We start from the raw sequence: 57,671 nt of genomic DNA on the forward strand, positions 1-57,671 counted from the left end.
AAAACTTCTAAGAATCCATCTATCTCATCTGATACTTTCTTAGCAAGTGATTCACTTGTTGTAATTAGAATAGAAGAAGCCAACTCATCATGCTCAGCTTGTGATAAAAGGTCTGCCGCAACAAATCTTGGATTAGCAGTTTCATCAGCAATTACAAGAATTTCGCTTGGTCCAGCGATAGAATCAATGCTAACATTTCCATATACAGCTTTTTTTGCAAGCGCTACATAGATGTTACCAGGTCCAACTATCTTATCTACTTTTTTTATTGAATCCGTTCCATAAGCAAGTGCAGCGATTGCTTGTGCCCCACCCACTTTATAGATTTCGGTTACCCCTGCCTCTTTCGCTGCAACTAAGGTACCTGGATTTACATTGCCATCAGCACCTGGTGGTGTTGTCATAGCTATTCGTCTGACACCAGCAACTTTCGCAGGTAAAACATTCATTAATACGGAAGATGGATATGCAGCCTTTCCTCCTGGTACATAAACACCTACTGCATCGATTGCGGTTACCTTTTGTCCAAGAATAACACCATTGGGCTCACTGTCAAACCAGCTATATTGCTTTTGTTTTTGGTGATAAGCTTCAATGTTATGTATGGACTTACGGATAACATCAAGCGTTGATGGTGGTATCTGTTCATATGCCTTCGCAATTTCTTCTTCCGTTACACGTATCGTTTCCTTTGTGATGGTAGCTTTATCAAATCGTAAACTATATTCAAATAAAGCCTCATCGCCACGTTTTTTTACATCACTAATAATGCCAGCAACTTGATCTTCATATTCTCTATATTGATTCGGACTACGTTTTAGTAGGTTTTCCAATATATTATTTTTTGTTGATTCATTTAATTCGATAATTCTCATATTAATAATCATGCCTCCATATCCTGCAAACTTTAACTGCAGATACAAATTTGCTACTACCTTTTTTTAGTCTTCCATTATTGAGCTTCCGTAAGTACTTCTCTCAAGTCATTAATCATCTTTGTAATTCTTTCATGTTCCATCTTCATACTCACTTGATTGACTACTACACGAGCGGATAACGGACAAATCTCTTCTAGTACTTCCAATCCATTTTCTTTTAATGTAGAACCTGTCTCAACGATATCTACAATTACTTCTGATAATCCAACAATTGGTGCTAACTCTATCGAGCCATTCAACTTTATTATTTCTACTGTTTGATGCTTCTTATTATAAAAATAATCTTTTGCAATATTCGGATATTTCGTTGCTACACGTATCAATTCACCGTGATGCAAAAGTTCTTTCGCACTCGCTGGTCCAGCAATACACATACGACATTTGCCTAGATTTAAATCTAAAACCTCGTACATCTTTCTTCCTTCTTCTAGAATGGTGTCTTTCCCAACCACTCCGATATCAGCAGCACCATATTCTACATAGGTCGGAACATCATTTGCTTTTGCTAAGAAAAAACGAAGTTTTAACTCTTCATTCGTAAATATTAATTTTCTAGAGGTTGGATCCTTCATCTCATCACAGGTAATTCCAATCTGCTCTAATATCTCTAGCGCCTTTTTCGCAAGGCGACCTTTTGCTAATGCTATTGTAATATATTTCACTATAACCTCCTAGGATAACATTCCTTTGAGTGGTACCGTTTGTACTGTTCCATCGATTGCATGAATCACCTCTACCTCGTCTTCGGTAAATAATGCAAGAATACCACCAATACTCATACGATTTGCATACGCTATATAATCCTCTCTCGTTTTTCTTTCGTCATGGGCCAACATTTCAATCTTCATCTCCTGTCCACGAAAATGATTGGCAAGAGCCACAGCATTTGCGATATAAGAAGAATCGTAAACAATCAAGGTATTCTCTAATTCAGGCTCTCCTAATAGTTTTTGCCTACTTAGTGCAGTCAGAAGTTGGTCTATTAAAACAGCCATACCAATCGCTGGTGCCTGCTTTCCAAACTGCGAAACCAAAGAATCATAACGACCTCCAGTAATCACCGCATCACCGGTTCCATAGGTGTAAGCTCTGAAAATAATTCCGGTATAGTAATTGTACTTACTAAGCATTCCTAAATCAAAGGTGATATACTGTTCATATCCATAGAGTGTTAATAATTCATATAGTTTTTCCATACGCTCTAAAGCATTTCTTGCACGTTCATTATGGATGGATTCCTTCACACCAAGTACTTTATCTAGTGTTCCAAAAAGGTCAGTTAACTGTAAAATAACACTCTTTACAGGTTTTTCTAACTTCTTTCCACTAATTAGTTCTTCCACACCAAATAAATTCTTATTTTCAATCAGAATACGTAACTGTTCGGTTTCATCTTCATCAAATCCTGCTTCTTCTACAATTCCGAGAAAGAAGTCAGCTTGACCTATTTCTACTTGAAACTCTTTTAAACCGGCACATTTTAAGCATTCTACCGTCAATGCAATCATCTCAGCATCCGCTTCTATACTTGCATCATTAATTAATTCTGCTCCTAACTGAGTAGTTTCCTTTAATTTCCCCTGGTAACTGCTACTATTAATAAAAGTGCTTCCACAATAACTTAAACGTATTGGCATCTCTTCTGTCTTATAGTATTTAGCAACGCAGCGTGCTATGGATGGTGTGATATCTGGGCGAAGTACTAAGGTATTACCTTCCCTATCAAAAAACTTATACATCTCTTTACCACTTACACTTCCACGTTCTTTGCTAAAAATATCAAAAAACTCAAACATCGGGGTTTGTATCTCATGAAATCCATGCAGTGCCAAGCGCTTACTAAGCTCTTGTTCTAGCATCTTTTTCTTTGCAAACTCAGAGTTATAAATATCACGAACACCCTCTGGGGTGTGTAATAATCTATCCATAAAAATCCTTCTTTCATAGCACTTTATCGTGGTAACGTGATAATTCGCTACCATACGAAGTTAATTTATTATAATGCAAATGCACTATCATGTCAATGGAATAAACTTACGATAAATACCATGAATATGCAAAAGAGCTGTCACAGACAGACTTTGGCAGAGAGTCTTAATCCTCTCTTTCCAACAAATCTTTTTGTAACAGCTCTAAAAATGGAACGAATACTCCACTATGTCTTCTCATATAAAAATCCTCGCAAAGCTCCTCTTTTCGGAAACTCTTCCTTCCTCCAGATAGCTTTCGATTCCAAAATCCCATAAGTTCCCCAAAACGTAAATAATAGAATTCATCTTTTTTTGAAAAATAAATTAAAATAAAAGAGATTCCACCTTGTAGTTCAAAGTCCTCCATAAACTTCACCTGATGTTCATGGATATTTTGCAGGGAAAAAGTATCCACCGCACATTCCTTCGCATCAAAACAAACCGGTATTCCCTGAACCGCTCCAATATAATCGACTGTACTTTTTTGTTCAAAATAAGCAAGTGTTATATGACGTTTTTCTTTATCAATCTGAATTGGTGTAATCGGAGTTGGTACCTTTTGAATTAACGCTAATTGATTCTCACGATATTTCTCTAATGTCAGATTAATTAACTCTTCTAGCGCAGATCCACGAAGCCCTCTCGAATTCCATGATGGCACTTATTTCCCCTCCTTTTTGCACCCTAGTTATCGCTAAATAAACTTTTCTCTAAGTTTTTGAATAATTTAGGATATGGTGCTATTATCTTTTGATTACTTAATTTCTCTAGCTCTTTAGGAAGATTAGGAAACTCTAATCGGTAAGAGTGAAGTAACTGATGACTTAAGCCATACTGTTTTTGCATTTTTTTATTCAGCGTTTCATCACCATATTTCGTATCACCAATAATCGGATGCCCAATGCTACTTAAGTGAGCACGAATCTGATGAGTCTTACCGGTGATTAATAATACCTCTAAGAGTGTATATCCGTTCTTACTTAATATCGGTTGATATTCAGTCTCAATGTAGGAACTTTCACCATCGTTAGGATCATTCGTAGTAATCCTTACTTTATTCGTCTTCTCGTCTTTAGCCAGATATCCATTGATTCGAGCACCCTTAGTCATCGTTCCTTTGACAATACAGCGATAATATTTATGAAGACTACGATCCTGTAGCTTTGCTGACATCTCCTGAAGTCCTAGTAAGCTTTTACCGGCAATTACTATCCCGCTGGTATTTCGGTCTAATCGATTGCATACCGATGGTTTAAATGTCGATAACTCCTCTTTTGTCAAACTCCCCATCTCTAAAAGATAAGCAATTAATAGCTCAACCAATGATACATCGGATTCTTTTGCACGTTGTGATAACATACCAATCGGTTTATTAATAATAACTACATGAGAATCTTCGTATAAAACATCTAGTTTTACAGCTCTTTGATTCACCTTAGCATCAAGCTGATAAGATTCTTTGAAGCTTTCTATTGTCTCCTCTGCTAGGAAAAGACGAACGATATCCCCCTCTATAAGTTTTTCTGCTCCTTCTGCCTTTTTTCCATTCAAGGTAATATTTTTCTTTCGAAGCATTTTATAAAAAAAACTCTTAGGCGCTTTATTAAGATATTTTGCTAAGAACTTATCCAGTCTTTGACCTGCCTCATTTTGTACTATGGTGATTTCTCTCACTTTATTAACATCCTTTACTATATTATATAGATGGCCATTAGTAATGGGCATCTAGCGCCGATTTCATACGTGTGAAACACGTAATCTACCCTATGAAATCGTTCACATCCGCTGGAATTATCTCATCAAATGATTTTATAAAATAATCTGCTAATCTCTTCTTCTCTTCCTCAATCGATACAGAAAACTCATCCCAAACAGCACAAACTTTCATACCAGCATTTTTTCCTGCTAATATTCCTTGAGGAATATCTTCAAAAACTAGACAGTTTTCTGGTTTTACAGCAAGTTTCTCTGCAACAAACAGATAAATATCTGGCGATGGTTTACCCTTCGCAACCTCACAAGAAGTATGAATCGCATCAAAATACTGTTCCACATTAAGTTCCTTTAGTACTGCACTAGCAAGTTCCTTAGAATTACTTGTTGCAATTCCTGTTTTTATATTATTTTCTTTTAAGTATTGTAAAAATTTAAGTGCCCCTTGTTTTAATGGAACTTCCTTTGAATATTTCTCATATGCCATCTCGTTCCAAGTGTCCTTAATTTCTTCTACAGAAGGTTCTAACTGAAATCGTTCTTTAAAATAGATTGCAGTTTCAGAAAAACTCATTCCTTCAATTTCTCGTTGTAGACCTTCCGGTAACTCAATCCCAAATCTACTTAAGTATTCCACATCAATAGCCTCCCACATCCACATGGAGTCTACCAATGTTCCATCTAAATCAAAAATACATGCATTTATATTCTTTAGCACAATAATCTCCATTCTGTCGCAATTAGTGTGAAATATCTTGATTTTCACACTTGTAATCATGCCAACTCAGTAAGTATGCATTTTTTTTGCACCACTATAAATTTCTGTTATCTATTCTCACGCAACGCTTCAATTTCTTCTTCGGTAAGCTCACGATATTCGCCAAGAGAAAGGCTCTCATCAAGGACAAGACTTCCCATCGAAATTCGTTTCAAATAGATAACCTCATTCCTGGTCGCTTCAAACATTCGCTTTATTTGATGAAATTTACCTTCCCGTATCGTTACATATGCTTCTTGCTCTGAAATACGCTCTAACTTCGCCGGCAAAGCGGTAAACTCCTCGTCTATTTTAAGTCCAGCTGCAAATGCTTCTTCGTCTTCTTTTTTAAGAGGGTCCCGAAGTTTTGCAAAATAAACTTTATCAACATGTTTTTTAGGACTCAATAGCTGATGAGCTAAATCACCATCATTGGTAATAATTAAAAGTCCCTCTGTATCCTTATCTAAGCGTCCTACTGGAAAAAGATCTTTTCTCTTTGCCTCATCAATTAAATCAACGACTGTAGTCTGTTTTTTATCATTCGAAGCAGATACCACTCCAGCAGGCTTATTTAACATAAAATACTCCAAAGTAACATAGGATAACTCCCTGCTATCAACGAAGATTTTATCATGATTACTATCAACCTTAGTTTCTGGCGAAGTTTCGGTATTCCCATTTACCATTACTCTGCCCTTTCGTATCATCTGCTTTACTTCTGTTCTAGTTCCAACCGATAAATCCGCAAGGTATTTATCCAGTCTTAGCATCGAATTTGATTTACTCATTACTTCCTCCAGCCTCTGTATTTACATCCAACGCCAACCTGGCAAATACTTATTCTTAAAGTTCCCTTTACTATACTTACCAAATCCAAGTGGATAACCATCTACGCAAACTAATAACCATCCATCTTTACATTCTTTCTTTATCTCAATTGATTCACACTTAAGATAACGAATCACATCCTCATCTTTGGAAGAGAGGTTATAGATATTATCGTATTCTGAAGCTTTCAGTGCGCTAGCTAGAGCTTGGCTTGGTTCAAAACGATTTTTTTTCATTTCACCTAATAATAAACCTGAGCGTAAGATACGAAGTCCTTTTAAATCCACTAAGTCCTCTGGTAAAAGATATAAACGATCCTCTCTTACCGTAATTCGGTTGATATCAATTGGAAAGTTAATCTTTTGAAAGAATTCCTTTGCCTCTTCTGAGATTTGTTTTGTTTCTTTTGCAGGAATTTGGTAAGGCTCATGGATACTGCTTGGAGCAGTTTCTTTCTTACGAAGCAGAGCAACATAATGTCCCTCCCCTTCGATTCTTTGTGGCCATAAACGTAACGTATGAACAAGTTCCTTTGGTCCATCTACCCATTCTGGTTTTCCAAAATCAAATCCTTTATAAGAAACATTGTTTCGATTCTTCATATTTTCTAATCGGTCTTTATCTTCTCCTCGAAGTGGATAGTCAGGCTGATTCTCTAAAGAATTCCAGATAGCTGGTACAATCTCCATATCAGGCTCTTCTTCAAGTAAAAATTTGATGGTGCCTTCATTCTCTTCTGTCGAGAAAGTACAGGTGGAATACAGCAGATATCCGCCTGGCTTTAGCATCTTTACAGCCAATAGAATAATTTCTTTTTGCAATTTATTATAATAGTCTACACCATACTGTTCCCAGTTTTTTATAATGGATGGGCTCTTTCGGAACATTCCCTCTCCAGAACACGGAGCATCCACTAATATCTTATCAAAATAACCAGTAAATGTATTAACTAACTTTGCTGGAGCCTCACTTATCACAACCGGATTTCTAACTCCAAACAATTCAATATTTTTCAGAAGTGCTTTTGCTCTTGAATTACTGATATCATTGGATACTAGAACACCCTTTCCTTGTAGCTTTGCAGCTAATTCTGTACTTTTTCCACCAGGAGCTGCACATAAGTCTAATACCTTATCACCTGGTTCTACTGGAAGTAAGCTTGCCGGAGTCATTGCGCTTGGTTCCTGAATATAGTAAAGACCTCCAAAATAATACGGGTGTCTTGCCGGCTGCTCTTTCTCCTGATAATAATAGCCATTTGGAATAAATGGAACTTGTTTTATTTCGTAAGGACTTATTTTTTCAAATTCTTCATTCTTTAGCTTTAGTGTATTGATACGCAGTCCTCCACGGTGCTTTTCCTCATAGCATTTTTCATATGCTTCATATTCGTCTGAAAGCATCTCCTGCATTCTTTTTTTAAAATCTTCCGGTAATCTTATATTCATGTATTGTAACCTTTCTTATATAATATCCTATTAATATGATGAGCCTTAGGCAAAACAAAATGCCAAAGGCTCCTTAAATCTTTTTATCGTAAGCTCTGTGCCCGATAACCTTCGGAGATAATATCAAGCTCCTTATTAAAACGCTCCAACTGTTTTAAGTCTTCACTTTCATAAATTCGGAAAAATTCATCCTGAATCTTTACGACTTCTCTTTTGTTTGCTACCTTGTATAGATTCTGTATGTTTGTCAGAATATCTGCCACAATATTCGCACGAATGTTAAAGGAGTTTTGAGCATCCATAATTTCGCCACGTACAGAGGACATCTCATCGTCTAATGTTACGATTGCATCCGCTGCTTTGTGAAGTCTCTGACGTAAGTTATCTGGCATATTTTGCTTGTACTTATATTGCAGGGAATGTTCAACGGTAGCCCAGAAATTCATCGCTAACGTTCTTATCTGTATCTCCGCATGAATTTCTTTTGGACCATAAAGCGTTTCAACATGATAGGAAATTATCATATGATAACTTCGATACCCACTATCTTTTTTATTTTTAATATAGTCCTTATCACTAACAATAGACATATCCGTTCGATTTTTTATTAATTCTACTACCTTGTAAATATCATCAACGAATTGACAAATGATTCGAATACCAGCGATATCCTCAATCTTTTCTTCGATATTTTCTAATTCTATTGACTTTTTCTGAGCTTTCTCAAGAATACTTGAGATGGTCTTAACTCTTCCAGTAACCTGCTCAATTGGAGAGTACATACCTGCTTTTCGATATGCCTCAATAATATGATTAAACTTTACCATAAGCTCATCAACTGCAAGAGCATATGGTTCCAGTATCTCTCTCCATAATTGTATTTCCATAGTGTTCCCCCCTCATACCTTATTACTCAGAGCCAAAGATAAATGTGTGTAGTACCTCTATATTTTTTTGCAAATTCGGTATAATAACACTTTTTTTACTAATATACGCATCTTCATACGCACTGTTGACCGGGATGCGTAGTTGATCTAACTTCGTTAATCCAATTTCCTTTGCTAACTGTATATAAGTTTCAAGATCTTTTGCATCCAAATCCGTTGTCACCATTGGCAAACAGCTATTCATTAGCATGGCCAAATCCCAATAATTTAATGATTTATATTTTTCAAAAATAGCATCCAATACAGTACGATGCCTTGAAGTTCTACCAAAATCATTATTTTCATTCGTTCCACTAGCAACATCTCTAATTCGACAAAATCCAAGAGCCTGGTTTCCATTCATATGATTAAGACCAGCTGTAACGGTTCGATTGTTTGGATTCGAAATATAATTCGTTGTATTTAACCAATTTGCCTCCGCAGAGGTTAGTGTGATATCAATCCCATTTAACTTATCAATAATCTTTTCAAAGTCATCAAACCCTACGAGGCAATACCCGTCTAATTTTAAATCAAAGTTTAACTCAATCGTATTGAATAACATTGGTATTCCTCCAACTGCATACGCTGCGTTTAACTTATCATCTTGATAGCCTGGTATTTGAACATACAAATCCCTCATTAACGAAGTTAATTTAATGGATTTTTCTTTTGAATTTAGTGTTGCTATCATCATAACATCAGTACGTCCCCTGGAATTTCCAGAAAAAATTGCCTCTTCTCCAAGAAGCAGAATGTTAACAGCATAATCTTCATGTCTAACTGTTCCGTTATTTGCACTTAATTGTACATCTTCTTCATTCTTTTCTATATCATCATTCGTTGGAACATCCGTAATTTCCGGAATAGTCTCCACCTTATGTCCACTTCCATCATCATATTTAACCTTGCTCGCTACAAAATTTGCTCCAAGGCGAATTAATAAACTTTGACCTGCTTTTGTAAAAAATAATAAGCATACAGATAGCAATAGTGCACCAAGCGTAATTAAGATCGGTAATCCAATCTGTTTCAAACGCTTACGTCTTAAGGCTTCCTTTGATTTCTCTTCCTCTAAAGGTGATTCCATAGTTTCTTCTACTGCTAATTCTGGATCAATTTGCTTCGCTAATGATCTTGTAATCTCTGATATAATCTCTTCCTCTTCGCAATTTAATTTGTCAGACTGCTTCACCTCTTCCTCTGCATCCATCAACTCTTGATTGACTATGCTATGTACTGCTTTTTCATAAAGCTCAAAATTATCATATTCACTCTCATCACTTGATGCAAATTCAATCGCAATCTGTTCTTCCGGTTCGTCCTCAAAGAAAGCTTTCTCTAGGTTTCTTTGAAACTCCTCATCACTTGATGGGTCAAATTCCTCCCAGGGTATGTCCGTTTTTCTTTTCATACAAATCTCCTATTTTGGCACCACCTTTGAATTTGGGCGCCAGCACAATATTTGCATATTGATTTGTCTCACCTTCAATGTGTGAAACAATCCTTGATTTTTAACACTATACTCCTATAAATTTAAATATCATCCTTCGTTATTCCAATTTTAAGCATGCTATTAGTATACCATATTTTTGTCTGTTTGTCCTATATTTTTTATACAAGAAAAAGTACGCTTCACGAACTTTTCCTTGTCATGAATGAAAAAGGAGTGGGGTAACGGCTTTCAAACTAGCCGCACTCTGGCAAAAAATAAGCCCCTTTTGTTAGACAAAAAATCTAACGAAAGAGGTTTATTTTAACTTACACAAGTTGCATCAAAAATCTAGTTTGGAATATCAATAAGAACTTCTGGTGTAGGTGTTACTTCTTCATCTAAGAAGATAACACGGTACAATTCTTTAATATTAGCTTCAAAATCTAAAATTAAAACAGCACCACGCTCGTTTCTTGCTGCAGTATAATACTCATTTGCAGGAATACGATGGTTTTCAATTGTAAATATTCTATTTTCAACAACAGCCTGCAATAAATCGGAAATTTCAGAACCAGATAAATCAGTTTTAACAAAAGGTAATACCTGATCCATAATTGACATTAATTCAAATAAATTCTTTGATTTATATTCCTCGAAAATTGCATTTAATACACGACGCTGACGAAGGGTTCTACCAAAGTCATTATTTGCTCCGCCAAGTGTTACTACTTTTCTTACACGTGAATATCCAAGAGCCTGATTTCCATTTAAGTGGTTCATACCAGTCCTTACTTTACGATAAGCTGGATTTGAAATATAGTTCGTAGTATTTAAATAATTTGCTTCTGCTGAGCCAAGTTCAATATCAACACCACCTAAAATATCAACAATGCTTTCAAAGGCATTAAAATTAACCGTTGCATAGCCATCAATCTTTATTTTAAAGTTTTGTTGTATCGTATCTACCAACAAATCCATTCCACCAAGGCTATAAGCTGCATTAAGCTTATTAGGACTATGTCCAGGTATCTCCACGTAACAATCTCTCATGATTGAAGTTAACTTTATTGTATTATCTTTTTTATTGACAGATACTATCATCATGGAGTCGGTACGTCCGCCACCACCGATTTCTTCAATACCAGAAATTAAAAAGTTTGCAACATATTTTTCTTTTCTTAGATTAGGATCTGTATTTTCAATATCATCATCCTTATTATCTCCAAAAATATTACTTGGTTTTTTATTCTCAGAATCTACATTATCTATACGACCTGACACATAACCGCCTACTGCATTATAGATTAGTTTACGACCTGCTGGTGTTCCAACGATTAGACCTATCACAAGCGTTAATGCACCTAAGATAGAAAAGGTTATTGTCAGTACTTTTTTCCTGTTGTTCTTTTTATTATTTTTGTTATTCCCCATCTCTTCTGTAGTCCCCCCTGCCTCTTGAACCAATTCCTCGTTTACCTGTTGCTTTAATGATTCGCTTATTTCACTAAAAAAATCATCTTGCGACTCGAGTTCATCGGGCATCTCAAATCGATCCGGAAAATAATCATCTACCGTATCATTACTATTATATTGACCTCTTGTTTTAGCATCTTCGTCTTTCATTTTATTCCCCTGTTCCCTTTCAATCAACGAATGTTTCTTAATAAAGCTATATTATGTCAAATTTTAGTCTATTTTCGTCCTATCTATTTTATCATAAGAAAAAATATTGGCTAACCCATAATACGACATTTATTCTAAATTGTAAAGTTAAGATTTTATGGCAAATATTAATAAACTCTGAACTATTGCTATGTAAACCGTTCTATATAAGCCCTGTCCCCAAGCAAATTTCCCAATCAAAAAGCTGCTCCCTACTTAAAAAACAGAAACAAATCCGTCTTCAATAATAGGGAAAGCAGCCTCACCGATGTGTATTTAGTGGTGTTTTATTATTTTTATTTCATCTTTTGTAATAATTTTTCTACTGTTTGATAAACACGAATGGTGGATGGAATATCCAATTGTTCCATAGGTGTATGAATATCTTTCATGTCCGGTCCAATTGAAATAATATCCATATCAGGAATCTTTTCACTAATTAATCCACATTCAAGGCCAGCATGGATGGACATTACTTCAGCATCTTTATTAAATAGTTCCTTGTGTACATTCAAAAATAAATCTCTAAGTTTTGAATCCTTTTTATACTCCCATGCAGGATAATCAGCATTACTTTCATATTCCGCACCCAAGAAACCAAACATAAAGCTAAGTTTATCACTAATAAAGTATTTATAACTGCTCTTACCGCTTCGTACTGAATAATGGAATATAGCCAAATCATCTTCTATTGCAAAGATTCCAAGGTTTAAGGAACTTTCAACAAGACCAGCTATCTCAGAACTCATTACCTGAACTCCATTAGGAGCTTGTAAAATAGCAAATAATACTTTCATCATAGAACTTGGGTGTATTACCTTTGCTTTTTCTTCTTCAAAAATCTGACATTCGAACTTTACATTTGGTTCCGAAGCGAGTAATTCCTTCTGATACTTTTCTTCTAATTCCTTTACTGATGCTACAAATGCATCTACTTCTTCCGCTGAAACAATAGCTTCTGCTTGTGCAAGGCTAGGAATTGCATTGTCTTTATCTCCACCCTTCATATCACAAAGAAGGAAATCATATTTTTCTTTTAATTCCATGATAGCTCTCGCTAACAGTATGGTTGCATTGGTTCGGTTGTTATGAATTTCTGCTCCAGAGTGACCACCCTTTAAACCACGTATTACAAGCTTTACCCTCTTACCTTCCTTCTCGGTAAAGTTAAGTGGAAGTTCAGCATAAAATCTAAGACCACCTGCACAACCAACTAATACAGTACCTTCTTCTTCAGAATCCACGTTAATCATATAACGGCCCTTTAAATGGTCAGGATTTAGTGCTTTTGCACCATCCATACCAGTTTCTTCATCCGTTGTAATTAACACTTCTAAGGCTGGATGTTCTAAATTCTCATCGGATAATAACGCAAGACCAAATGCTATCGCAATTCCATTATCTCCGCCAAGCGTCGTCTTGTTCGCACGAATACTATTTCCTTCTACGATAAGCTCTAACCCCTCGGTTAAAAAGTCATGATTACTATCTTCTGCCTTTAAACAAACCATGTCCATGTGTCCCTGAATCACAACCGGAGTATGGTTTTCATAACCTGGTGTTGCTTCTTTATAGATAATAACATTCAATGTTTCATCTTGAACATACTTTAAATTATGATCCTTTGCAAAATTCACAAGATACTCACTGATTTTTTCATTGTGTCCCGACCCTCTTGGTACCGCTGAGATTTCTACAAAATATTTTAACACATTTTTATAATCCATACTGGATAACTGTTGATAAACACCTTCCATTGTTACCTCCATTTCTTTACAGGCTATCTGCACTTATTAAGTTTCTGTCTTTTTGTTAAGACAAAAAACCTCTAACCTGAAATTCTTTCACTTGTTAATATAAATAATTAATTTTTAAAACTATGAATTGGTGCTGGAATACGACCTCCACGATTTACAAAATTGTCGCAAGAGAAGTTATTCACTGGCATAATTGGTGCATATCCTAGTAATCCACCAAATTCTGCTATGTCTCCAACTTTCTTACCGATCACCGGTATCAGACGAACTGCTGTCGTTTTTTGATTTATCATACCAATCGCCATCTCATCCGCTATAATACCAGAAATAGTGGTCGCCTTAGTATCACCTGGAATTGCAATCATATCAAGACCAACGGAACAAACACATGTCATCGCTTCTAGCTTTTCCAATGTAAGACAGCCAGCTCTGACTGCATCAATCATACCCTGATCTTCACTAACTGGGATAAATGCTCCACTTAATCCACCAACATAACTAGATGCCATAACACCACCCTTTTTTACTGAATCGTTTAGTAAAGCGAGTGCTGCTGTCGTTCCTGGTGCTCCTGGGTACTCTAACCCGATTTCTTGAAGGATTTCTGCTACGCTATCACCTACCGCAGGAGTTGGTGCAAGTGATAAATCTACAATTCCAAACGGTATGTTAAGCATCTTTGATGCTTCCATCGCTACTAACTGTCCAACTCGAGTAATCTTAAATGCTGTCTTTTTAATTGTTTCACATAGGGTACCAAAATCTTCTCCTCGAACACTCTCTAATGCGGTCTTTACTACACCAGGACCACTGACTCCGACGTTAATAATCGCATCTGCTTCGGTTACACCATGAAAAGCTCCTGCCATGAATGGATTATCGTCAGGTGCATTACAAAAGATAACTAACTTTGCACATCCAAGAGAATCTTTTTCCTTCGTATACTCTGCGGTATCTAACATGATCTGACCTAATAACTTTACAGCATCCATATTAATTCCAGTTTTTGTAGAACCAACATTTACAGAGCTACATACTCGCTCTGTTACTGCTAGTGCCTCTGGGATTGATTCGATAAGTAGACGTTCCGAAGAAGTCATCCCCTTTGATACAAGCGCGGAATAACCTCCGATAAAATTTACACCAACCGTATTTGCTGCCCTATCAAGAGTTTTTGCAATCGTTACAAAATCACTTGGCGTCTTACAAGCAGAGGCACCAATCATTGCAATCGGAGTTACTGAGATTCGTTTATTTACCACCGGAATTCCAAACTGTCTTTCGATTTTCTTACCGGTCGTTACCAAATCTTTTGCTACTGTTGTTATTTTGTCATAGATATTCTGATTTAATTCCTCTAAATTGCTGCTAATACAATCTAATAGGCTAATTCCGAGTGTAATGGTACGTACATCGAGATTTTCCTGTTCAATCATCTTATTCGTTTCTAAAACTTCATTAAAATTTATCATAGCGAATGATTTCCTTTCTTATAAACGGTGCATCATATCAAATATGTCTTCTCTTTGTGCTTTAATTACAACACCAATTTCTTTTCCGATTTCCTCTAATTCATCCGCTAATTGACTAAAATCTTTACTAGACTCGATGGTATCAACAATCATCATCATGTTGAAATATCCGGATACAATGGTTTGAGAGATATCTAAAATATTAATCTTATTATTTGCAAGATACGTACATACCTTAGCAATTATACCTACACAATCATGTCCTACTACCGTAATAATCGTTTTCTTCATAGTTTGCCTCACTCCTTATATATATTATAAAAACATAAAGATATTTTCATAATCATGTATTATTGAAACTAAAAACATGTTTCAATAATCAAATTTATATTATTGAAACCAAAAACATGTTTTAATAATCCTTTTTTATATTATAACCATCTCTGATGGAATATCCCGATTTGCCACTGTGATTACCGGCATTTTGCTTGAAGTTGCCACACTTTGCTCAACTTCATATCGCACGGTTTCAAACGCTAGTTCTGCGTAATTATTCTCTTTGCTCATATGAGCTAACAACACATGTTGTAAGTCATCATGTAATAGTTCACAGATAAGTTTAGCCGAAGTCTCATTGGATAGATGCCCTCGCTCCCCTAGGATGCGCTGTTTTAGATGATAAGGATAGCTTCCAACCATTAACATATTAACATCATGGTTTGCTTCCAGATAGAGTACCTCTGCTCCACATAACTTAGAGATTGTGTAACTATCATAAGTTCCGAGATCGGTAGCCATTCCTATCTTATGTCCACCATTTGTAAATGTATAACAAACCGGATTACTAGCATCGTGTGAAATCGAAAACGGTTCTACTAAAATATCTCCAATGCATAACGCCTCGTCCGGCTTCACAAATCGAAGTTGACTTTCCTCAATTCTTCCAACGCTGCTTAATCGTAGCATTGCATTGATGGTTTCAACCGTACCATAGATTGGTAGTTTATATCTTCTTGCCAATACACCAATCCCTTGAATATGATCGGAATGTTCATGAGTAATTAATATTCCGTCTAAGGAATTTGGGTCTACTCCTGCCGACAAAAGGCCACTCTCTATTCTCTTTCCACTTACTCCCGCATCCACCAAAAGGTTTGTTTCATTGCTCCCTATATAAATACAATTACCACTGCTTCCACTGGCAATGCTGCACATCTTCATAGATTTCATCCTTCCTGTCACTTCCGATAACACCATTTAATTGTTGTTTAGTATATATCACTTTTCAGTAAATAGCAAGAAAAAGGGGAGTGTAACTTAAGTTTTTAGAACCTAGTTACAACTCCCCCCTTGTTTCCTTATTCTTTCTTACATAATCTTGTATAATATCATTGTCTACTGTGATGCTGTTACGACCGTTTCGCTTGGAATAATACATCGCTCCGTCTGCACGGTTTAGAAGTTGTTGACAACTTAAACTCGTTTCAGGATAGGAACTAATACCGACGCTAACTTTTACATTAATTTCATCCTCATTAAAGTATAAGGTTGTAGTATCAATTGTTTCTTTTAATGAAGTTACGATATGATAAAAATCTAATATTCCTATATCCGGTAATACGATAACAAATTCTTCTCCTCCGTATCTTGCTGCAATACCATGAAAACAATTTGCCACCTCCTGCAGTTTCGATGCAACCATCTTTATAACTTCATCACCGAACAGATGTCCATATGTATCATTAATTTTCTTAAATAAGTCAATATCAAGTAAGGCAACAGATAACGATTTATTTTGTTCACTTGCACGTTTTGTATACTGCTCTAAAATCACATTTAACTGTCCCCTATTATAGATTCCAGTCAAACTATCACGAATTGCCATCTGCTGCATCTTACTATAAAGACTTGCATTATGGATTGCAACTAAAAGTTGTGCAACTACAGTCTCGAAGAAAATAATGTTTCCATTAAAGTATTCAAACTGAGAATGTCCGCATAGTAAAGCACCAATTACCTTTTTTTCACGAACTAAAGGTACAATTAGTAATGAGTTTATCTTACGATCTTTCAGAAAAGAATATTTTCCAGGCTGTACCTGATTATCAATATAATTTCCTTCTTCCTTCATGTATTCTTCAATGCATCCCTGTTCTATACGATTGCTCATCTGTTCGTAAAAACCTTTACCTAATCTGGAGTGGATTTCATAGGTAACCTGTTTATTGCCAGCAATATCCGGTTCTAAAATGATGGTACATACATCTAATCCCATTGCCTCATATATCGCTTCCGTAATAAGCTTCATCAGATTTCCAATCTCTAGCTCAGTTGAGATGTATCGAATAACCTGATATAAGGTCTGATTTTCTGTATTTGCACTGTTTATCTTATGGTAAGCTGCTTCGAGCATAATTTTTTGAATGCCAAGTTCCTCATTTACCTTACGAAATTTTTCCTGCTGATTTCTAAGTGCTTCATTCGTCTCTTTTGTCTGTTCCGAAAAACGACGTATTTCAAAAATTCGCTTATCTGTAGCAATAAAGACCTCACTGATTAACTCTGATATCAGCATTACGACGAAGATAAGAGATAGATAGGCACATACCATGCCAAAAAACTCTTCTTGTCTTTCAGGTTTTAGTAATATTATTGAAATTAAATAAATAATTGCTGGAAGTGACATAGTTGTTAACGTTATTGCTCTGGAATAAACATCTAAAAAGTCAGTTAACATAAGCAACTGTAACATTACAGCAATTAGCTCTATTCCAAAAAACATTGAATTTATTGAGCCAATGGTAACAAAAAAACAAATAGAAAATGATATCAACTCGATTGATCGAAGAATCATCCACGCAATTCTCTTTTTAAATAATTTCGTATGCTCAGCCAAGATGTCAATGATAAGAGCGCCTGAGGTTACTAATATTCCAAAACTTGCATGCTCTGATAAATTACCAACCAATTGAATTAATGTATATAACCAGAATACCGATGTAACTAACACAAGGCCTCTTGAAAACTTCTTCCGAAATACAAGTAGATCGTCGCTCATCCGTTCCTTCTCCTTCCGGACAATATGATAGCTTACTTTTCCCAGTACATTTCTATTACATCTTGATTATTTAAAGGACTTGTAAATTCTGCCTCATCCCCATTGATTTTTAATACTACTTTGCTTCCGTGAGCTGTGCTTAAGTCAAATGGATAGACATCTAAAATATCCACCAGTATGAATTTATCTTTCCCTTTTAATATAATAGACGTTTTATTGACATAAACTGAAATACTAGAAGCTTTCTCTACCTTTTTCTCATCCACTTCCTCAGAAATCCCATCTCTCAGAAAATCATCTTTCAAAAGTGCATCTTCCCCTAAAGAATACTCTTTGAAATCCTCCTCAGATATCATGGCAGCTACTTCCTCATAGGATGCAGCGATATCCTCATGTAGTGGATAATAAATGGTGAAATTCTCATAAACGCGGTCTTGTGGCTTAGCTGACTGATGATTAATCGTAATCCCTTTGCGATAAGGTAAATCCATAAATTCTAATAGCTGTTCAAGCGTATAATGATTTAAAAGTTCCAATCGGTCTCCATCCTTAATCTGATAGGTATCCGATACCAATATATCATTTGCAAGCGCGTACTTAGGGCATATTACCTCTTTGTGATTCACCGCAAATGTTATCGTACTCTTATATTCCGGAAGCTTGGCTACCATGAGGGTTGCATCTGCTCCTGCTGTAGACTCTGTGATTTGTATAATATCATTTTGAGTAATGGAAGCATTTAAACTTACTTGTTTGCCATTTAATATAATAATCGCACCTTCTCCTGATTCTCCACGTGCAAGACGCTCACTTCCGTTAATGGTATAATGAAGCGCTTTTCCTCTGCGCGGGAATAGCAATTCATTTGGAAAGCCGATAGCAAGAGCTGCATCTACAATTGTTAGATGCGAATTATCATATAATTTAATCCGCTCACCATTCACCATTGCATAGATAAAATTGTTGCGATTTTCATAATAGTTTAAACAAATACCGATTGGAGTTACTAATAATGGATCCTTCTTTATCTCTTTTTGTAAGAACTGAACCATATTAAGAACTTCTTCCCCTCTAAGGGCTACTCTTTCTTTTGGTAAATTAAGCTTTGAAGACAATGCTTCAACAAAATAAGGAAGTTTTCCTCCTCCGCCAACAACAAAAACAGCACTCACAGATTTCCCACCGTTAAGATATAAAATCTGCTCCGCAATCTGAGCAGTAATATGATCGATTTCATCTCTGACTGCTTCGTAAATTTCTTCTCTCGTAACTTTATTCGAAAGCCCCATGATATCTTTATAAGAGACTGTCTTTTTCTTTAGAATAGAAGTCTTCATTGTTTCTGCAGTTTTAAAGTCAACCAAATAGCGTTGCATCAATATATTGGTTAATGCATCGCCTGCCTTTGGGATCATTCCATAAGCAATAATACTACCGTCTTTCGTAATACAGATATCGCTTGTTCCAGCACCGACATCGATTAATGCAATATTTAATAAACGAAACTTATCTGGAATCGCAACATTGATTGCGGCGATCGGCTCAAGTGTAAGATTTACAACTTCAAGTCCCGCTTTCCCAACTGCCGCATACAAACCTTCAATAACTTCCTCTGGTAAAAAAGTTGCAAGTAAATCTACTCCTATTTTACTCCCTTTATGATCCTCTAGGTTTGTCATTACATAATCGTTTAGGTAGTAATGCACTACGCTGTAACCGACACAGTAAAAGTTGCCATCTCCGGAATTCATTTCTTTACGAAGTTCTTCATACGCTTTTTCTACCCCGTTTAATTCCAGTGTTCGTATATGTTCTTCTGAAATGATACCTTCGTTGATTAGGTTATATTCTGCCTTCACAGTCACTGTTTTTAGCACACGTCCTGCTGCTGCAATACATACTTCTTTCAGCTTTTTACCAAGCTGCTTTTCTAAATCCTTTTTTACTTCTCGTATGGTTTCCGCAACTTTATTTATATCATGTATCTGACCATCCAACATGGCTCTGGTCTCATGATATCTAACAGATTGTGAGACAACGATAAAATCATGCTCATTTTGCTTATATCCAACGGTACCAACAATGCTTCTCGTCCCAATATCAAGACCGAATACCATATTTTCAGGATATGTAATAGCGTCCATGTTGTGATTCCCCCTAGTATATTTTACTTTTGCTTAGGTACAACGTCCTATGTTTTTTGATTTTAAGCATATTTAAAACAGAAGTTGCATAGCAATTTCTGTTTTAAAAATACAATATCTACCAAAGATGATACTTCTTTCCTATATTATATCACAGATAGTGATTTTTTGCCAAGAAGGTTTGGAAGTTTTCCCTACATTCATTTTCATTTTTATCCACAAAGAGACCAAAGGAAGAACTTATTAACTTGTCACTTCCATTTGGTCATCTTTTGTTAAAACTCTTATTTTATCTTTTCCTTTGTTTGTCAAAGCTGATATTCCCACTTACCTAAGGCAAGTTTATCCGCTTATGCTACTTGTTTACAACCTCATTGCCACTACGTGGTTAAATACCGTTCACATTGAAGCCTTAACTCGTCCTGCAAAACATCATTCCCATTTTCAATAATCACGGTACTATTCTTAAGAAAAAATTCCTCTGATTTTTGTTTCTTTATAATGGATTCTATCTTTTCTTCAGAATATCCTCTGGACTCCTTTAGCCTTTTCATTCGGTCCCCGATAGGAGCATGTACATACCAGATTTCATCGCAAAAATCCTGATACCCTGCTTCAAACAGGAGTGCCGTTTCCACAATGATTGCGGAATAAAGTTTACCTTTCGATTTCGCTTCCTTGATCTGGTGTAATACTTCTAGATGGACATTGGGATGTGTTAATGAATTCAATAACTTTACTAGATCTTCCTTTTGAAAAATAATCTTAGCAAGTTTATTACGATCAATTTCTCCACCCTCATCTAAAATCTCGGTACCAAACTGCTTCACAACCTTCTCGTAGGAACATCCCCCTTGTTTCATCTGGTCTCTCGCAATATCGTCTGTATAAATAACGTATACTAAGAATTCCCTCTGAAGTAGATCTGCAACTCTTGATTTTCCACTGCCAATGCCACCGGTAAGCCCTATTACTTTCATGAAATAACCATGCCTTTCCATAGCCTGCAAACTTTGGGCCGCAGGTACAATATTTATGCAGTGAATTGCAAAACAATTCACTGCGTGAAACAACTAGTTTTTCAGTGAATGTATATCACGTTAACCTCCATAAAAACATAGTTATTTAGCCTCGTACCAGTTATTACCATTAGCAACCTCAACTTCGAGCGGAACGGAAAGACTTGCAGCTTGTTGCATTTCTTCTTTCATAATCTTTGCTACTTCTTCTACTTCAGATTCATGTGTTTCCACCAGCAACTCATCGTGGATTTGAAGTAATAATCTTGATTTTAACTTTCGTTCTTTTAATACTTGGTTCACATGTATCATAGCCAATTTCATAATATCCGCGGCAGTACCTTGAATTGGCGAATTCATTGCGATTCGCTCTTCCGCAGAACGCTTCATAAAGTTAGAATTCGTAAGGTTAGGAACTGGCCGAATTCTTCCATATAAGGTTTTTACAACGCCTGTTTCTTTTCCTTCCTCAATTAATCCATCGAGATATGTCTTAACTCCTGGGTAGGTCATGAAGTACTTATTAATATATTCCTCTGCTTCTTTTCTAGTAATATCAAGGTCTTGTCCCAAACTAAAAGAACTGATACCATATACGATTCCAAAGTTTACAGCTTTCGCATTGCTACGCTGTGCACTTGTCACCTCGTCAAATGGGGTGTGAAATACTTCGGAAGCTGTTAAACGGTGAATATCCTGAGCTTGTCGATATGCCTCAATCAGCCGTGCATCATTTGACATATGAGCAAGCAAACGAAGTTCTATCTGGGAATAGTCTGCATCTAGAAATAGATATCCATCCTCCGGGATAAAAACTTTTCTAATTTTTCTACCTAGCTCCATACGAATTGGTATATTCTGAAGGTTAGGTTCTGTACTACTAAGTCTTCCAGTCGCTGCTATGGTTTGATTAAAGGTTCCATGGATTCTGCCATCCCCTTCCACATAGGATACAAGGCCATCTGCATACGTGGATTTTAACTTCGTTAATTGGCGGTACTGTAGGATTAATTTTATCACTGGATGTTCACTACTTAACTTTTCTAAGACCTCAGCGGAGGTAGAATAACCAGTCTTTGTTTTTTTCCCATATGATAAACCTAGTCGCTGAAATAAGATTTCTCCTAACTGCTTAGGTGAATTAATATTAAATTCTACGCCCACCAGTTCAAAGATTTGTTTTTCAAGTTCTACGATACTAACACCAAGCTGATCACTATAATCCTTTAGTCCATTAGTATCAACACGAATTCCTCTTTGCTCCATATCATATAATGTATAAACGAGAGGCATTTCAATCCCTGCAAATAACGGAAGTAGACCACGTTCTGATAATAACTTAAGTAAGACAGGATATATATGATGAGCCACATAGCTTTCATAACATGCTGCTTTTTTATACTGATCTTGGTCTAATAAAGACAAAGAAGCATAGGTTTGACCACTAAATACTTCTTTCTCACTTGGTAGATCAAGTTCTAAATACTTCTCAGCAATAGTTTGATATTCATAAGTGCTAGCGTCTGGTTCTAATAAATAACCAGCAATCGTTACATCAAAACAAGGGCTTTCCTCATTTGCATTTAAATATGGTAAGTATTTTTTAATATCAAAGATTGCAAGTGTAATCTTTTTTTCAAGAAGTCCATTGAGTTTAGAAGTTAGAAAATCTGGTGTAATAAACCCTTCGCAAGGAATGATAAAGGACGCCTCTGATCCATAATAAACGGAAATACCTACAAGAGACTTATTCTCCATTATTAGCTTAATTCCAACGGCATCCTCCGAAGCATATTCTGGCTTCTTGATTTCTTTGATTGTAATCTTACTATCACTTTTATCGTTCCTAGATTTCTTCGTTTTCTTTAACTTCTTCTGATTCTTTTCCCACAATTTTATTAAGTTAGAAAATAATGTTTCTACCTCTTCTAAGTTAGAAGTAATTTTAATTTTATCTGCCTCAAAGCGAAGGTTATTTATAGACGAATCTTCAACCTCTGCATTGTCCATCTTTATTGTTTTAAATTCCAATTCATTAAAACACTTCTGTGCATTTTCTGTGTTAATATGAATTCTTAACTGTTCAAGACCAAGATCTTTTAAATCAATGTCTTTTTTTATGGTAGCTAAAGTTTTACTAAGAATAGCAGCCTTTTCTCCAACAAGCTCAGTATCACTAATCTTTAATAAAGCATTGATTGGAGTTCTCTTGATTCCAAGCGTTTTCCAATACTCATTAATCTCTTTCTTACCTGTTTCATCTAAATTATTAAGTATCTCATAAAGATTCTCAACTGTCTTATATTCTTTTATTAAGGCAACCGCAGTTGCTTCTCCTACTCCAGGTACACCCTTTATGTTATCGGAGCTATCCCCCCCAATCCCCTTTAGTGATGGAACAGAGGAAGGCTCAATGCCAAATTCCTTCTCAACTAATTCTGGTGTAAATAAAAAGGTACGATCTGGTACATTCAATTCTTTCTTACTTAAACCGTATTTTTCATATAATTCATCTGTCTTCTTTGCAGTACTGTGAATTAGCCAAAGGTTTGTCCGCTCTGTAATTAATTGAAGATAATCATTATCCTTTGTCATGACACGAATTGGGACTTCCTCTTCAAACTTTTGGCATAAGGTTCCGCTAAAATCGTCCGCCTCATAACGTTCATCCATAAACTGAACAATTCCCATTTCTTTTAAGACATGTTGGCAAAGTTTGAATTGATCCTTTAACGGTTCTAAAGTTTCTCCACGATTTCCTTTATAATCAGGATAAATCTCTCTTCGGAATGTATTACGGCTAATATCCCAAGCCACTGCCAAATAGGTAGGCTTTTGATCCTTTATAATCTTTAATAATACTCTTAGGAAACCATATACAGCATTTGTATATACTCCCGTGGCTGTTTGCATAATTTTAGGGAAATACTTTTCTTTTTCCTCCATGGTCTTTGCAAACATTATTTCCTTTGGTAGATTACCAAAAAACTGAGTTGAAAGAAGACTGGAACCATCGATAACCAGTAAGTAATCGCCCTCTTTACTATCTTGTTTATTATTTATAATATCATTCATATTAATAACCATACCTTTCCATAACCTGCAAACTTTGTGCTGCAGGCACAAAATTAAACCCTACTTTCCCACCAATACTTCATAATACCTAGTCGGAATTTTCTATATTATCTATTTCAATAAGTTCACGTTGATTTACATAGATTTGCCGCACTATCTCATATTCTTCACGATTCTTTCGATAAAATTCAAGTCTACCATCTTTTACCTTCTTAACGTATTCACATGCCATTGTATCATAATCAGTACGGATACGAAACATCGGGTCATATCTTCTTGGAATCCCTGAATACCTCAGGATATAAGGCGGCTTTGTTGGAGCAGCAGGAATTTCTGTCAGTTTACGAATCGATAGACTGGAGACAATGGTTACTCCAACCACAACTAACATAAACACGATTCTTCGATTCACTTTATTTCGCTTATTTCTTCGGATATGTTCTTCACAACTACGAATTTTACGATTCAGTTCCTCTGTAAAATTGTTCGACATTTCCTTATCTTCGTCTAATAACTTTATTGCAGTTAACAAGGCATAATATACCTCTAATTCTTCTCTACATACCGGACATTCTTTCACATGGGCAAGGAAACCTTCTAATTCGGTCATGCTAAGTTCATCTTTAATGAATGGTGTAATTAATCTTTGCGCATTGAGGCAATCCATGACCTATTCTCCTCTCTCAACATTACTTAGCTCTTTTAGAACGCCAACCGTGTCCTAAAAATATATTCTTATTCTACACTGATTTTTCGCAAAATGCAAACTTTTACCCTTGGGAGTAATTCTTTTCATTATGCTTTTTCCCTTAAGATGTTAGCATGAAATATTATATTATTTCAAAAAAATAGCAACATAATCTCTTATATTATTCTCATAGGTTTTTCAATTTTTAGAACAACTTATGCAATTTGTACTTGCATTATTTAAATTAATATGATAGAATAATCTTTGCTAAGTCGGCAACTTAAATGACCGACACAATAGTATAATTAATTCCATAGTATGCATTAGTGGCGGAACGGCAGACGCAACGGACTCAAAATCCGTCGGGGGCAACCTCGTGTGGGTTCAAATCCCACCTGATGCATTAGATATTAGAACTTTACATCTCTTGGTTTATTGAGACTGTAAGGTTTTTTTCTTTGTAAATTTATTGTGAGTAGCTTTGAGAAGTTCGAATCTCTCTATCTGCAATTTACCTATTTTAGATTGAAAAAAAATGGACATTTACATATATTGCCAAATACCAATAGTATACAAGCAGGCAATATCAAAGTTTTTACAGGAAAAATAATAACGGATGATCAACCTTAAGTTTTTATAATAACATTTAAAATCACCTTATATTTGATGCTTATAAGTATGATCGTTCAATTGCCCTAAAACAATATGGGCAATTCATGAGTATGTTCACGAACTATGGATTTACGGAATACATTTTTATGTTAGATTATAATACTTTTGGTATTTATATTGAAAAAACTCCTATATATTCGAAAATCTTTTCCTATTCTATCATTTTGGTTGGTTTTTTAATTGGTCAAATTAGTCGGAGAATAAAAAACAAAATAGCAAAAGAAATAGAATAGAATAAAGTTAATTTATAAGTGTATAATTTCTATTAAAATAAACATAATAAGTACTGGATACCGAAATAGATTCCAAGAACGATTTTTTCGTTGAGAATTAAGAGTAAGTATTCACACAAATAGAATAGTGTCTCAAAAAGTAATGTAGCATGAAATTATGATCCCGAATTAAGGAGAGATGGTAAAATGGAGGCTTTAGGAGATAACGAAGTTTAACTATTGAAACAATTCAGAAGGAAATAATAATTCCGAATTAAGGAGAATGGTAAAATGGAGGCTTTCGAATATAACGAAGTTTAACTATTGAAGCAATTCAGGAAGAAGATTTTGATAATCTTAATAGTAGAAAGCTAAGTATTATTATTGAGACTCAAAAAGACAAAAGCAAGGCTATCATAGTCCTTGCTTTTGTCTTTTTGTTTTTTAATGAAGTAACAAGTGGCTTCGCCACTTTAAGATAATCACTCTTAAACTTATGGGCGAAGGCACTTTGTCCAGGTGAAGGCAATTCACCTTGCGAAGACCAAAGGGGTGAGTACGCTCCCTAAGAGAGTTTTTAATTTATTAGAATTGCGGTGCAATTTCCTATAAATAAAAAACTACCAGCCAATCATAGCTGGTAGATCTATTAACTTTAACGAACGAAGAAAAGCCACCAGAAAGGAAATCTCCTATCAAAATCATGTCTTCTGTCGAATTCATCTCTTCTTTCATTTTCATGTCTTCTATCAAAATCCATTCTTCTTCTAAATTCTTCTCTCATTTCTGGCTCATTTCTTCTATCGAATTCATTTCTTCTTTCATCTTCATTTCTTCTTTCAAAGCCATTTCTTCTTTCTTCTTCATTTCTTCTTTCAAAACCATTTCTTCTCTCTTCTTCATTTCTTCTTTCAAAGCCATTTCTTCTTTCAATTTCATCTCGTCTTTCATTATCGATTCTGTTACGTTCCATCGGATTTTCAAAGTTACGGTCCATATTACTCCTTACCATGTTAAAATATAGATTAATTTACTTTAATATATGCGAAAGATATTTATGCGCCACTTACAACTACCGAATATATTCTATATCACCTCAATTAATTTCTATCCAAGAACTTATTGTAGATATTTGTCAATTCAGTATTGCTTCCAATATTTCCATGTTATCACTCAACTTCCTCTAATTAAGTATTACAACATTATTACGAATATGTTATTATCTAATTGTTCCTAAAAACAGCTATTCAAAAGGAGGATATGAATTATGTGTTTCAATTTTAATTTTAGTTCTTGCAATTTTAGCGAATTATGCAAACAATTCTTACAGTACTGCGGTATCAGTTCTTGTAACTAACTAATGAGATAATAAATTTCTTTGGCTCACCTAAGTAGGTGAGCCTTTTTTGTTTATAGAGGAAATAATACCTTTTCTTATTTAGAGAAGAAATAATACCTTTTCTTGTTTAGAGAAGAAACAATACCTTTTCTTGTTTAGAGAAGAAAAATCACTTTGCCATGAACAAGCTTTTCTTAATCTTGCACTTAATGATTTACTATTCACATATGTTATTTACATGAAGTATAATTAAAATCAGATTTTTTCAGAAAACATTATCACGAATTTTAAGGCCATAGTACTACCGCTATTCCAATTGGAAATACCCGTTTTCATTATCTAGAATCTGTGACTATCGCTAATGATGGCCATAAACATGCTTTTAGGTTTTACAACCTTAATTGATGATCTTACAAGTGATTATCATAAATTGATTTAGGGAAGTACAAATTATTTCTATTTCAGAACAAATTGTAGATAATTGTCAATCCTATTGTTAATTCCAATATTTCCATGTTATCTCTTAACTTCCTCTAATTAAGTATTACAATATTATTACGAATATGTTACTATCTAATTGTTCTTAAAACAGCTACTCAAAAGGAGGATATGAATTATGTGTTTCAATTTTAATTTTAATTCTTGCAATTTTAGCGATTTATGCAAACAATTCTTACAGTACTGCGGTATCAGTTCTTGTAACTAATGAAATATTGATTACTTTGGCTCACCTAAGTAGGTGGGCCTTATTTTATTTATACAAGAAAAATCACGTTTTCCTTACCTTTCCTTATCAGGAATAAACTTTTCTTAATCTTGCATTTAATACATTGCGCTTCATATTATAGTAAATAAAATAAAGTTTTACATACAGGAGTTTATATTATGGATAATCCTAACCAAAATCTTTCTAATAATGCAAAACAGACACACGTTCATGAAATTCAGGGGAGCGTTGAAATAGCCGAACAAAATGACCCTCATAGTCATCGGTTTGCTACTATTTCTGGTGAAGCAATACCATACGGTATGGATCACTATCATGAAGTATCATTTAAAACAGATTTTTTCAGAGAACATTATCACGAATTTCAAGGGCATACTACTACCGCTATTCCAATCGGAAATTCACATCTTCATTATCTAGAATCTGTAACTACTGCTAATGCTGGTCATAAACATGGCTTTCGATTTGCAACTTTAATTGACGATCCTACAAGTGGTCAACATTAATATACCTTGGCAAAGCAATTTATTTCTATCTCAGAACATATTGTAGATATTTGTCAATCCCATGATTAGTTCCAATATTTCCATGTTATCGCTTAACTTCCTTTAATTAAGTATTACATTTTTGTTACGAATATGTTACTATCTAATTGTTCCTAAAAACAGTTACTTAAAAGGAGGATATGCACTATGTGTTTCAATTTCGATTTTAGTTCTTGCAATTTTAGCGAATTATGTAAACAATTTTTTAACTTCTGTGGATTCAGTTCTTGTAACTAATAAAGATTGATTTTTTTAGGCTCACCTACTCAGGTGAGCCTTTTTGCATGCGAATGTTTATGAAATCCAAGAGAGTACCGAAATAGCAAAAAAAAAGACCAACGAATTTCAAGGCCATACCACTACTGCGGGAAGCAATTTATTTTATTCCGGAACAAATTGTAGATATTTGTCAATCCTATTGTTGATTCCAATATTTCCATGTTATCACTTAACTTCCTCTAATTAAGTATTACAATATTGTTACGAATATGTTACCATCTAATTGTTCCTAAAACAGATACTTAAAAGGAGGATATATATTATGTGTTTTAATTTTAATTTTAGTTCTTGCAATTTAAGTGAATTATGTAAACAGTTTTTTAATTACTGCGGTTTCAGTTCTTGTAACTAATCACATATTAGATTTTTTAGGCTCACCTTATAAGGTGAGCCTTTAATCATTAGACTCATAACCTTGCTACTTCAATATTCAACTGTTTAGCCAAATAAATTATATATCTGTTCACAAAATCATCCGTAACCGGTATAACAGTATCAAAGGAACTTAAGAATTCCAATAAATCCTCTGGGTTGATATCTTTTTCTATATAATTTACCTTTGAATCAGTACTGTTGATTTTATTAACCTCATTTTCCACCTCGTTCTTTGAAAAATATTCAGAAGGAATCCAGAGATTTATTTCCTCTTTTGCATCGGTATGCAGTAAATTCCTTTCCAATTCTTTCACCCACCCGGATTTAAGATTAGTCCAATCTGCAACGAATAGTATTCTTTTTATATCAGTTTTTTTAGCTGAAGATATTTCTAAAGGCTTTTTAAATTGACTGAATTCAAATGGAATAAAATGTTTTTTTCTTATATAATTAGTTCTTAAATGAACATCATCACGAGAATACAATCCTTCAGCATTTTCCGTACATTTTATTTTCCATTTACGTAAGAACTTTTTTTTGTTGGATATTACTGCTGCATTATTAATCTGCGTGTATTTTGAAAAGGTCGCACTACCGATGTGGTAGACAAATGAACCACCGACAATTACCGTTTTATATCCTGCCAAATTGATACGTATTGAAAAATCATCATCATCAAACATTCCAATTCCAAACCAAAAATCCATTCCACCGACCAAAAGTAGAATGTCTTTTCTAAAAGCAATACAAGTTCCCACAAGACGATTGGAGTTGATAATGGCTTTGTGGTTTTTCTCCATAATTTTTTCTGCATAGTAATTCATTGTCTCTTTTGATTTGAAAAATGCTAATTTCATCTCTGGATTTTTGTATTCCAATTCTATATTTTCTGCCCCAGAGCCGTTGGTTAATAATGGTGTCGCTGCGCCTACAGTCAAGTCTGCGTCGAAAATATTGGCAAGGCTATCAAACCAGCCTGGGCAGAATATCAAGTCATTGTTCAATAGCGTAATTATTTCACCGCTGCAGTAGGAAAGTCCAATATTAACTCCGGCTATATATCCCAGGTTTTTTTCAAGGTGGACTGTCTTTATTTCTGAAACCTCTTTAAACTTGATTCTAAATTCTTCAATTCCTGCTTCCGTCTCATCGTTTGATCCGTTATTGACTATTATTAATTCAATTCCTTTATTTTGATGTATTGGGTTTAAATAATCGAAAAAGGATTTTACTGCCTTAACAGTAAAATTCCAATTATTGTAACAGACCATAACAAAGCTATAATATGCCATATTTATTCCTTCTGAAATTTTAATCTGGTTTATTATATGAAGTCTTTCTATTAAATAACACTAAACAAGAAAGATGAGTTAATTAGAAAGTGTAATAATTCATGAGTTCATTGAGTCAATAAGAAGTTTTAATTTTTCCACTTCCAGCCTTTGTATTCTATCAGCTTAGATAATATCTCATTGTTTTCGTTAAGTCCTAGATTCGGATTCATAGCTGATATTAACGCATATAAATCGTTAGATTTTAAAATAGTAGGATGTACGTTGGTCTCTGCTTCATCGGAAGTATTAATAGGTGAATGTAAACCATACAATAATTTGGACCAGGAATTTTTCTTTGCAAAGGCCAGTCTGTGATATAGATCAATCTTATGCTGGTCGCTTATTGTTTGAGCAGATACATAGAAATGTCCAAAGGGCTTCCTTGATATATTATTATAACATATGGTTAGTTCAGGCATATAATCTTGCAATTTTTTTCTTAAATCAAACCATGGCAAATTCTCATCAACGTTTGTTAATAATTCATACGGAAAACTGCAGGAAGATGAATTAAAATTTAATCTGCAATCTGCCAAATCACTGTACAGATTTTTTATGCTTTCAAGTTTATTATGATCTATTTCATAAGCTATAAGATCATAATTTAAGTTCTCCATTAACTTTGAAAGCAAAAACTTGTCAGTAACAGTACTGTTGATTTTTTTTATTGTTTTTATCAGAAGATCATAGGGTAATCCGCTTGCAGGACCACCATTGATATAAGTAAGTACGTTAGATACCGGAGGATCAGGTTCTTTTCCCAATTCATACAGCATTTCAATCCTGTTTACATAGCATGTATCAAGTACCAGCAAGTCAATTTTTTTACCAATATTTTTTTTTATTAGATTCAATACGTTTACCATTTCAGGATACCCCATCAAATAAGGCAAATCCTGGCTGTAATCCGGCATTAATCCAATATATTGAAATACATGACCGCCTAAAACAAGGATATATTTTTGGGCAGGGTAATTGGTTATACCCCATTCTAAAAAATTGTAAAAGCACATCGGATCAGCCATATTGATATTTCTAAGTTCTTCATGAAAAGTTGAATCAGGTCCGGCTGCACTGTAGCGTATTACTCCCGATTGCCCTTCTGCATCGTTATTGAATCGATATTTGGGACGGATGATTTCAATTATATGTTTTTCCACAAAGCTATATTGTATTACTATATTGACTGTCCCATCAGATCCTTCTTTTTCAATAAAAAGCTTCGATTGTAGCATTTCCGGTTGGAGTTCGTTATTTCCATTCAGATAAAACAATATCGTCCATTCTTTTTGTTGATCGTTTTGCATAGATACCTTCTTTAAATGATTACTTATTATCTATATTTTTAAATCACACCATAGTGAAATACTATGGTGTGATTTAAATTTATCATTTATAATAATCTATAGTTCATCATTGCGGATCATTAGTGCATGACAGTTCGCTAAAGCGGAAGGAGTTAGGCTCTACAATTGAATTGGACGTAAACGGAGCATTTGGCGATTCATGACGTGCAGCGACAGAAACAAATATCTCTGTGGTAACGCCAAGGAATTCTATCTCAAATTCATCCTGTATATTTTCTGTAAGTCCGAAGACAAAGTGATCTGAACATTTCGGAGGCAGTGGGTCAAACACTACTGTTTCCACAGCAAGCTTCGGACATGTTTCTATATTGAACAATATCGACGATACATCAGTAACAGTTGCAATAGAATTATTCAGTACTTTGACTACAATACTGTTAGTTCCGTTATCTCGCAATACCGGTCCAGTTGTAAGTCTAGTACACGAACCAATACCTAGTAATGTTTCGATTCTCGCCACATTTGTGTCAATTATAGCAACCTGGGTCTCAATTTCATTCAAATGACCGAGTAAAGTTTCGATTATTGCCACATTAGTGTCTATTACTGAGACCTGAGTCTGAATTTCAGCAACGCTAGACTCAATTATTGTTACGATAGTCTCTATTTTAGCTACATTGGTATCGATCACGGATACCTCGGTCTGGATTCTTGCCACATTCGTGTCTATTACGGCTACCTGGGTCTCGATTTCAACTAATATGGTTTCAATTACTGCTACATTCGTATCAATCACAGATACCTGGGTCTCGATCTCTGCTACTGAGGACTCGATTCTTGATACGATAGTCTCTATTGTAGCCACATTCGTGTCAATCGTTGCCACCTGGGTCGGGATCTCTCCTATTGCAGATTCAATTCTTGCCACATTCGTGTCGATTACAGCTACCTGGGTCTGGATTTCGACTAATATGGTTTCAATCACTGCTACATTCGTATCAATCACAGATACCTGGGTCTCGATCTCTGCTACTGAGGACTCGATTCTTGATACGATAGTCTCTATTGTAGCCACATTCGTGTCAATCGTTGCCACCTGGGTCGGGATCTCTCCTATTGCAGATTCAATTCTTGCCACATTCGTGTCGATTACAGCTACCTGGGTCTGGATTTCGACTAATATGGTTTCAATTACTGCTACATTCGTATCAATCACAGATACCTGGGTCTCGATCTCTGCTACTGAGGACTCGATTCTTGATACGATAGTCTCTATTGTAGCCACATTCGTGTCAATCGTTGCCACCTGGGTCGGGATCTCTCCTATTGCAGATTCAATTCTTGCCACATTCGTGTCGATTACAGCTACCTGGGTCTGGATTTCGACTAATATGGTTTCAATCACTGCTACATTCGTATCAATCACAGATACCTGGGTCTCGATCTCTGCTACTGAGGACTCGATTCGTGATACGATAGTCTCTATTGTAGCCACATTCGTGTCAATCGTTGCCACCTGGGTCGGGATCTCTCCTATTGCAGACTCGATTCTTGCCACATTCGTGTCGATTACAGCTACCTGGGTCTGGATTTCGACTAATATGGTTTCAATTACTGCTACATTCGTATCAATCACAGATACCTGGGTCTCGATCTCTGCTACTGAGGACTCGATTCTTGATACGATAGTCTCTATTGTAGCCACATTCGTGTCAATCGTTGCCACCTGGGTCGGGATCTCTCCTATTGCAGATTCAATTCTTGCCACATTCGTGTCGATTACAGCTACCTGGGTCTGGATTTCGACTAATATGGTTTCAATTACTGCTACATTTGTATCAATCACAGATACCTGGGTCTCGATCTCTGCTACTGAGGACTCAATTCGTGCCACATTCGTATCGATTACAGCTACCTGGGTCTGGATTTCAATAACACTAGTCTCGATTCGTGCCACATTCGTGTCGATTACGGATACCTGAGTTTGGATTTCAACTACACTAGTCTCGATTCTACCTACTATCGTTTCAATCACTGCTACATTCGTATCAATCACAGATACCTGGGTCTCGATCTCTGCTACTGAGGACTCGATTCTTGATACGATAGTCTCTATTGTAGCCACATTCGTGTCAATCGTTGCCACCTGGGTCGGGATCTCTCCTATTGCAGATTCAATTCGTGCCACATTCGTGTCTATTACAGCCACCTGGGTCTGGATTTCGACTAATATGGTTTCAATTACTGCTACATTCGTATCAATCACAGATACCTGGGTCTCGATCTCTGCTACTGAGGACTCAATTCGTGCCACATTCGTATCGATTACAGCTACCTGGGTCTGGATTTCAATAACACTAGTCTCGATTCGTGCCACATTCGTGTCGATTACGGATACCTGAGTTTGGATTTCAACTACACTAGTCTCGATTCTACCTACTATCGTTTCAATCACTGCTACATTCGTATCAATCACAGATACCTGGGTCTCGATCTCTGCTACTGAGGACTCGATTCTTGATACGATAGTCTCTATTGTAGCCACATTCGTGTCAATCGTTGCCACCTGGGTCGGGATCTCTCCTATTGCAGATTCAATTCGTGCCACATTCGTGTCTATTACAGCCACCTGGGTCTGGATTTCAACTAATATCGTTTCAATCACTGCTACATTCGTATCAATCACGGATACCTGGGTCTCGATCTCTGCTACTGAGGACTCAATTCGTGCCACATTCGTATCGATTACAGCTACCTGGGTCTGGATTTCAATAATACTAGTTTCGATCCGTGCCACATTCGTGTCGATTACGGATACCTGGGTTTGGATTTCAACTACACTAGTCTCGATTCTACCTACTATCGTTTCAATCACTGATACATTCGTATCGATCACGGATATCTGGGTCTCTACCTCTGATACTGCGGATTCAATTCTTGCCACATTCGTGTCGATTACAGATACCTGGGTCTGGATTTCAACTACTGAAGTCTCGATTCTACCTACTATGGTTTCAATCACTGCAACATTCGTATCAATCACGGATACCTGGGTCTCAATCTCTGCTACTGCGGACTCAATTCTTGCTACATTCGTATCGATTACAGCTACCTGGGTCTGGATCTCAATAATACTAGTCTCGATTCTTGCCACATTCGTGTCGATTACAGCTACCTGGGTCTGGATTTCAACTACTGAAGTCTCGATTCTACCTACTATGGTTTCGATTACCGATACATTCGTATCAATCACAGATACCTGAGTCTCAATCTCTGCTACTGCGGACTCGATTCTTGCTACATTCGTATCGATTACGGCTACCTGGGTCTGGATCTCTATTATTGAAGTCTCGATTCTTGCCACATTCGTGTCGATTACGGCTACCTGGGTCTGGATCTCTGTTATTGCAGTCTCGATTTTTGCAACATTCGTATCGATTACAGCCACCTGGGTCTGGATCTCTGTTATTGCAGTCTCGATTTTTGCAACATTCGTGTCAATCACGGATACCTGGGTCTCAATCTCTGCTACTGCGGACTCGATTTTTGCCACATTTGTGTCGATTACGGCAACCTGGGTCTCTATCTCTGTTATTGAAGTCTCGATTCTTGCCACATTCGTGTCGATTACAGCCACCTGGGTCTGGATCTCTGTTATTGCAGTCTCGATTTTTGCAACATTCGTGTCAATCACGGATACCTGGGTCTCAATCTCTGCTACTGCGGACTCGATTTTCGCCACATTTGTGTCGATTACGGCAACCTGGGTCTCTATCTCTGTTATTGCAGTCTCGATTTTTGCAACATTCGTGTCAATTACAGCCACCTGGGTCTGGATTTCAACTACTGAAGTCTCGATTCTACCTACTATCGTTTCAATCACCGATACATTCGTATCAATCACGGATACTTGAGTCTCAATCTCTGCTACTGCGGACTCGATTCTTGCTACATTCGTATCGATTACGGCTACCTGGGTCTGGATCTCAATAATACTAGTCTCGATTCGTGCCACATTCGTGTCGATTACAGATACCTGGGTCTGGATTTCAACTACTGAAGTCTCGATTCTACCTACTATCGTTTCAATCACCGATACATTCGTATCAATCACGGATACCTGAGTCTCAATCTCTGCTACTGCGGACTCGATTCTTGCTACATTCGTATCGATTACAGCCACCTGGGTCTGGATCTCAATAATACTAGTCTCGATTCTTGCTACATTCGTGTCGATTACAGATACCTGGGTCTGGATCTCTGTTATTGCAGTCTCGATTTTTGCAACATTCGTATCGATTACAGCCACCTGGGTCTGGATCTCTGTTATTGCAGTCTCGATTTTTGCAACATTCGTGTCAATCACGGATACCTGGGTCTCAATCTCTGCTACTGCGGACTCGATTTTCGCCACATTTGTGTCGATTACGGCAACCTGGGTCTCTATCTCTGTTATTGCAGTCTCGATTTTTGCAACATTCGTGTCAATTACAGCCACCTGGGTCTGGATTTCAACTACTGAAGTCTCGATTCTACCTACTATCGTTTCAATCACCGATACATTCGTATCAATCACGGATACTTGAGTCTCAATCTCTGCTACTGCGGACTCGATTCTTGCTACATTCGTATCGATTACGGCTACCTGGGTCTGGATCTCAATAATACTAGTCTCGATTCGTGCCACATTCGTGTCGATTACAGATACCTGGGTCTGGATTTCAACTACTGAAGTCTCGATTCTACCTACTATCGTTTCAATCACCGATACATTCGTATCAATCACGGATACCTGAGTCTCAATCTCTGCTACTGCGGACTCGATTCTTGCTACATTCGTATCGATTACAGCCACCTGGGTCTGGATCTCAATAATACTAGTCTCGATTCGTGCTACATTCGTGTCGATTACAGATACCTGGGTCTGGATTTCAACTACTGAAGTCTCGATTCTACCTACTATCGTTTCAATCACCGATACATTCGTATCAATCACGGATACCTGAGTCTCAATCTCTGCTACTGCGGACTCGATTCTTGCTACATTCGTATCGATTACGGCTACCTGGGTCTGGATCTCAATAATACTAGTCTCGATTCGTGCCACATTCGTGTCGATTACAGCTACCTGGGTCTGGATTTCAACTACTGAAGTCTCGATTCTACCTACTATGGTTTCAATTACCGATACATTCGTATCAATCACGGATACCTGAGTCTCAATCTCTGCTACTGCGGACTCGATTCTTGCTACATTCGTATCGATTACAGCCACCTGGGTCTGGATCTCAATAATACTAGTCTCGATTCGTGCTACATTCGTGTCGATTACAGATACCTGGGTCTGGATTTCAACTACTGAAGTCTCGATTCTACCTACTATCGTTTCAATCACCGATACATTCGTATCAATCACGGATACTTGAGTCTCAATCTCTGCTACTGCGGACTCGATTCTTGCTACATTCGTATCGATTACAGCTACCTGGGTCTGGATCTCAATAATACTAGTCTCGATTCTTGCCACATTCGTGTCGATTACAGATACCTGGGTCTGGATTTCAACTACTGAAGTCTCGATTCTACCTACTATGGTTTCAATCACCGATACATTCGTATCAATCACGGATACCTGAGTCTCAATCTCTGCTACTGCGGACTCGATTCTTGCTACATTCGTATCGATTACAGCTACCTGGGTCTGGATCTCAATAATACTAGTCTCGATTCGTGCCACATTCGTGTCGATTACAGATACCTGGGTCTGGATTTCAACTACTGAAGTCTCGATTCTACCTACTATGGTTTCAATCACTGCTACATTCGTATCAATCACGGATACCTGAGTCTCAATCTCTGCTACTGCGGACTCGATTCGTGCCACATTCGTATCGATTACGGCAACCTGGGTCTGAATCTCTATGATTGAAGTCTCGATTCGTGCCACATTCGTGTCGATTATGGCAACCTGAGTCGCTACCTCTCCTATTGTAGACTCGATTCTTGCTACATTCGTATCAATTACGGCAACCTGGGTCTGAATCTCTATGATTGAAGTCTCGATTCGTGCCACATTCGTGTCGATTATGGCAACCTGGGTCGCTACCTCTCCTATTGTAGACTCGATTCTTGCTACATTCGTATCAATTACTGCAACTTGGGTCTGAATCTCTATGATTGAAGTCTCGATTCGTGCCACATTCGTGTCGATTATGGCAACCTGGGTTGCTACCTCTCCTATTGTGGACTCAATTCTTGCCACATTTGTGTCGATTACTGCCACCTGGGTCTGGATTTCAACAACTATAGTCTCGATAATACCAACTATGGTTTCAATCCTTCTTACTTCTCTTTTGATCTCCTTCAATCCGAATTTTCTATTGGTAAGAAGGCAAATAATCAATTCAGTATCACACAAAAAGCAGCATTCATCATTATCACAGATTTCATCACAGTCTTTATCACAATCGTATCTATCGTCTTCATCACAATCATATCTGTCATCGTCTTCATCACAATCGTATCTGTCATCGTCTTCATGACAATCGTATCTGTCATTGTCTTCATGACAATCGTATCTGTCATCGTCTTCATCACAATCGTATCTGTCATCGTCTTCATGACAATCGTATCTGTCATCATCTTCATGACAATCGTATCTGTCATCGTCTTCACCACAATCATATCTGTCATTGCCATCATGGCAAAGGTGTCTGTCATCATCTTCATCGTTATAATCATTATCGTTCTTTATTAAACCATACTTATTGTAATATTTATCATTATAAGGCATTTGTCACCCCCCCTTTAATAAAAATAGTTCTTCTATATACAAATTATGCCATATTAACCTATAATGTTACACGAAATTCTATTTAATATATTTTAAATAATTAAGAAATTTTATAGTTGCAATAAAATTATCAATTAACTTAATTTTTAATATTGCCAAAAGCTTTTTTGTTTTGTAAAACTGAAGGATGCTCAGGTTTATACTCTGCAGCTTTATCATTAAATTTAATAGCTTCATCAATATTTCCCAGCTTGTAATAGCATAAACACAGCTCAATACATGGTATGAAACCCCAATATTCATGAAGTATTGGCCCCCATTTTGATTCGGGTTTTTCAAGCTTCATAGCAAGATCAAACCAAAAAATAGCTCTTTTATAATCCTCGATATCCTTATAGTAATAACCTAATTGACAGCAGATTTCTGCTCTTGGTGTGTCGTATTCAAAGCTTCTAATTAATGCTTTAAGCATATTTTTCCTGTCATTTTTAGCTTTGTATGCTTTAGCAAGATAAATACAGGAGCTTATGCAGTCTGCAGGTAATCCTTTTTCTGAATCAAGCATCTTGTTAAAATACTCAATAGCTCCCTCATATTCATTCACATTGAGCTTTTCCCTTGCGTAGTAAAACATATTGCGCGGCGAAAACTCCTTACCTTCAGCCAACATTGCTTCAAGTATATTTAAATTTCTACGGTTGTTCATATGAGATTTTTTATGAGTAATGGTTATATCAGAATTTACTACTTTTCCCTCAAATGAAATAAACTCATGTATGGGATCGTTCCATAAGAAATTCTTTGCTCTCTTCAATAGTCGTTCTCTGAAATGCGATAACAGTACATTCCCTTTTTCATCAAATGCATAGTTGTAATTCATCATTACTACATCTATACTTGGGTCAAGAATTTCCTTAACCCTCTTTAATTTTATCCGGTCTGCTTCAAGGAGGACATCATCGGCGTCCAACCAAAGAATATAGTCTTTTGTTGCTTTTGAAAAAGAAAAATTCCTTGCTGCTGAAAAATCATTTATCCATTCGAAATCATAAATTTCATTTGTAAATAGTCCTACTATTTCTTTTGTTTTATCAGTAGAGCCTGTATCGACAATGATTATTTCATCAACAATATCTCTAACTGAAATCAGGCATTTGGAAATATTATCCTCTTCATTCCTGACAATCATACACAAACTGATAGTAATCATAAATCCACCTCAGCTAACTTCTGTTATATTTTTTATGTTTACAAAATGTTGTTGTGCCTACTAATTTTTCTCTTCCTCAATAACTTTTCTATAAATATTTATATAATTTTCCGTCATCTTTACTGCCGAGAAATTATTCTCAACATAGGTTCTCAGTACTTTTGCTTTCGGAAATTCCATGTTTTGGACCTTGTAAATCATTTCATCCACATTACTACAAATTAGTTCAGGGAATCCCTTAAGCACCTCAGGAACTGCACCGTTTCCAAATGCAAGGACAGGTGTACCACATGCCATTGCTTCAACCATTACAAGCCCAAAAGGCTCCTCCCATACAGTTGGAAAAAGCATGCATTTTGCATGTTTCAGAAGGTTCTGCCTCTCTTTTCCTCCAACAGAACCTACATAACTTATATTCGTATTTGCTTTTATACGCGGTTCTATCGCTTTTTTATAATACTCAATATCATAAAGAGGTCCCGCTATAATGAGTCGCATTCCAGTTCTTTCAGCTACATCAAGGGCATAGTTAATCCCTTTATGGGAATATAAAATTCCTAAGAAAATAAGGTAATCCTCTTTGCTTTCAGAAAACTCATAATCCTCGGGATTAATACCGTTATATACAGAATAGCCCTGGTTCAAGCCGGCATTTCTTAATGCTTTCTGACATAGGTAAATAGGATTTTTTGCAGAGTTTTTACGACTATCATGTATGGTACTGATAATAGGTATTGAAAGGTCACACCTGCTTAAGACGGAAGCATGAGTATGGTCATGTATGATATCTGCGCCAATAGAAGGAAGGGTTTTTTTTACAAAGTCAGCTATTTTTTCAGAATCCGGACCTTTATGAGTATACGGGATTATATTCGCACTACTGATACTACCCTCAGCTGCGAAAAGAAATACTTCATGACCTCGTTTGACAAGCTCTTCCGTAAGGTCATATATAACCCTTTCAATTCCACCATAATCTTTAGGCGGGACTGGGAAAGCATCAGGGGCTATCTGAATAATTTTTAAGGTATCTTTTTTGCTTTTTACAATACTTGGAACACTTAAGTGGGCAGGCTGTTCAGAAATCACTTTTTCATAGACCTCCAGATATCCGTCCACCATCTTTTCGGTTGTAAAATGTTTGATTGCATACTCACGAAGCTCGTTTGGCTTAGAATAGTTTCCTCCCATTACCTTATCTGCCATTTCATCAACGCTGTTGCAAATACATTCTGGAAATCCTTTAAGGACTTCAGGAACGGCTCCATTTCCAAGTGCGATGACAGGGGTTCCGCAAGCCATCGCTTCAATCATTACAAGACCAAATGGTTCTTCCCATGAAGTAGGGAATAAAAGGCAGCAAGCTTTTTTCAGAATCTCTTGCTTCTCCTTGCCTCCTATAGATCCAATATATTGTATCTTCGGATTTTTTCTTATCCTCGGCTCAATTTCATTGTTAAAATAAGCAAGATCATGTACGGGACCTGCAATAACAAGCCTCTTATTCGTCAGATCTGCAATATCGAGAGCATGCCCCAGCCCTTTCATCTTATCGAGCCTTCCAAGGTAAAGCATATAATCATCTTTCTCCTCAGAATACTCATACTCTTCCAGATTAAGTCCATTGTACACATAAAATCCATGGCCACCGCCAATTACGTTAAGTGCTCTTTGGCTAACAAAAACAGGGTAATTTACACGGTAATTAATTGTACCGTGAATCGTGCATATAGTCGGTATATTGAGATTCTTTTTACCCAAAACAGAAATATGGGTATGATCATGTATGATGTCAACACCCTCGGGCATGGTTCCTAGAACATATTCAGCTATTTGGTTAAAATCGCCCTTACCTGAATGCTGGTAAGGAATTAAGGTGGCACTTGTTTTGCTTCCTTCCGGCGCATAGAGGTATACCTTATGCCCTCTTCTTACGAGTTCTTCCGTAATTTCATAGATTACTACTTCTATTCCGCCATAATTTGTAGGAGGTACAGGATAAACATCCGGTGCAACCTGGACAATTGTTAAAATTCTTTTGTGATTTGCCTGACCCTCCAGTTTATTATTATTGAGAAGCACTTCAAGTGACTTTTTATTATGCAACAGGCTCGCATCACTTGGTTTAAAACCCAGCGCAAGTTCGTTATGCATATATGCCTTATTATAATCTCCAAGTCTAAAGTAGCAGCCACAAAGCTTAAGATGTGGTAGCCAGCTCCAGCACTCCTCCTTGAAAAAACCCAGATTGTCTGCCGATTTCTCTATGGATAATGCAAGGCTATACCAGAAAACTGCCATATTTATTTGACCTAGTTCAGTAAATAGCACTCCTAGCCTACATAAGAATTCCGGTCTGGGTAAGTCATATTCAAAGGATTTGAATACGATTTTCATTTCGTTTTCTTTGTCCTCTTTTTGTCTGAACATATCTGCAAGCCTGTCACAGGCGATAAGCTTATCTCCTGTCCAACCTTCCTTTTCTTTTATGAACTTTTCATAATATTCCATAGCCTTATCATATTGCTTGCCATCAAAAAGCTTTTCTGCATAATAAAAAAGCTCTTTCAAAGTTAGAGCTTCACCATTTTCTAATTTGGTCTCATAAATTGAAGGCATATTCATCCTTATCTCCTTAACTTAAGATATTCAATATAATATATTCCCATAGATTGGACAGTGTGAATTAAGTTAATTAATCGTTCATAAAAAGAAACTTAAAGTAAAATAACCTTGCTGTTTTAACGCTGCAAGGTTATTATTTATGACAAGTGAAATAGTTTGCTAATTCATCATGTTTAGTATCAAGAACAGCTAACTTAAATGCATATCATGATTTAAAAAGGCATTCCCCTTACTACTACAGCTGCTAAAGGCAGCAGTGATTAGGACTTACATCATTATCCTCAATTTCATAGTCTTCAAATGTTGGCAAAACGAACTGCGTTTCATTAACAAGGATTGGACCATTCGGGCCAAGCTGCTGGAAAGTTGGACCGTCATCGAAATCAATCATGTAATCAAGCAGATATCTTAATCCAATTTGAATCGGGGCTTCACCATTATTGATTACTTGTGTGGTCAGTGCTATCGTTGAATCTGCAAATGTCCCTCCAACGACATTGATATCTAACAGTATGATAATTGCATCCGGTGTAGTCGGAGGACCCGGCAAGACATAGGTAGCTCTGAAACCTGTTGTACCTATAGGGGCAACAGTAACTTGTAAGTATATTTACATGGTACGCAATATGCATTTTTTTGTTACTTTTTATATATACAATTAAGAATAATATAAATGTTCCAACGCTAAAACCTGCATGTATACTTTAATGTACCTATCAGCCATTAGCTCAATACTGAAATTATTCTTAACATAATCTCTTAACAGCTGAGGTTTTGGATAGTCTCCGCTAAGAACTTTTTGAACCATTTCATCTACGTTTGTACATATAAAGTCTGGAACGCCTTGTAGTACTTCAGGTACTGCTCCACTTGGAAATGATAACACTGGTGTTCCGCAAGCCATCGCTTCAATTGCAACCAGCCCAAAGGATTCTTGGCATAAGGTCGGGAATAATACACATGCAGCATTCTTAAGAAGGTCTTGCTTTCTTCTCCCTCCAACTTCACCGATAAAGATTATATTGGGATTTGCTTTTATCACAGGAGCAATTGCCTTATCAAAATAGGCAGTATCATGGATCGGACCAGCAAGTATCAGCATTTTATTGGTTCTTTCTGAAACCTTTATAGCAAATTGAGGCCCTTTGGATTCATCCAGTTTTCCAATATAAAAAAGGTAATCTTCCTTTGACTCCTTAAATTCAAAGTCTTCCAAACGGATTCCATGATGAATAAAAAAGCCCTGGTTGCCTCCATACCTTTCTTGAACAGTTCTACTTGCATAAACAGGATATTTTACTGGACAATTTGCTGAAAAGTGCTCCGTACATACCGTCGGTACAGGCAATCCAACTCTTCCTATAATGGATGCATGGGTATGGTCATGAATAATATCAATATCCTCTGGTAATGTGGCTGACACATATTTCAATATCTCATGTTGACTCCATGACTTCTCATGCTGGTATGGGATTAACCTAGCACTCGTATTACTCCCCTTTGGTGCATAAAGAAAGACCTCATGGCCTCTCCTGACCAGTTCTTCTATTAAGTCGTACATAACACGTTCTATTCCTCCATAGTTAACCGGAGGAATAGGATAAACATCGGGAGCCACCTGAACAATCTTCATTCTTATCACCTTTTTGTTTTAACATAACACAATATATGATTCATATAGTTTTCATGACCCTATTTCAGACAATTTGATACTTAGATTAAAGTAATTACTTTATAAATTTATAATTTAGTAAATCTAAGTTGAATATAAATTTATTCAACATTTTTTATGGCTTAACAGAAGCCTTTATTAAGTACTGGTATATCTCGAATTGCTTTGATAAATCAGGGTTTGACAATTTACATAAATTTTCGATTAATTCGAAGTCTTCTTTTGACTCCATTAATAATTTACCTGCAACATATATATCGCTGTAACCACTATCCCTAAACATTTTGTGGATTTCCTTTAGTGTAAAAAATCTCATATGAGTTCTATCCAGAATTCCCGCATCTTCATAAGTCCAATTACCATGAATCAATTTTTTGACAATGCTAATATGCATGACATTGGGAATACTAGCTAAAATTTTCCCATCAGGTTTTAGGTACCGTTTGATATTTAGTAGAACCTGCCATGGGTCTACTAAATGTTCAAGGACATCTCCAAATAAGATGTAGTCAAAGTAGTTTTCATCAAAGTGAACATCTAAGGACTCTATATTATCTGCTGTCACATTGGCAACAGTTTTCGCGATTTCTGAAGCTCCTTTGTTCAATTCAATTCCATACAGTATAGAGTTAGGATAAGTATTTTTGATCTGTAAGAGGGTATTTCCGCATGCGCAGCCTACATCAAGAACAGCAAAGCTTTGAGTTTTAGGCTTGTTAATAAAGTTAATTAATTCTTGACGTGCAAAGGTAGAATACAATGAATTGAATCCCCACTTGTCTTCAAATTTCTTTTGATTCAGCTTGAAGGTTTCTAAAGACTGGCTCCCATAATCCTTAAAAGTTATATACCCAAAATTGTGAATAAACGTATCCTTACAAAGCATCAGTTTGTATCTAGCAATTCTTAAACTAAACGATAAATCATCATCTTCAAAATTACCCGGGGTGAAACCTTCATCAAGCAGGCCAATTTTTTCTATTGCAGACTTCTTGATTAACAAACAGAAACTTATTAATTTCAATCGTTCTTCCCAAGTTTCAGGATTGGAAATATTATAGGTTTTCGCGAATTCAAACATCTCTTCAATGCTACTATACTTCACTGGTAGTTGCTGAATAGGGCAATTATTGGTTATAGGGCCAACTGCTCCAATATCATCCGCACTATAAAGACATTGGATAAGGTTTTTAAGCCAGTTAGGAGTTACAATGATATCATTATTCATTAGTAGTACAGCATCTCCCAATGCTATATTAATGGCTTGATTATACCCTCTTGGGCAGCCGACGTTGTCTGTGTTGATAATCGCTCGGATATCTTGCTGGGATTGAAGCCATTGGGCAGTACCATCGGTAGAATGATTATCGACAACGATGATTTCATAGGTTCCATCAGTGGTATACTTCCGTATGCTGTCGATGCACTTTCGCAAAGACTCGAAGTTGTTATGTGCCAAAATGATAATGCTGGTAACAGGATTCTCCATGAACCTATTCTCCTTTTTTTACTTTAATGAGTTTACCAATTTCTTAAGCTCCAGTAAGTCTACATGATTTGGCTGGTTGAGGCCATCTCTTTAGCTGGTTCCTATGTCACATGCAAGGTGTTTGCTTACAAGGAAAAGAATGGAGGCTATATTTATTATATTTCTGGTATTATCTTATGTGATAAATTAGAGGGTCATTATTTATGTAGAATATGACTTTGCCCAAGTAAAGTCTGGCGTTCTTAGTGCCATTATGTCTTTCCAATCATATAATATTAAAAACGTTAATATTGGAGAAATTTATGCACTATAATGATTACTATCGATATAATGAATCCCGTTATGATTACGACGAGCCAGAATTTTATGATATCCGCATAACCGCTAATAATAATAATAATAATAATACTGCTACAATTAATGAGGATATTTATTCATATCCCGAAAATTTCTCAAACGCTATTGCACTTATTGAGGAAGCTATTGCCGGTGAAGAAGAGGACAGATTATTTTATACCTATTTAATAAATAATGCACCTACTGCAGAAGATAGGCAAATCATAAGTGGAATACGTGATAATGAACTCAGACATCATAGCCTTTTTCTTAAACTTTATAGTGAACTTACAGGACAAACAGCCCCTCAGTTACCTGGCGAACGTTTTGTACCTCCATCAAGTTACTGTGAAGGTCTGCAACGTTCCATTATAGGTGAAGAAAGTGCAGTAGCCAAATACCGTCAGATTCTCTTTGCCATGCAAAATCGTGTTCATATCAATATGTTAACAGAAATTATTACCGATGAAATCAGACACGGTATTCTTTACACCTATTTATATAGCAAAAATAATTGTAATATTTAACGATCCTCTAAATGGTACTACCAAAAAAGCTACTGAAACTATGAAGTGCACCCTAAATGTTAGTAAAAAAACTAATATTTAAGGTGCACTTGAATAATAAATCAGTAGCCGTATTTATTTTCAAAACCTTTACTCTAACTTTTTAAATATTCTACTTAATTTCGCTTTATATTACACTAAATAACAAATTTCGCATATTGTAATATGGGAGCATTTTTTATTATAATTAGAATAGGAGAAAAGTATGGGAAACTATAATCGCCAAAGTTTTGATTATCATCACAAAAGAAAAAGAAAACAGAGTCATGTTCATGAAATACAGGGTAGTCTTGAAATAGCAGAGCCAAGTGTAGATCCTCATAACCATCGCTTTGCTATTGTTTCTGGAGAAGCAATTCCAATTGGTCAAAAAGATCACATTCACAATGTAAAGTTTCGAACAGATTTCTATGAGGATCATTTTCATGAATTCTGTGGAAAAACTTCGGGTGCAATTAAAGTTGGTGATAGGCATGTCCATTTTCTAGAATCTGTAACAACAGTAAATGACGGTCACAGACACAATTTTAGATTAGCTACCTTTATTCAAGATCAAATTAGTGAAGAAGAATGCTAATCTACTCTAAATAATTATGAAGCAAGGAAAAGCTCGATTTTCGATCTTTTCCTTCTCATAAATTATACACTACGTTGAAATACTAGCTGATAAATGAAGCCGTGGTGTTTCCTGCTAAGATAGCCATTTCAATTCTTACTGTAAACATATTTTAATATTCGTTTGTTTTGTTATCCCACTTCTTATGAGATTGTATGAAAATTGTAGGATGAATGATGAGCTATTATGATACCTTTATTTTATTTAACTTAACATATTCTCCTCTTTAACAACGAATATAACGATTCTTCTACTCATAACATTATGATAAGAAGTTGTATTCAAAGTCCTATCGAGGAAGGAGATTACTATTAATAAAGTTATTGATGAGAACTACTTTGACCTAATCATAGACAATACATTGGCTGAACAATTAAGAAAAGATGATAATGTTACGAGAATGAATGAACGAAACTCAATTAATCATGTAACAGCCAGCGATTTTAGAATGTGTATTTTAGATACCTATCCATACCGTATGTTTCCTAAAATTTATACATTAAACTCCACAATAAGTCTAGAAAAGTCTGGCGCATTTAATGTACGGAATTTTATAAATCTCCCACTCTATGGCCAAGGTATCTTAATGGCTTTTATTGATACTGGTATAGATTATCAACATCAAGCCTTCCGAAACCCTGATGGAACCTCAAGAATCTACTCTATATGGGATCAAACTATTGAAAATGGACCTCCCCCGACAGGTTTTACGTTCGGAACAGAATATAGTAAGAATTTATTGAATTATGCCTTAAAGCAATCAAATCCTTATTCAACCGTACCAACAACGGATACTAATGGACACGGTACAATGCTTGCCGGTATAGCTGCTGGTAACCCTAATAGGATAGAAGATTTTAGTGGTATAGCAACCAGTTCGGAAATAATTGTAGTGAAATTAAAACAAGCAAAAAGGTATAATCGGAGGATTTTTTCAGTACCAGAAAATATTGAATGTTATCAAGAAACGGATGTCATGCTTGGCATTGAATATGTACGCTCTGTTGCTGCAAAAATCAATAAACCATTAGTAATATGCATAGGTATGGGCTCTAGCCAAGGTAGTCATGATGGTAGTGGTACTCTAAGTCTTTTAGTAAATAACCTATCACTCACACCACGCATTGGAATAAGTGTCGCTGCCGGGAATGAAGGGAATAATCACAGGCATTATAAGGGAGAGGTAACAGAAACTAATATTAAGACACAATTTCATCTGAATATTTCAGAACAAGATAGCATGTTTTCTCTTGAGATATGGCAAGGACTTCCTTTTAGACTTGCAGTTACCATCACCTCGCCATCTGGTGTAAAATCAACACTGGTTTCTCCGGGATTAAATGAATGTCATGAAATTGATTTTAACTTGGAGTCGTCAACTATTTATATAAGTAATATAAATTTTGAAGAGGAAACAGGAAATCAGCTTATCCTAATAAGATTTGAAAACGCTAAAAGTGGGATTTGGACTATCGAGTTAGTAAGTTTAGAAAAAAGAGCTATTACATTTCATGCATGGCTTCCATCTGGTAACCTCATCACAACCGGAACATATTTTTTTGAACCAGACCCAAATATAACCATAACAAGCCCTGGTAATGCAGAAAATACTGTTACTGTAACCGCCTACAATCAATATAATGACAATATAGTTACCGATTCAAGCAGAGGTTTTACTCTTGGTACATCCGTAAAACCAGACATTGCTGCTCCAGGATATCAATTAACTTGCCCAACGCTTCAAAATTCCTATGGTAGTGCTACTGGTACAGGCGCCGCTGCTGCACATACTGCAGGAATTATTGCAATGATCATGGAATGGGCTACATTAAAAGGAAACTATACTACTATAACTGGTAGAGATATTGGCGGATTATTAAATCGTGGGGCCTCTAGAAACCCAAATATAGAGTACCCGAATCCTATCTGGGGCTATGGCAAACTCGATCTATACGTGCTATTTCGACAATTAACCTAGTAAAAATGATCGGTATATTGTTTTCTTGTATATCAATTCGTACTATTGTGAATAAGATATAGTAAAACGAAAACTGTGAGTTCTTATGGCAATAAAAATATTTATCGATCAAGGCCACAATCCGGGTGGTATTAACGGTGGGGCTACCGGTTTTGGTATCAACGAACAAGACGTAACCTTTAATGTAGGTATCTATTTAAGAGACCTATTAAATAATGATCCTAGATTTGAAGCCCGTACTTCACGCCAAACTATTACTGAAGTTCTTGGAACTAGTAGTGCTACTAGCTTAAGAACAAGAGTTGAAATGGCAAACTCTTGGCCAGCAAATTATTTTATCAGTATCCATTGCAATGCAAATGTTAATCCAGCAATTAACGGCTCTGAGGTTTATGTTTATGCTCTTTACACGGAAGCAGCAAATTTGGCAGAATCCGTATTGGAATTTATGGTAGATACCGTAGGTACGAGATATAATGGAGTTAGAGAAAATCCATCCTTATATGTCCTACGTCGTACTCAAATGCCATCTATTCTTATTGAGTTAGCATATATCACAAATTATGAAGATAATTTACTTTTACAAAATGAGCAGTATACCTTCGCTTATGGTATTTATCTTGGTATCTTAAATTACTTTGGATTCCAACCACTGGAATAAGTTCTAACATTGTGTTACATGCAAACAAACGTCTTCCTAAAAAACCGAAGTGAGGTAAATACTCATCACTTCGGTTTCTTTCTTTTTAATCTAAATCAAACAATGCTCTTCTAAGGAAGTAAACATCTTTGGTATTTTCTAACGTATATTTTGATTTTGAGCCATATGTTAAAGTCAAATCCCGAGCATCAATTAGTTCCACCCCGCGGTATACCATTCCAGTATCTTTGTACCAAACCAAACGGCGGTAATGATACCAGCTGATAAATACGGCCCCATAGCAAGAACATTTTCCGCTTTCCTTACTTTCATACGTATGATATGAATCACTGAACCATACAGACATCCAAAAAATAATGCTACAATGGTAAGCTTCCATCCAAGGATTAGGCCTACTGCAGCCATCAGTTTGATGTCACCTCCCCCTATTCCTCTTCCTCTAGTAATTAAAAAAAGGAACAAAAGAAAACCACTTACCAGCGCAAAATCAAGTAAGATGGAAATAGAAATTTCATCCACTATCTCTCGAATTAATCCTATTATAAATAAATAAACATTGATCCCAAACGGTATCTCAAATGTCCGCCAATCAATCACACTAAGAATAAAGAGCCCTGAAATCATCAAGCAATACAATATGCTTTTTACAGGGTCACCTACCAACAGGAATGTCACCACCCACAGGCTTCCATTTAGAATTTCCACAAAAGGATATTGTAACGATACTTTTTCCCTACAATATCTGCACCTACCACCTAAGAAGACGTAGGAAAACACCGGTACTAAATCTCTTACATGAAGTATAGCACCACACTTCATGCAATGAGACCTCGTTATTACGATGTTTTCTTGCCTTGGAATACGGTAGATGCAGACATTTTGGAAGCTACCGATGACAATACCGTAGACGAAGATTAGTATGTATATTATCATAAATTTATTTTCCAACCTCCTGTAGAGCTCCATCCATTGCTATAATATCCAGAGGATTCTCCATGGCAACTAATAGCTTCGTGCCACTGCCCTCTGCGAATACAAAGGGCAGCATTACATACTTTTTTAAAAGGTAGATTTCCGCTTATTGATTACTTCCTTCCGTGCCTTAAGAATAATATTTCTAATATTAACCGCATCATCAACATCCATATCCGGTATTCCCTCTAATGGATATTTCATGTTCATTGCTTCATATTTACTTTTTCCCATAGAATGATAAGGAAGTACATCTAAAGCTTTTAAGGATGTCAATTCTGCTAAAAACTCTCCAAGTTGTACCAATTCTTTAGAATCATCAGTTATTCCAGGTACTGCAACAAATCGTATCCAGAGTGTAACCTTCTGATTGGACAGAAATCTTGCAAATTCTAAGATGTTTGCATTATCATGTCCAGTTAATTCTTTATGCTTTATTGCATTCATCTGCTTTATATCTAACATAACTAAGTCTGTTACCTTTAACAAAGGTAAGTATTTTTCTTTATCAGCTGGTCGAAATGTTATCCCTGACGTATCAATGCAGGTATGAATCCCTTTTTTCTTCGCTTCTTCAAATAATTCTGTAACAAATTCAAGCTGGAGTAAAGGCTCTCCACCTGTTACTGTAATTCCTCCGCCTTTTAAAAATTCCTTATAGGAATCATATTCTTTTAGAATATCTTCAACCGAGCGAAGCGTTCCTCCATTTAACTCCCAAGTATCTGGGTTATGGCAGTACTGGCATCTCATAGGACATCCTTGTAAAAATACGACAAAGCGGATACCAGGTCCATCTACTGTTCCAAATGATTCTGTTGAATGAACTTTTCCTAACATAGTTCCTCCGTTCTCCCTTCATTGGTACAAAAAAGTCAACTAGTACAATAGGACTAGGTACAATATACCAATATATGGAATTATAGTCAATGACTAATTCTTCTATTCATTGCTGATTTATGAGTTTAAATTTGATAATTATCGTATAATTAGTTCTAATGGTTGCAATACCTTTAATAGAAAATAATTGCAATAATTTCATCAATTGGAAATCATAATAAATTGTAAAAAGGAGCCTACTACCTCCATACATTATTGAGCCAGCAAACTGTCTCACTTGTCATGAATTAAACGGTAGTAAACTCCTATCGACAAAACTACATATTTTTATTTTTCATAAAAGTGATGTAAGTTCACTTCTACTTATAACTATAAAAATAAGTTTCTTATATGGACTGATGGAATGTTCTTGAAATAACATCATCCTGTTGCTCTTTTGTAAGTTTAGTAAAGTTTACAGCATAACCAGAAACACGAACTGTAAGCTGTGGATAATTTTCTGGATGAGCTTGAGCATCTAATAAAGTTTCTTTTGTGAACACGTTAACATTTAAGTGATGTCCACCTTTTTCTACATAACCATCTAATAAAGACACTAAATTTTCTACTTGTTGATTCGACATAATAAACACCATACCTTTCCGAAACCTGCTAACTTTTTGCCGCAGATACATTAAAATTAGAAATATCTATGATAAATTCCAAAAGGAATTAATTATTAAGATTTTTCTTATTAGTCATCAATCCCTTGATGCAATGTCGGAACCTGACACGCAACGTTTCCACCTTGGCAATCTGCACTGATGGACGTTTTATCTATCCGGTCCGCTGCCATAAATTCAGAATCTTCTACCGTAATATTCATATGCCCACCGCCGCCTTCGACAAATTGGTCAAGCATAGCAACTAGTTCATTAATTCTTTCTTGCTCTGTCATGTCGGACCCTTCCTTTCTTAGTTCTCAGACATATCGTCTAAATCTAAGTCTCCAGCAAATAACACATCATTCTTACCTAATGCTCCTGGTACAATAGAGAACGTATTAGAAATACCATCCTGCGCATCACGGAATGGAAGCTTTGCTACCGATGCTAGGGACGCTGCTGCACCATGAGTATCACGACGATGCATTGGGTTAGCACCTGGTGCTAATGGTTCACCCTTCTTACGTCCGTCTGGAGTATTACCTGTCTTCTTTCCATAAACTACATTAGAAGTTATCGTTAAGATTGACATCGTTGGGTATCCATCACGATAAGTATGATGCTTGCGAATCATGTTCATAAAGTCATGCACTAACTGTACAGCGATATCGTCTACACGATCATCATTGTTGCCGTACTTTGGATAATCACCTTCAATTTCGTAATCGGTTACAACGCCATTCTCATCACGAATTACTTTTACCTTAGCATACTTAATTGCACTTAAAGAGTCCGCTACAACAGAAAGACCCGCAATACCAGTTGCAAAGTAACGTTTTACTTCACGATCATGAAGTGCCATTTGAATTCTTTCATAGCTATATTTATCATGCATGTAGTGGATTACATTTAAAGTATTCACATAAAGTTCTGCTAGCCACTCCATCATATCTTTGTATTTCGACATTACGTCCTCATAATTAAGGTATTCACCCTCAACTGGACGGTACTTTGGACCAACCTGAATTTTAAGAACTTCATCTACACCACCATTGATTGCGTAAAGAAGACACTTAGCAAGATTTGCACGTGCTCCAAAGAACTGCATCTCTTTACCAATTTTCATAGAGGATACACAACAAGCAATTGCATAATCATCACCATGAGTTGGACGCATGATATCATCATTTTCGTATTGAATAGAGGATGACTTAATTGACATCTTAGCACAGTACTCTTTAAATAATCTTGGTAATCTAGTTGACCATAGAACTGTCATGTTTGGTTCTGGAGCAGTTCCAAGGTTGTCTAACGTATGAAGGTAACGGAAGGATGTCTTTGTTACCATATGGCGTCCATCTGTACCAATCCCAGCGATACTTTCTGTTACCCAAGTAGGGTCACCGGAGAATAAGGCATTGTATTCTGGAGTTCTTGCAAACTTCACTAGACGAAGTTTCATAATAAAATGATCGATATACTCTTGTGCTTCTTTTTCTGTGATAACACCATTATCTAAATCTCTCTGGATATAAATATCAAGGAATGTAGAAGTACGGCCTAAGCTCATTGCAGCACCGTTTTGCTCTTTTACCGCTGCAAGATATCCAAAGTAAAGCCACTGAATTGCTTCCTTTGCATTTATTGCTGGCTTCGTAATATCGTAACCATAGATTTCACCAAGCTTCGCTAATTCTTTTAATGCACGAATTTGTTCTGCTAATTCTTCTCTTAAGCGAATATTATCACTAGTCATTCTCTTTAAGGAAGTTGTAAGTTGTTCTTTCTTGTCTTCAATAAGTAAATCAGTACCGTAAAGTGCCACTCGACGGTAATCGCCAATAATTCTACCTCTACCATAAGCATCAGGCAAACCAGTAATGATTGCTGATTTTCTAGCGAGCTTCATTTCGTCAGTGTATGCATCAAATACACCTTGATTATGTGTCTTGCGGTAGTCTGTAAAAATACGTGCTACCTCTTCGTCTACCTCATATCCATATTCATGGCAAGCACTCTGTGCCATACGAATACCACCAAAGACCTGTAGTGATCTCTTAAATGGCTTATCGGTCTGAAAACCAACAATTGTTTCAATATCTTTATCTAAATAACCAGGACCGTGAGAAACAATAGTAGATACTATCTTGGTGTCCATATCAAGGACTCCACCTTTCTCACTTTCCTGCTTTGAAAGCTCCATAACCTGGGCCCATAGTTTATTGGTGGCTTCGGTTGGACCTGCTAAAAAGGATTCATCACCATCATACATTGTGTAATTGTTCTGTATGAAGTCTCGAACATTTACTGAAGTGATCCATCTACCTTGTTTAAAACCTTCCCATTCCTGTTTCATAACTGAAGTCATCATTATCCCTCCTTACGCTGTTACAGCTGTGTGGATAAACACGAGAGCAAGCAATATTTTACAAAAAGCTTGACCAGTAAACCACAACATATTGATTTGTTGTTAAATAATAGACAATATATTGTAAAAAAATCTATTTTGTGTTCTTCGAAATCATTATACACAAAATAGCAATGATTATCAATATTGAAAAATATAGAAAATAGAATACTATTATTCTATCGGATTATACTAATATACCAAAAACAAATATTTATTCATGAAAAATGGCAACTCTTTTGGGTTGAGTACTGTATTTTCCTGTGCTATAATATTCATGTTTGAGTTTTATAGCCCCATATTGTTGTAATTTTAGAAATGTTTTCATTTAAGGAAAAAGATCAAATATCATGCTTTATCTTGTTCATAACAAAGAAAGAATAACTACGCTTGCTTTTCTTGTTTAAAACTTAAGAAAAATGACTAGCTTGCTTTTCTTATTCAAAACTTAAGAGAAAATAGCATAACTTGCTTCTTATGAAGACATTTAAAACAGAAAGTGCTTATCTTTCAGCCTTTCTGATGAATAACAAGAGGATAGCAATCAACATGCTATCTCTATTCCATTAAAATTGGGATTTACTTCTCTTGCCAAAATAAAAAAGTATTAGGATAAATTAAAGAAGGGACGGTACCACATGAAAGTCGGATTTGACAATCAAAAGTATTTAAAGATGCAATCGGAGCATATTCGGGAAAGGATCAGTAAGTTTGATAACAAACTTTATTTGGAGTTTGGAGGTAAACTATTTGATGATTATCACGCATCCCGCGTATTACCAGGTTTTGAACCAGACAGTAAACTAAAGATGCTTCTGGAACTAAAAGATCAAGCAGAGATTGTAATCGTAATTAGTGCCATTGATATAGAGAAGAGTAAGGTTCGAGGAGACTTAGGAATTACTTACGATTCGGATGTACTCCGACTTATTGACGCTTTCCAGAGCAAGGGATTATATGTTGGCAGTGTAACTATCACTCAGTATTCTGGTCAAAGCAGTGCGGATCTTTTTAAATCAAAACTAGAAGCATTGGGAGTTAAAGTGTACCTTCACTATATTATCCCCGGGTATCCAAACAATATTTCACTGATATTAAGTGAAGATGGTTATGGTAAAAATGAATTCATTCAAACAACAAGACCACTTGTAGTAATTACAGCTCCAGGTCCTGGAAGCGGTAAGATGGCTACTTGTCTTTCTCAACTCTATCATGAGCACAAACGCGGCGTACGTGCTGGTTACGCTAAATTCGAGACTTTCCCAATCTGGAACCTTTCCTTAAAACATCCAGTTAATGTTGCATATGAAGCAGCCACTGCTGATCTTAATGACGTTAATATGATTGATCCATGTCATCTAGAAGCGTATGGAGTAACTGCGGTTAATTATAATCGCGATGTTGAAATTTTTCCAGTTCTGAAAGCAATTTTCTTAAGGATTGATGAGCATTGTCCTTACAAATCCCCAACTGACATGGGTGTAAATATGGTTGGTAACTGCATCATTGATGATCAGGCATGTCGAGATGCTTCCAAACAAGAAATCCTTCGAAGATATTACCAGACACTTTGCAATGTTATTAATGGTACCAGCGACGGTGATGAGGTATATAAGCTAGAACTTCTATTAAATCAGGTAAGTGTATCTGCAGAAGATCGTCCTGTAATTAAAGCTGCAAATGATTTAGCTGACCTTAATAAATCTCCAGCAGTTGCAATGCAGTTAGCAGACGAAAGCATAATTACCGGTAAAACAAGCGAATTACTAGGTGCTTCTGCTGCTGTGTTACTAAATGCTTTAAAAGCTCTTGCAGGAATTCCTCATGAAACTCATGTTATTTCACCACTTGCCATTGGACCGATCCAACAATTAAAAACCCAGTATCTCGGAAGTTCTAATCCAAGACTTCATACCGATGAAGTCCTAATAGCGCTTTCCATCAGTGCGAAAGAGGATGAGAACGCTAGAAAAGCGATGGAACAACTTCCTCATCTAAAAGGTTGTGAAGTTCATACAAGCGTTATTTTATCAGAAGTCGACCGAAAAGTATTTCATAAATTAGGAGTACACTTAACTTCTGAACCAACCTACGAGAATAAGAAATTATTCCATTAAACAAGAAAAACAAGATAAATACTAGTGAAAGCCCTGAAATTTAGACGCCTAAATACGATGTTAAATTTCAGGGCATCTTTTATTTCATATTCTTTTATTCTTTACATAAATTTTATTTACTTTTTACTCGATTCATGATGCAATTTTTAATTTTAATGTTATAGTTTTTATAATTGCGAGAAAAACTAGGGCTATAATAAATTAATATCTTTTACTGTAAAAATGTAGCAGATTAAATTTTACACAGATTTTACAAATACATCTATTTTATTTTACATTCATCCTCTATTCTAAAAATAATTGGTCTCTGAAGACAAATGATAACTAAATAAAAAGGAGAATCCCTATGGATATTTTTTCATTATTTACCCTATTAGGCGGATTAGCATTTTTTCTCTATGGTATGAATGTTATGGGCGTCGGATTGGATAAGGTTGCAGGTGGTCGCTTAGAGAGATTATTAGAAAAATTAACCTCTAGCCCAATTAAATCTGTAGCACTTGGTACTTTTGTTACCGCTATCATTCAATCTTCTTCTGCTACCACCGTTATGGTTGTAGGATTTGTCAACTCTGGCATAATGAATTTAAGACAAGCAATCGGCGTCATCATGGGTGCAAACCTTGGTACAACGGCTACTGCTTGGATATTAAGTCTTGCTGGTTTACAAGGTGACAGTTTTTTTGTAAAATTGTTAAAACCTTCTTCGTTTGCACCAATCCTTGCAATTATTGGAATTTTCTTAATTATGGTTGCAAAGAAGGAAAAGAAAAAAGATGTCGGAAGTATTATGATTGGATTTGCTTTGCTAATGTTTGGTATGGATGTTATGAGCGGTGCTGTAAAACCTTTAGCAGATGTTCCAGAATTCAAAAACATATTAACTATGTTTTCGAATCCAATCCTTGGAGTATTAACAGGTGCAATCTTTACAGCTGTCATCCAAAGTTCCTCTGCATCAGTAGGTATCCTACAGGCACTTTCCATGACAGGCGGAATCACATTTGGTTCAGCTATCCCAATTATTATGGGTCAAAATATTGGAACTTGTATTACAGCTAT

At 36.1% G+C, this 57,671-nt stretch carries 42 protein-coding genes and 1 tRNA gene (2 of these 43 cut by a window edge); 9 read left to right on the forward strand and 34 right to left on the reverse strand.

The features are described 5' to 3' along the window. The 20 genes from hisD to CPHY_RS20920 form a co-directional block, all read right to left on the reverse strand. On the reverse strand, nt 1-875 hold the 5' portion of the coding sequence (gene hisD, locus CPHY_RS14365) for a histidinol dehydrogenase (RefSeq protein ID WP_041703704.1). The gene continues 427 nt to the left of window position 1, outside the view; the window shows 875 of its 1,302 coding nt (coding positions 1-875); its start codon is at nt 873-875; its stop codon lies off the left edge, out of view. Nucleotides 876-952: 77 nt separating this feature from the next. After that, nucleotides 953-1,600 carry an ATP phosphoribosyltransferase gene (gene hisG / locus CPHY_RS14370; RefSeq protein WP_012200797.1) on the reverse strand — a complete coding sequence of 216 codons (648 nt, stop codon included), beginning with the start codon at nt 1,598-1,600 and terminating at the stop codon, nt 953-955. A gap of 9 nt (nt 1,601-1,609) precedes the next feature. After that, a complete protein-coding gene (gene hisZ, locus CPHY_RS14375; protein WP_012200798.1) occupies nt 1,610-2,866 on the reverse strand; it encodes an ATP phosphoribosyltransferase regulatory subunit in 1,257 nt (418 codons plus the stop codon). A gap of 166 nt (nt 2,867-3,032) precedes the next feature. Continuing rightward, entirely contained in the window at nt 3,033-3,569 is a 537-nt protein-coding gene (locus CPHY_RS14380; RefSeq protein ID WP_012200799.1) for a Holliday junction resolvase RecU, read from the reverse strand. A 23-nt stretch (nt 3,570-3,592) separates the two neighbouring features. Continuing rightward, nucleotides 3,593-4,582, reverse strand: a complete 990-nt coding sequence (locus tag CPHY_RS14385; RefSeq protein ID WP_041703705.1) for an RluA family pseudouridine synthase — start codon at nt 4,580-4,582, stop codon at nt 3,593-3,595. Between the two features lie 85 nt (nt 4,583-4,667). Then, the gene (locus CPHY_RS14390; protein ID WP_012200801.1) at nt 4,668-5,339 is read right to left on the reverse strand and encodes an HAD family hydrolase; all 672 of its coding nucleotides are present in this window, start codon (nt 5,337-5,339) and stop codon (nt 4,668-4,670) included. Nucleotides 5,340-5,446: 107 nt separating this feature from the next. Then, complete coding sequence (locus CPHY_RS14395) at nt 5,447-6,169, reverse strand: pseudouridine synthase (protein WP_012200802.1); 723 nt, start codon at nt 6,167-6,169, stop codon at nt 5,447-5,449. A 21-nt stretch (nt 6,170-6,190) separates the two neighbouring features. Continuing rightward, a complete protein-coding gene (locus tag CPHY_RS14400; RefSeq protein ID WP_041704505.1) occupies nt 6,191-7,651 on the reverse strand; it encodes an RsmF rRNA methyltransferase first C-terminal domain-containing protein in 1,461 nt (486 codons plus the stop codon). Between the two features lie 89 nt (nt 7,652-7,740). Further along, nucleotides 7,741-8,544, reverse strand: coding sequence for a GTP pyrophosphokinase (locus tag CPHY_RS14405; protein WP_012200804.1), 804 nt, complete (start codon nt 8,542-8,544; stop codon nt 7,741-7,743). A gap of 22 nt (nt 8,545-8,566) precedes the next feature. Further along, the gene (locus CPHY_RS20910) at nt 8,567-9,997 is read right to left on the reverse strand and encodes an LCP family protein (protein WP_012200805.1); all 1,431 of its coding nucleotides are present in this window, start codon (nt 9,995-9,997) and stop codon (nt 8,567-8,569) included. Between the two features lie 369 nt (nt 9,998-10,366). Next, nucleotides 10,367-11,641 carry an LCP family protein gene (locus tag CPHY_RS20915; protein WP_012200806.1) on the reverse strand — a complete coding sequence of 425 codons (1,275 nt, stop codon included), beginning with the start codon at nt 11,639-11,641 and terminating at the stop codon, nt 10,367-10,369. Between the two features lie 335 nt (nt 11,642-11,976). Next, nucleotides 11,977-13,437: an aminoacyl-histidine dipeptidase gene (locus CPHY_RS14420; RefSeq protein ID WP_012200807.1), complete on the reverse strand. Its 1,461-nt coding sequence runs from the start codon at nt 13,435-13,437 to the stop codon at nt 11,977-11,979. Between the two features lie 107 nt (nt 13,438-13,544). Further along, a complete protein-coding gene (locus CPHY_RS14425) occupies nt 13,545-14,909 on the reverse strand; it encodes a PFL family protein (protein WP_012200808.1) in 1,365 nt (454 codons plus the stop codon). An 18-nt stretch (nt 14,910-14,927) separates the two neighbouring features. Then, nucleotides 14,928-15,200 (reverse strand): ACT domain-containing protein, encoded by a 273-nt coding sequence (locus CPHY_RS21485; protein WP_012200809.1) that lies wholly within the window; start codon nt 15,198-15,200, stop codon nt 14,928-14,930. A gap of 135 nt (nt 15,201-15,335) precedes the next feature. Next, on the reverse strand, nt 15,336-16,130 hold the full coding sequence (locus CPHY_RS14435; protein ID WP_012200810.1) for an MBL fold metallo-hydrolase: 795 nt from the start codon (nt 16,128-16,130) through the stop codon (nt 15,336-15,338). A 115-nt stretch (nt 16,131-16,245) separates the two neighbouring features. Continuing rightward, on the reverse strand, nt 16,246-17,967 hold the full coding sequence (locus CPHY_RS14440) for a sensor domain-containing diguanylate cyclase (protein WP_012200811.1): 1,722 nt from the start codon (nt 17,965-17,967) through the stop codon (nt 16,246-16,248). Between the two features lie 32 nt (nt 17,968-17,999). Further along, nucleotides 18,000-20,111, reverse strand: a complete 2,112-nt coding sequence (locus CPHY_RS14445; protein WP_012200812.1) for a cell division FtsA domain-containing protein — start codon at nt 20,109-20,111, stop codon at nt 18,000-18,002. 380 nt (nt 20,112-20,491) lie between these two features. Next, nucleotides 20,492-21,112 (reverse strand): dephospho-CoA kinase, encoded by a 621-nt coding sequence (coaE, locus tag CPHY_RS14450; protein WP_012200813.1) that lies wholly within the window; start codon nt 21,110-21,112, stop codon nt 20,492-20,494. 120 nt (nt 21,113-21,232) lie between these two features. Further along, nucleotides 21,233-24,217: a DNA polymerase I gene (gene polA / locus CPHY_RS14455; protein WP_012200814.1), complete on the reverse strand. Its 2,985-nt coding sequence runs from the start codon at nt 24,215-24,217 to the stop codon at nt 21,233-21,235. A 76-nt stretch (nt 24,218-24,293) separates the two neighbouring features. Then, complete coding sequence (locus CPHY_RS20920) at nt 24,294-24,872, reverse strand: anti-sigma factor family protein (protein ID WP_012200815.1); 579 nt, start codon at nt 24,870-24,872, stop codon at nt 24,294-24,296. A 341-nt stretch (nt 24,873-25,213) separates the two neighbouring features. Here CPHY_RS20920 and CPHY_RS14465 point away from each other — a divergent pair. Continuing rightward, nucleotides 25,214-25,296 (forward strand) — tRNA-Leu (locus CPHY_RS14465). 1,136 nt (nt 25,297-26,432) lie between these two features. Here CPHY_RS14465 and CPHY_RS14475 read toward each other — a convergent pair. Then, nucleotides 26,433-26,774 carry a hypothetical protein gene (locus CPHY_RS14475; protein ID WP_012200816.1) on the reverse strand — a complete coding sequence of 114 codons (342 nt, stop codon included), beginning with the start codon at nt 26,772-26,774 and terminating at the stop codon, nt 26,433-26,435. Between the two features lie 657 nt (nt 26,775-27,431). On the opposite strand from CPHY_RS14475, the gene CPHY_RS22690 reads away from it, so the two are divergent. Both CPHY_RS22690 and CPHY_RS14480 read left to right on the forward strand, forming a co-directional pair. Then, nucleotides 27,432-27,521, forward strand: coding sequence for a hypothetical protein (locus tag CPHY_RS22690; protein ID WP_408611176.1), 90 nt, complete (start codon nt 27,432-27,434; stop codon nt 27,519-27,521). Between the two features lie 480 nt (nt 27,522-28,001). Then, on the forward strand, nt 28,002-28,349 hold the full coding sequence (locus CPHY_RS14480) for a YmaF family protein (protein WP_012200817.1): 348 nt from the start codon (nt 28,002-28,004) through the stop codon (nt 28,347-28,349). Between the two features lie 725 nt (nt 28,350-29,074). Here the strand turns inward: CPHY_RS14480 and CPHY_RS14485 are convergent. The 8 genes from CPHY_RS14485 to CPHY_RS14530 form a co-directional block, all read right to left on the reverse strand. Further along, nucleotides 29,075-30,334 (reverse strand): glycosyltransferase, encoded by a 1,260-nt coding sequence (locus CPHY_RS14485; RefSeq protein WP_012200818.1) that lies wholly within the window; start codon nt 30,332-30,334, stop codon nt 29,075-29,077. A 128-nt stretch (nt 30,335-30,462) separates the two neighbouring features. After that, the gene (locus tag CPHY_RS14490; protein WP_012200819.1) at nt 30,463-31,683 is read right to left on the reverse strand and encodes a clostripain-related cysteine peptidase; all 1,221 of its coding nucleotides are present in this window, start codon (nt 31,681-31,683) and stop codon (nt 30,463-30,465) included. 106 nt (nt 31,684-31,789) lie between these two features. Next, nucleotides 31,790-38,476 carry a chromosome segregation ATPase-like protein gene (locus tag CPHY_RS20925; protein WP_012200820.1) on the reverse strand — a complete coding sequence of 2,229 codons (6,687 nt, stop codon included), beginning with the start codon at nt 38,474-38,476 and terminating at the stop codon, nt 31,790-31,792. A 139-nt stretch (nt 38,477-38,615) separates the two neighbouring features. Next, nucleotides 38,616-39,686, reverse strand: a complete 1,071-nt coding sequence (locus CPHY_RS14505; RefSeq protein ID WP_012200821.1) for a glycosyltransferase — start codon at nt 39,684-39,686, stop codon at nt 38,616-38,618. Between the two features lie 60 nt (nt 39,687-39,746). Continuing rightward, the gene (locus CPHY_RS21970; protein WP_012200822.1) at nt 39,747-42,311 is read right to left on the reverse strand and encodes a glycosyltransferase; all 2,565 of its coding nucleotides are present in this window, start codon (nt 42,309-42,311) and stop codon (nt 39,747-39,749) included. A 244-nt stretch (nt 42,312-42,555) separates the two neighbouring features. After that, nucleotides 42,556-42,861, reverse strand: coding sequence for a hypothetical protein (locus tag CPHY_RS14520; RefSeq protein ID WP_012200823.1), 306 nt, complete (start codon nt 42,859-42,861; stop codon nt 42,556-42,558). 108 nt (nt 42,862-42,969) lie between these two features. After that, nucleotides 42,970-43,944, reverse strand: a complete 975-nt coding sequence (locus CPHY_RS14525) for a glycosyltransferase family 4 protein (RefSeq protein WP_012200824.1) — start codon at nt 43,942-43,944, stop codon at nt 42,970-42,972. A 154-nt stretch (nt 43,945-44,098) separates the two neighbouring features. Next, nucleotides 44,099-45,472, reverse strand: a complete 1,374-nt coding sequence (locus tag CPHY_RS14530; RefSeq protein WP_012200825.1) for a glycosyltransferase — start codon at nt 45,470-45,472, stop codon at nt 44,099-44,101. 302 nt (nt 45,473-45,774) lie between these two features. Between CPHY_RS14530 and CPHY_RS14535 the strand changes: the two genes are divergently transcribed. The 4 genes from CPHY_RS14535 (at nt 45,775) to CPHY_RS14550 (ending at nt 49,629) form a co-directional block, all read left to right on the forward strand. After that, nucleotides 45,775-46,335, forward strand: coding sequence for a ferritin family protein (locus CPHY_RS14535; RefSeq protein ID WP_012200826.1), 561 nt, complete (start codon nt 45,775-45,777; stop codon nt 46,333-46,335). A gap of 244 nt (nt 46,336-46,579) precedes the next feature. After that, nucleotides 46,580-46,951, forward strand: coding sequence for a YmaF family protein (locus CPHY_RS14540; protein ID WP_012200827.1), 372 nt, complete (start codon nt 46,580-46,582; stop codon nt 46,949-46,951). Nucleotides 46,952-47,351: 400 nt separating this feature from the next. Continuing rightward, nucleotides 47,352-48,968, forward strand: coding sequence for a S8 family peptidase (locus tag CPHY_RS14545; protein WP_012200828.1), 1,617 nt, complete (start codon nt 47,352-47,354; stop codon nt 48,966-48,968). 85 nt (nt 48,969-49,053) lie between these two features. Then, entirely contained in the window at nt 49,054-49,629 is a 576-nt protein-coding gene (locus CPHY_RS14550; protein ID WP_012200829.1) for an N-acetylmuramoyl-L-alanine amidase family protein, read from the forward strand. 192 nt (nt 49,630-49,821) lie between these two features. On the opposite strand, the gene CPHY_RS14555 is transcribed toward CPHY_RS14550, so the two are convergent. From CPHY_RS14555 to pflB, 5 genes are all read right to left on the reverse strand, one after another. After that, nucleotides 49,822-50,562, reverse strand: coding sequence for a prepilin peptidase (locus tag CPHY_RS14555; protein WP_242657952.1), 741 nt, complete (start codon nt 50,560-50,562; stop codon nt 49,822-49,824). Between the two features lie 126 nt (nt 50,563-50,688). Next, complete coding sequence (gene pflA / locus CPHY_RS14560) at nt 50,689-51,441, reverse strand: pyruvate formate-lyase-activating protein (protein WP_012200831.1); 753 nt, start codon at nt 51,439-51,441, stop codon at nt 50,689-50,691. Between the two features lie 386 nt (nt 51,442-51,827). Next, a complete protein-coding gene (gene grcA3, locus CPHY_RS14565) occupies nt 51,828-52,064 on the reverse strand; it encodes an autonomous glycyl radical cofactor GrcA3 (RefSeq protein ID WP_041704526.1) in 237 nt (78 codons plus the stop codon). A gap of 110 nt (nt 52,065-52,174) precedes the next feature. Continuing rightward, entirely contained in the window at nt 52,175-52,378 is a 204-nt protein-coding gene (locus CPHY_RS14570; protein WP_012200833.1) for a hypothetical protein, read from the reverse strand. A 17-nt stretch (nt 52,379-52,395) separates the two neighbouring features. Continuing rightward, nucleotides 52,396-54,441 carry a formate C-acetyltransferase gene (gene pflB / locus CPHY_RS14575; protein ID WP_198301356.1) on the reverse strand — a complete coding sequence of 682 codons (2,046 nt, stop codon included), beginning with the start codon at nt 54,439-54,441 and terminating at the stop codon, nt 52,396-52,398. A gap of 689 nt (nt 54,442-55,130) precedes the next feature. Here pflB and CPHY_RS14580 point away from each other — a divergent pair. Both CPHY_RS14580 and CPHY_RS14585 read left to right on the forward strand, forming a co-directional pair. Then, on the forward strand, nt 55,131-56,609 hold the full coding sequence (locus CPHY_RS14580) for a DUF1846 domain-containing protein (protein WP_012200835.1): 1,479 nt from the start codon (nt 55,131-55,133) through the stop codon (nt 56,607-56,609). A gap of 346 nt (nt 56,610-56,955) precedes the next feature. Next, nucleotides 56,956-57,671, forward strand: partial view of a Na/Pi cotransporter family protein gene (locus CPHY_RS14585; protein ID WP_012200836.1) — the start only. It continues 1,057 nt past the right edge of the window; only the first 716 of its 1,773 coding nucleotides appear in the window; its start codon is at nt 56,956-56,958; its stop codon lies off the right edge, out of view.

The sequence above is a fragment of the Lachnoclostridium phytofermentans ISDg genome (genome assembly GCF_000018685.1).
GTDB classification, from domain to species: Bacteria; Bacillota; Clostridia; order Lachnospirales; family Lachnospiraceae; genus Lachnoclostridium; species Lachnoclostridium phytofermentans.

Excerpts from the sequence above, each read along its gene's own strand:
- hisZ (WP_012200798.1), bottom strand. The coding sequence starts at position 2,866 with ATGGATAGATTATTACACACCCCAGAGGGTGTTCGTGATATTTATAAC.
- CPHY_RS14540 (WP_012200827.1), top strand. The coding sequence starts at position 46,580 with ATGGGAAACTATAATCGCCAAAGTTTTGATTATCATCACAAAAGAAAA.
- CPHY_RS14420 (WP_012200807.1), bottom strand. The coding sequence starts at position 13,437 with ATGGAAGGTGTTTATCAACAGTTATCCAGTATGGATTATAAAAATGTG.
- CPHY_RS14490 (WP_012200819.1), bottom strand. The coding sequence starts at position 31,683 with ATGCAAAACGATCAACAAAAAGAATGGACGATATTGTTTTATCTGAAT.
- CPHY_RS14505 (WP_012200821.1), bottom strand. The coding sequence starts at position 39,686 with ATGATTACTATCAGTTTGTGTATGATTGTCAGGAATGAAGAGGATAAT.
- CPHY_RS14445 (WP_012200812.1), bottom strand. The coding sequence starts at position 20,111 with ATGGACGCTATTACATATCCTGAAAATATGGTATTCGGTCTTGATATT.
- CPHY_RS14395 (WP_012200802.1), bottom strand. The coding sequence starts at position 6,169 with ATGAGTAAATCAAATTCGATGCTAAGACTGGATAAATACCTTGCGGAT.
- CPHY_RS20915 (WP_012200806.1), bottom strand. The coding sequence starts at position 11,641 with ATGAAAGACGAAGATGCTAAAACAAGAGGTCAATATAATAGTAATGAT.
- CPHY_RS20920 (WP_012200815.1), bottom strand. The coding sequence starts at position 24,872 with ATGGATTGCCTCAATGCGCAAAGATTAATTACACCATTCATTAAAGAT.
- CPHY_RS20925 (WP_012200820.1), bottom strand. The coding sequence starts at position 38,476 with ATGCCTTATAATGATAAATATTACAATAAGTATGGTTTAATAAAGAAC.
- CPHY_RS14570 (WP_012200833.1), bottom strand. The coding sequence starts at position 52,378 with ATGACAGAGCAAGAAAGAATTAATGAACTAGTTGCTATGCTTGACCAA.
- CPHY_RS14535 (WP_012200826.1), top strand. The coding sequence starts at position 45,775 with ATGCACTATAATGATTACTATCGATATAATGAATCCCGTTATGATTAC.
- grcA3 (WP_041704526.1), bottom strand. The coding sequence starts at position 52,064 with ATGTCGAATCAACAAGTAGAAAATTTAGTGTCTTTATTAGATGGTTAT.
- coaE (WP_012200813.1), bottom strand. The coding sequence starts at position 21,112 with ATGGAAAGGCATGGTTATTTCATGAAAGTAATAGGGCTTACCGGTGGC.
- CPHY_RS14425 (WP_012200808.1), bottom strand. The coding sequence starts at position 14,909 with ATGATAAATTTTAATGAAGTTTTAGAAACGAATAAGATGATTGAACAG.
- CPHY_RS20910 (WP_012200805.1), bottom strand. The coding sequence starts at position 9,997 with ATGAAAAGAAAAACGGACATACCCTGGGAGGAATTTGACCCATCAAGT.
- CPHY_RS14530 (WP_012200825.1), bottom strand. The coding sequence starts at position 45,472 with ATGGAGAATCCTGTTACCAGCATTATCATTTTGGCACATAACAACTTC.
- pflB (WP_198301356.1), bottom strand. The coding sequence starts at position 54,441 with ATGAAACAGGAATGGGAAGGTTTTAAACAAGGTAGATGGATCACTTCA.
- CPHY_RS14480 (WP_012200817.1), top strand. The coding sequence starts at position 28,002 with ATGGATAATCCTAACCAAAATCTTTCTAATAATGCAAAACAGACACAC.
- CPHY_RS14475 (WP_012200816.1), bottom strand. The coding sequence starts at position 26,774 with ATGGACCGTAACTTTGAAAATCCGATGGAACGTAACAGAATCGATAAT.
- CPHY_RS14525 (WP_012200824.1), bottom strand. The coding sequence starts at position 43,944 with ATGAAGATTGTTCAGGTGGCTCCCGATGTTTATCCTATTCCTCCGGTT.
- polA (WP_012200814.1), bottom strand. The coding sequence starts at position 24,217 with ATGGTTATTAATATGAATGATATTATAAATAATAAACAAGATAGTAAA.
- pflA (WP_012200831.1), bottom strand. The coding sequence starts at position 51,441 with ATGTTAGGAAAAGTTCATTCAACAGAATCATTTGGAACAGTAGATGGA.
- CPHY_RS14485 (WP_012200818.1), bottom strand. The coding sequence starts at position 30,334 with ATGGCATATTATAGCTTTGTTATGGTCTGTTACAATAATTGGAATTTT.
- CPHY_RS14550 (WP_012200829.1), top strand. The coding sequence starts at position 49,054 with ATGGCAATAAAAATATTTATCGATCAAGGCCACAATCCGGGTGGTATT.
- CPHY_RS14405 (WP_012200804.1), bottom strand. The coding sequence starts at position 8,544 with ATGGAAATACAATTATGGAGAGAGATACTGGAACCATATGCTCTTGCA.
- CPHY_RS14580 (WP_012200835.1), top strand. The coding sequence starts at position 55,131 with ATGAAAGTCGGATTTGACAATCAAAAGTATTTAAAGATGCAATCGGAG.
- CPHY_RS14440 (WP_012200811.1), bottom strand. The coding sequence starts at position 17,967 with ATGAGCGACGATCTACTTGTATTTCGGAAGAAGTTTTCAAGAGGCCTT.
- CPHY_RS21485 (WP_012200809.1), bottom strand. The coding sequence starts at position 15,200 with ATGAAGAAAACGATTATTACGGTAGTAGGACATGATTGTGTAGGTATA.
- CPHY_RS14555 (WP_242657952.1), bottom strand. The coding sequence starts at position 50,562 with ATGATAATATACATACTAATCTTCGTCTACGGTATTGTCATCGGTAGC.
- CPHY_RS14435 (WP_012200810.1), bottom strand. The coding sequence starts at position 16,130 with ATGAAGATGTGCAGCATTGCCAGTGGAAGCAGTGGTAATTGTATTTAT.
- CPHY_RS21970 (WP_012200822.1), bottom strand. The coding sequence starts at position 42,311 with ATGAATATGCCTTCAATTTATGAGACCAAATTAGAAAATGGTGAAGCT.